Annotated in this window: 49 protein-coding genes (1 of these 49 running past the window's edge); 21 read left to right on the top strand and 28 right to left on the bottom strand. The window is 71.9% G+C overall.

Annotation, left to right across the window (positions count from 1 at the left end):
* A protein-coding gene (locus ACZ4N5_RS10940) for a winged helix DNA-binding domain-containing protein (RefSeq protein WP_467756786.1) crosses the window boundary here: on the bottom strand, nt 1–634 show its 5' portion. Its footprint begins 620 nt before the window's first position; only the first 634 of its 1,254 coding nucleotides appear in the window; it begins with the start codon at nt 632–634; the stop codon falls past the left edge of the window.
* A gap of 145 nt (nt 635–779) precedes the next feature.
* On the opposite strand from ACZ4N5_RS10940, the gene ACZ4N5_RS10935 reads away from it, so the two are divergent.
* Both ACZ4N5_RS10935 and ACZ4N5_RS10930 read left to right on the top strand, forming a co-directional pair.
* Entirely contained in the window at nt 780–1,289 is a 510-nt protein-coding gene (locus ACZ4N5_RS10935; RefSeq protein ID WP_467756785.1) for a hypothetical protein, read from the top strand.
* A 5-nt stretch (nt 1,290–1,294) separates the two neighbouring features.
* Nucleotides 1,295–2,653, top strand: a complete 1,359-nt coding sequence (locus ACZ4N5_RS10930; protein WP_467756784.1) for a DUF2252 domain-containing protein — start codon at nt 1,295–1,297, stop codon at nt 2,651–2,653.
* 14 nt (nt 2,654–2,667) lie between these two features.
* Here the strand turns inward: ACZ4N5_RS10930 and ACZ4N5_RS10925 are convergent, their stop codons facing one another.
* Nucleotides 2,668–3,453, bottom strand: coding sequence for an alpha/beta hydrolase (locus tag ACZ4N5_RS10925; RefSeq protein ID WP_467756783.1), 786 nt, complete (start codon nt 3,451–3,453; stop codon nt 2,668–2,670).
* Nucleotides 3,454–3,581: 128 nt separating this feature from the next.
* Nucleotides 3,582–4,250 carry a DUF1269 domain-containing protein gene (locus ACZ4N5_RS10920; RefSeq protein WP_467756782.1) on the bottom strand — a complete coding sequence of 223 codons (669 nt, stop codon included), beginning with the start codon at nt 4,248–4,250 and terminating at the stop codon, nt 3,582–3,584.
* Between the two features lie 274 nt (nt 4,251–4,524).
* Between ACZ4N5_RS10920 and ACZ4N5_RS10915 the strand changes: the two genes are divergently transcribed.
* Nucleotides 4,525–4,824 (top strand): hypothetical protein, encoded by a 300-nt coding sequence (locus ACZ4N5_RS10915; RefSeq protein ID WP_467756781.1) that lies wholly within the window; start codon nt 4,525–4,527, stop codon nt 4,822–4,824.
* Nucleotides 4,825–4,861: 37 nt separating this feature from the next.
* Here ACZ4N5_RS10915 and pspAB read toward each other — a convergent pair whose 3' ends face one another.
* The 3 genes from pspAB to glnA form a co-directional block, all read right to left on the bottom strand.
* Complete coding sequence (gene pspAB, locus ACZ4N5_RS10910) at nt 4,862–5,446, bottom strand: PspA-associated protein PspAB (protein WP_467756780.1); 585 nt, start codon at nt 5,444–5,446, stop codon at nt 4,862–4,864.
* 4 nt (nt 5,447–5,450) lie between these two features.
* On the bottom strand, nt 5,451–6,395 hold the full coding sequence (gene htpX, locus ACZ4N5_RS10905; RefSeq protein WP_467756779.1) for a zinc metalloprotease HtpX: 945 nt from the start codon (nt 6,393–6,395) through the stop codon (nt 5,451–5,453).
* 253 nt (nt 6,396–6,648) lie between these two features.
* On the bottom strand, nt 6,649–8,058 hold the full coding sequence (gene glnA, locus ACZ4N5_RS10900) for a type I glutamate--ammonia ligase (protein ID WP_467756778.1): 1,410 nt from the start codon (nt 8,056–8,058) through the stop codon (nt 6,649–6,651).
* A gap of 199 nt (nt 8,059–8,257) precedes the next feature.
* Here glnA and ACZ4N5_RS10895 point away from each other — a divergent pair, with 199 nt between their 5' ends.
* Nucleotides 8,258–8,725: an RDD family protein gene (locus tag ACZ4N5_RS10895; protein WP_467756777.1), complete on the top strand. Its 468-nt coding sequence runs from the start codon at nt 8,258–8,260 to the stop codon at nt 8,723–8,725.
* 132 nt (nt 8,726–8,857) lie between these two features.
* Here ACZ4N5_RS10895 and ACZ4N5_RS10890 read toward each other — a convergent pair whose 3' ends face one another.
* From ACZ4N5_RS10890 to lipB, 4 genes are all read right to left on the bottom strand, one after another.
* Nucleotides 8,858–9,556, bottom strand: a complete 699-nt coding sequence (locus tag ACZ4N5_RS10890) for a DUF4191 domain-containing protein (RefSeq protein ID WP_467756776.1) — start codon at nt 9,554–9,556, stop codon at nt 8,858–8,860.
* Between the two features lie 94 nt (nt 9,557–9,650).
* Nucleotides 9,651–9,845 carry an SCO2195 family GlnR-regulated protein gene (locus tag ACZ4N5_RS10885; RefSeq protein WP_103553051.1) on the bottom strand — a complete coding sequence of 65 codons (195 nt, stop codon included), beginning with the start codon at nt 9,843–9,845 and terminating at the stop codon, nt 9,651–9,653.
* 291 nt (nt 9,846–10,136) lie between these two features.
* Entirely contained in the window at nt 10,137–11,102 is a 966-nt protein-coding gene (gene lipA / locus ACZ4N5_RS10880; RefSeq protein ID WP_467756775.1) for a lipoyl synthase, read from the bottom strand.
* A gap of 131 nt (nt 11,103–11,233) precedes the next feature.
* A complete protein-coding gene (gene lipB, locus ACZ4N5_RS10875; protein WP_467756774.1) occupies nt 11,234–12,040 on the bottom strand; it encodes a lipoyl(octanoyl) transferase LipB in 807 nt (268 codons plus the stop codon).
* Nucleotides 12,041–12,372: 332 nt separating this feature from the next.
* Between lipB and ACZ4N5_RS10870 the strand changes: the two genes are divergently transcribed.
* Nucleotides 12,373–13,848 carry a regulator gene (locus ACZ4N5_RS10870; protein ID WP_467756773.1) on the top strand — a complete coding sequence of 492 codons (1,476 nt, stop codon included), beginning with the start codon at nt 12,373–12,375 and terminating at the stop codon, nt 13,846–13,848.
* Nucleotides 13,849–14,123: 275 nt separating this feature from the next.
* Here ACZ4N5_RS10870 and ACZ4N5_RS10865 read toward each other — a convergent pair whose 3' ends face one another.
* Nucleotides 14,124–15,485: an NAD(P)/FAD-dependent oxidoreductase gene (locus tag ACZ4N5_RS10865; protein ID WP_467757111.1), complete on the bottom strand. Its 1,362-nt coding sequence runs from the start codon at nt 15,483–15,485 to the stop codon at nt 14,124–14,126.
* A gap of 536 nt (nt 15,486–16,021) precedes the next feature.
* A complete protein-coding gene (locus ACZ4N5_RS10860) occupies nt 16,022–16,939 on the bottom strand; it encodes a TIGR01777 family oxidoreductase (protein ID WP_467756772.1) in 918 nt (305 codons plus the stop codon).
* A 72-nt stretch (nt 16,940–17,011) separates the two neighbouring features.
* On the opposite strand from ACZ4N5_RS10860, the gene ACZ4N5_RS10855 reads away from it, so the two are divergent.
* Nucleotides 17,012–17,503: a GNAT family N-acetyltransferase gene (locus tag ACZ4N5_RS10855; protein WP_467756771.1), complete on the top strand. Its 492-nt coding sequence runs from the start codon at nt 17,012–17,014 to the stop codon at nt 17,501–17,503.
* Here the strand turns inward: ACZ4N5_RS10855 and ACZ4N5_RS10850 are convergent, their stop codons facing one another.
* A complete protein-coding gene (locus ACZ4N5_RS10850) occupies nt 17,504–18,205 on the bottom strand; it encodes a TetR/AcrR family transcriptional regulator (RefSeq protein ID WP_467756770.1) in 702 nt (233 codons plus the stop codon).
* A 312-nt stretch (nt 18,206–18,517) separates the two neighbouring features.
* A complete protein-coding gene (locus ACZ4N5_RS10845; RefSeq protein WP_467756769.1) occupies nt 18,518–19,702 on the bottom strand; it encodes a MarP family serine protease in 1,185 nt (394 codons plus the stop codon).
* Nucleotides 19,703–19,980: 278 nt separating this feature from the next.
* Between ACZ4N5_RS10845 and ACZ4N5_RS10840 the strand changes: the two genes are divergently transcribed.
* Together ACZ4N5_RS10840 and ACZ4N5_RS10835 are read left to right on the top strand one after the other, a co-directional pair.
* The gene (locus ACZ4N5_RS10840) at nt 19,981–20,835 is read left to right on the top strand and encodes a peptidoglycan recognition protein family protein (RefSeq protein ID WP_467756768.1); all 855 of its coding nucleotides are present in this window, start codon (nt 19,981–19,983) and stop codon (nt 20,833–20,835) included.
* Nucleotides 20,836–20,947: 112 nt separating this feature from the next.
* Nucleotides 20,948–21,265: a hypothetical protein gene (locus ACZ4N5_RS10835; RefSeq protein ID WP_467756767.1), complete on the top strand. Its 318-nt coding sequence runs from the start codon at nt 20,948–20,950 to the stop codon at nt 21,263–21,265.
* A 110-nt stretch (nt 21,266–21,375) separates the two neighbouring features.
* On the opposite strand, the gene ACZ4N5_RS10830 is transcribed toward ACZ4N5_RS10835, so the two are convergent.
* The 7 genes from ACZ4N5_RS10830 to ACZ4N5_RS10800 all read right to left on the bottom strand — a co-directional run bounded on the left by ACZ4N5_RS10830 (nt 21,376) and on the right by ACZ4N5_RS10800 (nt 32,259).
* The gene (locus ACZ4N5_RS10830) at nt 21,376–21,897 is read right to left on the bottom strand and encodes a DUF4240 domain-containing protein (RefSeq protein ID WP_261708527.1); all 522 of its coding nucleotides are present in this window, start codon (nt 21,895–21,897) and stop codon (nt 21,376–21,378) included.
* A 142-nt stretch (nt 21,898–22,039) separates the two neighbouring features.
* On the bottom strand, nt 22,040–23,011 hold the full coding sequence (locus ACZ4N5_RS10825) for a helix-turn-helix transcriptional regulator (protein WP_467756766.1): 972 nt from the start codon (nt 23,009–23,011) through the stop codon (nt 22,040–22,042).
* A 178-nt stretch (nt 23,012–23,189) separates the two neighbouring features.
* Nucleotides 23,190–25,895 (bottom strand): pyruvate dehydrogenase (acetyl-transferring), homodimeric type, encoded by a 2,706-nt coding sequence (gene aceE / locus ACZ4N5_RS10820; protein ID WP_467756765.1) that lies wholly within the window; start codon nt 25,893–25,895, stop codon nt 23,190–23,192.
* Nucleotides 25,896–26,190: 295 nt separating this feature from the next.
* The gene (locus ACZ4N5_RS10815) at nt 26,191–26,814 is read right to left on the bottom strand and encodes a GntR family transcriptional regulator (RefSeq protein ID WP_467756764.1); all 624 of its coding nucleotides are present in this window, start codon (nt 26,812–26,814) and stop codon (nt 26,191–26,193) included.
* A gap of 259 nt (nt 26,815–27,073) precedes the next feature.
* Nucleotides 27,074–28,882, bottom strand: a complete 1,809-nt coding sequence (gene sucB, locus ACZ4N5_RS10810) for a 2-oxoglutarate dehydrogenase, E2 component, dihydrolipoamide succinyltransferase (protein WP_467756763.1) — start codon at nt 28,880–28,882, stop codon at nt 27,074–27,076.
* Nucleotides 28,883–29,028: 146 nt separating this feature from the next.
* Nucleotides 29,029–30,417: a dihydrolipoyl dehydrogenase gene (gene lpdA / locus ACZ4N5_RS10805; RefSeq protein ID WP_467756762.1), complete on the bottom strand. Its 1,389-nt coding sequence runs from the start codon at nt 30,415–30,417 to the stop codon at nt 29,029–29,031.
* 315 nt (nt 30,418–30,732) lie between these two features.
* Entirely contained in the window at nt 30,733–32,259 is a 1,527-nt protein-coding gene (locus tag ACZ4N5_RS10800) for a leucyl aminopeptidase (protein WP_467756761.1), read from the bottom strand.
* A gap of 345 nt (nt 32,260–32,604) precedes the next feature.
* Between ACZ4N5_RS10800 and ACZ4N5_RS10795 the strand changes: the two genes are divergently transcribed.
* From ACZ4N5_RS10795 to ACZ4N5_RS10780, 4 genes are all read left to right on the top strand, one after another.
* Nucleotides 32,605–34,635, top strand: a complete 2,031-nt coding sequence (locus tag ACZ4N5_RS10795; protein WP_467756760.1) for a hypothetical protein — start codon at nt 32,605–32,607, stop codon at nt 34,633–34,635.
* 124 nt (nt 34,636–34,759) lie between these two features.
* On the top strand, nt 34,760–36,283 hold the full coding sequence (gene pelF / locus ACZ4N5_RS10790) for a GT4 family glycosyltransferase PelF (protein ID WP_467756759.1): 1,524 nt from the start codon (nt 34,760–34,762) through the stop codon (nt 36,281–36,283).
* Nucleotides 36,280–37,908, top strand: a complete 1,629-nt coding sequence (locus ACZ4N5_RS10785) for a hypothetical protein (protein WP_467756758.1) — start codon at nt 36,280–36,282, stop codon at nt 37,906–37,908. The genes pelF and ACZ4N5_RS10785 overlap by 4 nt, the downstream gene beginning before the upstream one ends.
* Nucleotides 37,905–38,639 carry a spherulation-specific family 4 protein gene (locus tag ACZ4N5_RS10780; RefSeq protein ID WP_467756757.1) on the top strand — a complete coding sequence of 245 codons (735 nt, stop codon included), beginning with the start codon at nt 37,905–37,907 and terminating at the stop codon, nt 38,637–38,639. The genes ACZ4N5_RS10785 and ACZ4N5_RS10780 overlap by 4 nt, the downstream gene beginning before the upstream one ends.
* 9 nt (nt 38,640–38,648) lie before the next feature.
* On the opposite strand, the gene ACZ4N5_RS10775 is transcribed toward ACZ4N5_RS10780, so the two are convergent.
* Nucleotides 38,649–39,443, bottom strand: coding sequence for an adenosylcobinamide-GDP ribazoletransferase (locus ACZ4N5_RS10775; RefSeq protein ID WP_467756756.1), 795 nt, complete (start codon nt 39,441–39,443; stop codon nt 38,649–38,651).
* A gap of 60 nt (nt 39,444–39,503) precedes the next feature.
* On the opposite strand from ACZ4N5_RS10775, the gene ACZ4N5_RS10770 reads away from it, so the two are divergent.
* Nucleotides 39,504–40,271, top strand: coding sequence for a hypothetical protein (locus ACZ4N5_RS10770; protein WP_467756755.1), 768 nt, complete (start codon nt 39,504–39,506; stop codon nt 40,269–40,271).
* Here the strand turns inward: ACZ4N5_RS10770 and ACZ4N5_RS10765 are convergent.
* From ACZ4N5_RS10765 to cobT, 3 genes are all read right to left on the bottom strand, one after another.
* Entirely contained in the window at nt 40,208–40,909 is a 702-nt protein-coding gene (locus tag ACZ4N5_RS10765; RefSeq protein WP_467756754.1) for a hypothetical protein, read from the bottom strand. The two genes, ACZ4N5_RS10770 and ACZ4N5_RS10765, sit on opposite strands and share 64 nt — an antisense overlap.
* Before the next feature lie 52 nt (nt 40,910–40,961).
* Nucleotides 40,962–42,758 (bottom strand): phosphatidylglycerol lysyltransferase domain-containing protein, encoded by a 1,797-nt coding sequence (locus ACZ4N5_RS10760; protein WP_467756753.1) that lies wholly within the window; start codon nt 42,756–42,758, stop codon nt 40,962–40,964.
* A gap of 335 nt (nt 42,759–43,093) precedes the next feature.
* Nucleotides 43,094–44,263: a nicotinate-nucleotide--dimethylbenzimidazole phosphoribosyltransferase gene (cobT, locus tag ACZ4N5_RS10755; protein ID WP_467756752.1), complete on the bottom strand. Its 1,170-nt coding sequence runs from the start codon at nt 44,261–44,263 to the stop codon at nt 43,094–43,096.
* A gap of 122 nt (nt 44,264–44,385) precedes the next feature.
* Between cobT and ACZ4N5_RS10750 the strand changes: the two genes are divergently transcribed.
* Complete coding sequence (locus tag ACZ4N5_RS10750; RefSeq protein ID WP_467756751.1) at nt 44,386–45,453, top strand: class I SAM-dependent methyltransferase; 1,068 nt, start codon at nt 44,386–44,388, stop codon at nt 45,451–45,453.
* A gap of 120 nt (nt 45,454–45,573) precedes the next feature.
* On the opposite strand, the gene ACZ4N5_RS10745 is transcribed toward ACZ4N5_RS10750, so the two are convergent.
* On the bottom strand, nt 45,574–46,773 hold the full coding sequence (locus ACZ4N5_RS10745) for a bifunctional adenosylcobinamide kinase/adenosylcobinamide-phosphate guanylyltransferase (protein WP_467756750.1): 1,200 nt from the start codon (nt 46,771–46,773) through the stop codon (nt 45,574–45,576).
* 113 nt (nt 46,774–46,886) lie between these two features.
* Between ACZ4N5_RS10745 and ACZ4N5_RS10740 the strand changes: the two genes are divergently transcribed.
* Complete coding sequence (locus ACZ4N5_RS10740; protein ID WP_261706966.1) at nt 46,887–47,099, top strand: hypothetical protein; 213 nt, start codon at nt 46,887–46,889, stop codon at nt 47,097–47,099.
* 646 nt (nt 47,100–47,745) lie between these two features.
* Here ACZ4N5_RS10740 and ACZ4N5_RS10735 read toward each other — a convergent pair.
* Complete coding sequence (locus ACZ4N5_RS10735; RefSeq protein ID WP_467756749.1) at nt 47,746–48,447, bottom strand: class I SAM-dependent methyltransferase; 702 nt, start codon at nt 48,445–48,447, stop codon at nt 47,746–47,748.
* Between the two features lie 83 nt (nt 48,448–48,530).
* A complete protein-coding gene (locus ACZ4N5_RS10730) occupies nt 48,531–49,157 on the bottom strand; it encodes a DUF3043 domain-containing protein (RefSeq protein WP_467756748.1) in 627 nt (208 codons plus the stop codon).
* Nucleotides 49,158–49,403: 246 nt separating this feature from the next.
* Between ACZ4N5_RS10730 and ACZ4N5_RS10725 the strand changes: the two genes are divergently transcribed.
* The 6 genes from ACZ4N5_RS10725 to ACZ4N5_RS10700 all read left to right on the top strand — a co-directional run.
* Nucleotides 49,404–50,201: a PspA/IM30 family protein gene (locus tag ACZ4N5_RS10725; RefSeq protein WP_467757110.1), complete on the top strand. Its 798-nt coding sequence runs from the start codon at nt 49,404–49,406 to the stop codon at nt 50,199–50,201.
* A gap of 30 nt (nt 50,202–50,231) precedes the next feature.
* Nucleotides 50,232–50,510, top strand: a complete 279-nt coding sequence (gene pspAA, locus ACZ4N5_RS10720) for a PspA-associated protein PspAA (RefSeq protein WP_467756747.1) — start codon at nt 50,232–50,234, stop codon at nt 50,508–50,510.
* Nucleotides 50,511–51,002: 492 nt separating this feature from the next.
* A complete protein-coding gene (locus ACZ4N5_RS10715; protein WP_467756746.1) occupies nt 51,003–52,223 on the top strand; it encodes a sensor histidine kinase in 1,221 nt (406 codons plus the stop codon).
* A complete protein-coding gene (locus ACZ4N5_RS10710; protein WP_467756745.1) occupies nt 52,220–52,903 on the top strand; it encodes a response regulator in 684 nt (227 codons plus the stop codon). The genes ACZ4N5_RS10715 and ACZ4N5_RS10710 overlap by 4 nt, the downstream gene beginning before the upstream one ends.
* 156 nt (nt 52,904–53,059) lie before the next feature.
* Entirely contained in the window at nt 53,060–56,218 is a 3,159-nt protein-coding gene (locus ACZ4N5_RS10705) for an efflux RND transporter permease subunit (RefSeq protein WP_467756744.1), read from the top strand.
* A gap of 230 nt (nt 56,219–56,448) precedes the next feature.
* The coding region (locus ACZ4N5_RS10700) for a ricin-type beta-trefoil lectin domain protein (RefSeq protein ID WP_467756743.1) at nt 56,449–57,164 on the top strand (716 nt) is incomplete at its 3' end.

Raw genomic sequence — 57,164 nt, 5'->3', positions numbered from 1 at the left:
CCCGGCCCTCGACGCCCAGCACCCGCATCAGCCGGGACGACACGGTCTGCGGACTCTCGTAGCTCTTCCCTGCCCCGTAGACGAACTGCTCCTTCAACCGCGGTTCGTCCCGGGTGAGTTCGTTCACCGTTGCCTGTCCGCGCCGGGCCAGCGCGGCGAGCGAGGACGCCTCGACCTCATCGAGCCACTCCTCGGTCAGCCGTCCGTCGCTTCCGTTGACCATCTCCTTGACCAGTCCGGCCCGCGCCTTCGCGGCGATGTCGAGCCCCGTCGAGGCATGCACGACGGCGGCCAGGCCGGTGGGGAACACGAACACGGTGTGCCGCATGCCGTGCATCCGTACGAGTGACCGGTCCTCGTACAGCGCCCGGTCGACCTGCGCCACCGTCTCCCCGGCGTCCGCGAGACGCGCGCCCACCGCCAGGTACACCGTCGCCGGATCGGTCCCGTGCAGCGCGACCAGGGAGTCCGCCACCTCCTCGGGGGTCGCCGCCCGCGCGGCTCCCGCGAGCCGCTGCCGCAGCCCGAGCCGTGCCCGCCGCTCCGCCACCCCGATGTGCCGCGGCTTCCCCGTCACGTCGCCTCCGTCCGTCCGGCCGTCCCGTACCCCGTACTCCTGCTCCGCGCTCCTCATCCTCTCGAACGTCCGCCCGTCACGGGACGAGGCTCACCCGTTCGATGTAGCCGGGCATGCGGCGGCCCCGCCCGCGGCCTTGACTGGGGCCACCGCGAGGAAGCGGAATCCGGAAAGGCGAACCAGGACCACGTGGGGAGAGACGATGCATCAGAGGAACGGCATACGAGGACCGGTCCGACTGATCCTGGCCGTGTTCGTGGTGGCGGCCCTGGCCACGCAGCTGGCCGCCTGTTCGGACGGCAGCAGCCCCTCCGACACCGCCTCCAAGGCCGCGTCCGCCGTCTCTCAGGCCGCGTCCGCCGCCAGCCAGGCGGGTGACGCCCTCGCCTCCGCGACCGCCGAGGCCGGCCGGAAGTTCGACGAGTTCAAGGGCGGCGTGGACGCCAAGGACGAGGTGAAGCTCGACGGGAACGCGAGCCCCGACTCCGACGGGCGTGCCACGGTCAAGGTGACCGTCACGAATCCCACCTCCTCGGCGAAGTCGTACGTCGTCCAGGTCGACTTCCGCGACCAGAGCGGCAACCTCCTCGACGCGACCGTCGTGACGGTGAACGACGTCGCGGGGGGCGCCTCCAAGGACGGCACCGCCCGCAGCAACCGTTCCCTCACCGGCGATGTGAAGGCCGGCGTCGCCCGCGCCGTAAGGCACTGACGGCCGTGCTCCGCAACAGCGTCACGGCCACCTCGGGGGACCGGGCCGCACGGGGCCGGGCCGCCCGCAAGCGGGTCCCCCGTTCCGCGCACGGCACCTGGATCCCCGCCGCCGACCGACCCGACCCGGTCGGCCTCCTGCAACAGCAGGGCAGGGACCGGCTTCCGGAGCTCCTGCCGATCCGGTACGCGCGGATGGCGGCGTCACCGCTCGCCTTCCTGCGCGGGGCCGCCGCCGTCATGGCAGCCGACCTGGCCGCCCAGCCGCACACCGGACTCACCGTCCAACTGTCGGGCGACGCCCACCTGTTGAACTTCGGTCTGTACGCCTCCCCGGAACGCTCCCTGCTCTTCGACCTCAACGACTTCGACGAGACCTTCCCCGGCCCCTTCGAGTGGGACGTCAAACGGCTCGCGGCCAGCGTCGCGGTCGCCGCCCGGGAGAACGGGCACAAGGAGGAACACGTCTTCGGCGCGGCACGGGCCGCCGCCGGGCAGTACCGCGAGGTCGTGCGACGGCTGGCCCGGCAGGGCGAACTGACCGTCTGGTACCAGCACATCGACGCCGATCTGCTGTTGCCGCTGGTCCGCTCGGGGCGACAGCGCCGGCGCGCCGAGGCCACCCTCACCCGGGCCCGCCGCCGCACCAGCCTGCAGTCGCTCGGCAAACTCACCGAGACCGTCGACGGACGCCGCCGCATCGTCCACGACCCGCCCCTGCTGGAACCGGCCGGATCCCTCGACATGGCCTCGCTCCGCAAGATCTTCAGCGACTACCGCTCCACGCTCCCCGAGGAACGCCGCCTGCTCCTGGACCGCTACCGGTTCGTCGACGCCGCCCGCAAGGTCGTCGGCGTGGGCAGCGTCGGCACCCGCTGCTTCATCGTGCTGCTCGCCGGGCGGGACGCCGACGACCCGCTGTTCCTGCAGATCAAGCAGGCGGGACGGTCCGTACTCGAAGAGCATCTTCCCAGCGGCCCGTACGTCCATCCCGGGCGCCGGGTCGTCGCGGGGCAGCGGCTGATGCAGGCCGCCGGCGACATCTTCCTCGGCTGGACGACCGGCCCCGAGGGGCGGGCGTTCTACTGGCGCCAACTGCACGACATGAAGGGGTCCGCGGACATCGCCGGCATGAGTCCGGGCGACCTGCGCGCCTACGCCCGGCTGTGCGGCACCGCCCTGGCCCGCGCGCACGCCCGCTCCGGCGACCGCGTCGCCATCGCCGCCTATCTCGGCGGAGCCGACACCTTCGACCGTGCCGTCGCGGAGTTCGCCCTGCGCTACACGGACCGTAACGCCACCGACCACGCGGCACTGGGCGCGGCGGTGATGGCGGGCGTGGTCCCGGCGGCGCCGGGCGTGTGAGGTCGGTCGGCCGTTCAGGCGCCGACGGCCGTCCGGACCGGGTCGCCGAGTCCGGTGAGGACGAGGTCCACGAGCCGCTGCCGGTCCTCGGGGTGGTCGCGGAACCAGAGGCCCAGCAGGTGATCGGCGTCGGGCAGCTCGAAGCGGGTGAAGCGTGCGCGCGCGGTGAGCGCGTCCGCGACGGCCTGTGTCACGGCGGGCGGGATGACCGCGTCCGCGGCGGGTACGGCGAGCACCGCCCGCCCCTCGTAAGCCCGCAGGACGTCGAGCGCGGGAGCCTGCCGCCAGCTGTCCGGGGTGCGGATGATCCGGCTGAAGCGGCTCTGTACCGCCCCGCTGCCGTCCGGCCGGGAGGTGCTCTCCGCGTCCTCGAACGGAATCGACCAGGCCTCGGCGGCGTACACCGCGGGCGCGCACAGCACGAGCGCCACGGCCCGTTCCCCGTAGTGCCGTGCGAGATCGGCCACCGTCTGGCCGCTCATGCTGAAACCGGCCAGGATGAGCGGGGCGCCCGCCGGAACCGTCGCGTCGATCACCGACACGGCCTGCTCGAAACGCCGTCGCAGACTCAACTCGCCCAGCTTGCCGGTGCTTTCACCGTGTCCGGAGAAGTCGAAGGCAAGCCCCGCGCAGCCACGGGCGGCGAAGTCGTCGAGCAGCGTGAGCAGTCGCTCCTTGCTGCCGTTGCCCGCGCCGTGCAGGAGGACGACGGTGGCCGCGCCGTCGCCGACGTCGTCCCCGCCGCTGCTGACGCAGCTCAGTCGTTCACCGTCGTGGTCGTGCGCGAAGGGAGAGAGCATCCCCCTATTTACGCACGCGGGTCGCGCCGTTCCTGAGGTGGGTGCGGCGCGTGGGATGTCATCCGGGTGACCTGCGTGATCGGGGAACTCCCCTTCTGGAAAGGGTGGTTGACGGGTGGGCCGTCGGCTCAGGAGGAGGCGGCCGGAGCGCCGCCGGCGTCCGGCTTGGTGGTGCTGATCGTCGGCGACGTGGCCGGAGCACCTGTTCCGGATGCGGCCGCCGGGCCTGTTCCGGATGTGGCCGCGGCGCCGGTTTCCGGTGTGGCCGTCGCGCCCGTTTCCGGCGCCGCGCTGCCGCCGGCCGCCTTCGCCTGTGCGGCGGCGACCGCTTCGCGCAGCGCGTCCTCCTGTTCCTGGCTCAGCGAGGTCTGCACCAACTGGCCGCCGAACTCGGCGATCTGAGGGATCACCTTGTCCCCGGCCGCCTGCTTGACCAGAACGAACAGCGCGGCGGCGCCCGGCCGCAGGTTCTGGCTGAGATCCTTCATGAAGCTGTCGTTGATCCCGGTGTCCGTGACCGCGCCACCGGCGGCACCGGCCGCCGCGCCCACCGCCGCGCCGAGCAGCGGCGCCAGGAAGAGCAGTCCGATGACGCCACCCCACAGAGCGCCACCGGCCGCGCCGACGGCCGTGTGGCTGACCGCCTGGTGCAGCTTGATCCTGCCGTCCTCGCTCCGCTCGACGACGACCGCGTCCTCCAGCTCGACGAGATGCTGCTTCGACAGCTCGAACAGTTTGTCGCGCACCCGGCTTGCGGTCGCGACATCGTTGTAGGCGATGACGAACAGATTGCTCATGAGGGGCACCCCTTATGTCGATTCCGTTCGACTTTATAGGGATATGGGATGGGGTGCAGTCGGGAGAAAACCAGATGCGTACGGGCGGTCACGCTCCCTACGCTGAAGGCGTGTTCCGGGGCAGCGGCGCACCGGTTTCCGTCGGACAGGCATCAGTTCGCGGTCTCGGGGCTACTCTCTACGCACCGCCGGACGGCCGCCTCCCCCAGCGCCCCGTCGGCACTTCCAGAAAGCCGTCAAGGCCTTTTCACTCACGCATACAAGGAGTCCCGTCATGGGCACCTTGATCTTCTCCGCGACCGCGATCCTGGTCGTCATGGGCTTCTCCAACCACACCCTGTGGCTCGCGGCGATCGTCCTGCTCTTCCTGTACGTCCGCTACGGCCGCACCGGGGGGAGTGCGTCAGCCGCGGGGTCCTCGGGCTCCGCCACCCCGGGCTCCGGCGGGGCCGCGGGCCGCACGGACGCCAGCTACCGGGCGTACCGCGACCGTCGTGACCGCCAGGCCAGGTGGGAGCGCCGCTACCGGCGCGAACGCCCCCTTCAGACGCGCCGCCAGGAACGCCAGAAGTAGAACCTGTCCGGACCCGACCCCCGCGCCGGGGCGTCCGTCACAGTCCCGGGGCGCCCCAGATCGGGAACCAGCGGGCGAGGTCCTGCTCGATGCGCAGGTCGTCGACGAGCGCCGCCTTGATCTGGAGCTCCAGCGCGTTGTCGCGCCGCTCGCCCTCGTCGGCGAGCGGCGCGAAGGGGTAGAAGGTTCCACGTTTGTAGAGATAGACGAGGTCGAGCCTGCGCTGTCCGCTGTCCCTGAAACCCACCACGGAACAGAGCAGCTGGGGCCCGAAGCCGGTGCTCTCCAGGGAGCTGTTGACCGCGTGCAGATCGCTCACCAGCGCCGGCAGGTCGTCGGGCGCGCGGCGGGAGACGAGCCACGAGTATCCGTACTCGTCCTTGCTGAGTTCCACCGGGGAGCCCGTCCGCCCGGTGTCCGCGTCGAGCAGGGCCTGCGCCTCCTGGTGCGCCTCGGCGAAGGCCGCGCCCTCGACGGACGCGAAGCACACCGCGCCCGTGCCGGTCGGGATGAACCCGGCCGCCGCCTGGAGGGTCACGGCCGCCGACGGAAGCCCGAAGAGCTGGTCGAGATCGGGTACGGCGGGCTTGCTGCGGCCGAGCAGGATGTCCAGGAACCCCATGCGGTCAGACGGCCTCTCCGGGAGTCGGGGTGCTCGCGTCCGGCACCGCGGGCTCGCCCAGCTCGGTGGAGATGCGGGCCAGTTGTTCGAGCCGCTGCTCCAGGCTCGGGTGGGTGGAGAAGAGGTTGGCGATGCCCGGCTGGGCGCCGAGCGCGGGTGTGAAGTAGAAGGCGTTGAAGGCCTGCGCGGTCCGCAGGTCCTTCGTCGGAATCCGGCTGATGTCCCCGGTCACCTTGGTCAGCGCGGACGCCAGCGCCGAGGGCCGGCCGGTGAGCAGGGCCGCGGAACGGTCGGCGGCCAGCTCGCGGTACCGGGAGAGCGCCCTGATCAGCATGAAGCTGATGGCGTACACGGCCGCGGACACCGCCATCACCGCCATGAAGATGGCGACGGTGTTCTGGTCCTTGCGGCCCCGCCCGCCGAAGAGCTGCGAGTAGAACGCGAACCGCACGATCAGCCCGGCGAGCACCCCGAGGAAGGACGCCACGGTGATCACGGCGACGTCCTTGTGGGCCACGTGCGACAGCTCGTGCGCGAGGACGCCTTCGAGCTCATCGGGCTCCAGGCGGCGCAGCAGCCCCGTGGTCACGCACAGCACCGCGTGATCGGCGTTGCGTCCCGTGGCGAACGCGTTCGGCATGTCGATGTCCGACACGGCGACGAGCGGTTTGGGCATGTCGGCCACGGCGCACAGCCGGTCGACGACTCCGTGCAGCTGGGGATACTCCTCGCGCTCCACGATCCGCCCGTGCATGGCGTAGAGCGCGATCCGGTCCGAGAACCAGTACTGCGCGATGAGCAGCCCGGCCGCGATCACCACGACCAGCACCCACGACTTCAGCAACACGATCAACGCGGCGACGAAGGCCACGTACAGCAATCCGAGCAGGAACAGCGTGACCGTCATCCGCACGGTCAGCTGCCGATCGTTCCGGAATCGGCTCTGCATCTCGCACCACCCCGCTGTCAGGCACTCGTCCCGCTATCCATTGTGCTCCTGCCGTTCCCCATGAACAGGTGCCGATCGGCCCCGCGGTGGGCAAAGAACTTCCCTGTCAAGAGCCACTTATTTATGCGCAGTGGACACGGGAAAGCGCACCGGCCGTGCCCCTCCCGGAGGAAGGACACGGCCGGTGGTGTACGGCTGGAGCGACGGGCTCACGCGTTCGGCGAGCCGACGGGCTCACTCGTCAGCGACGAGCTTACACGTCGAAGTAGAGCTCGAACTCGTGCGGGTGCGGACGCAGCTGGAGCGGCGCGATCTCGTTCGTGCGCTTGTAGTCGATCCACGTCTCGATCAGGTCGGACGTGAAGACGTCGCCCGCGAGCAGGAACTCGTGGTCGGCCTCCAGGCGGTCGAGGACGGCCGGGAGCGAGGTCGGGACCTGGGCGACGCCCGCGTGCTCCTCGGGAGCCAGCTCGTAGAGGTCCTTGTCGATCGGCTCGGCCGGCTCGATCTTGTTCTTCACGCCGTCGAGGCCGGCCATCAGCAGGGCGGAGAACGCCAGGTACGGGTTGCCGGAGGAGTCGGGCGCGCGGAACTCGACGCGCTTGGCCTTCGGGTTGGAGCCCGTGATCGGGATACGCATGGCCGCCGAGCGGTTGCGCTGCGAGTACACCAGGTTGACCGGGGCCTCGAAGCCGGGGACCAGGCGGTGGTAGGAGTTCACCGTCGGGTTGGTGAAGGCGAGCAGCGAGGGGGCGTGCTTGAGGATGCCGCCGATGTAGAAGCGGGCGGTGTCCGACAGACCCGCGTAGCCGGCCTCGTCGTAGAACAGCGGGTCGCCGTTGCTCCACAGGGACTGGTGGACGTGCATGCCCGAGCCGTTGTCACCGAAGATCGGCTTCGGCATGAAGGTCGCGGTCTTGCCGTTGCGCCAGGCGACGTTCTTCACGATGTACTTGAAGAGCTGGAGGTCGTCGGCCGCGGCGAGCAGCGTGTTGAACTTGTAGTTGATCTCGGCCTGGCCGGCCGTGCCCACCTCGTGGTGCTGGCGCTCGACCTGGAGGCCGGAGTTGGCCAGCTCCAGGGAGATCTCGGCACGAAGGTCGGCGAAGTGGTCGACCGGCGGGGTGGGGAAGTAGCCGCCCTTGTAGCGGACCTTGTAACCACGGTTGTCCTCGATGGCACCGGTGTTCCAGGCGCCGGCCTCGGAGTCGATGTGGTAGAAGGCCTCGTTCTCGGAGGTCTTGAAGCGCACGCTGTCGAAGACGTAGAACTCGGCCTCGGGACCGAAGTACGCGGTGTCGGCGATACCGGTCGAGGTGAGGTAGGCCTCGGCCTTCTTGGCCACGTTGCGCGGGTCACGGGAGTACTGCTCGCCCGTGATCGGGTCGTGGATGAAGAAGTTGATGTTGACCGTCTTGTCGCGGCGGAAGGGGTCGACGCGCGCGGTGGACAGGTCGGCGCGGAGCGCCATGTCGGACTCGTGGATGGCCTGGAAGCCGCGGATGGAGGAGCCGTCGAACGCGAGCTCCTCGGTCGGGTCGAAGGCCTCGGCCGGAATCGTGAAGTGCTGCATCACACCCGGCAGGTCGCAGAAGCGGACATCGACGAACTTGACGCCCTCGTCCGCGATGAACTTCTTGGCCTCGTCGGCGTTCTGGAACATCCAGCTCCTCCTACTCCCGCCCACAGTGGACCGGGGTGGTAGTTCGTTCGTGCGGCCAGTGCGGTGGCACACGCTGGAGCCGACCATAGGGACGGGGGATTTCTCAAGCGTGACCCATTTGTTTCGCCCAAGTTAACCGACCCGGGTCGTCCCGGCCCCTCCTGTCCGCATGGCAAAACGGGCACAGTACCTTGGACGGGTGGACAACAGGCAAGCAATCGGATCGTGGCTCTCCGGTCCCCGCGCGGCGGCGGAGGAAGCCGGTGTCGACTTCGGATACCGGGGCGAACAGCTCGGTCTCCCGGAGCACGGACCGGGCTCGATCGCCCGCCCCGGCCGCCGTCTGGGCGCCCTCGCCGTCGACTGGGGCCTGTGTCTCTTGATCGCATACGGGCTGCTCACCGATGGCTACGGCCAGGCGACGGGCAACTGGGCCCTGCTCGTCTTCTTCCTTCTCGGCCTGCTCACGGTCGGTACCGTCGGCTTCACTCCGGGCAAGCGCCTGTTCGGCCTGCGCGTCGTCCCCGAGGGCGGCGGCCGGCTGAACCCGCTGCGCGTCCTGCTGCGCACCGCGCTCCTGTGCGTCGCCGTCCCGGCGCTGATCTGGGACCGCGACGGCCGCGGCCTGCACGACCGGCTGGCCCGCACGATCGAAGTCCGTATCTGACATTCGTACGCCCCGGGGGCCCGGGGCGGCACGATCCTTCTACGCCGATGGGGCGCCCGGAGAATCTCCGGGCGCCCCATCGGCGTAGAACGTGGAACTGCGCGGTACCGCGCAGAGGCCGTAGCTGGAGGGTCAGCCCTTCGGGCCGCCGCGCGGCATCCGCATGCCCTTGGGCATCGGACCCTTCGGCAGCGGCATGTTGCTCATCAGGTCGCCCATCGCGCGCAACCGGTCGTTGGTCGCGGTGACCTGAGGGCCGGCGAGCACGCGCGGCAGCTTCAGCATCGTCGTGCGGAGCTTCTTCAGCTCCACCTGGCCCTCGCCGGTGCCCACGAGAATGTCGTGCACCGGGACGTCCGCGACGATCCGCGCCATCTTCTTCTTCTCGGCGGCCAGCAGGCTCTTCACCCGGTTCGGGTTGCCCTCGGCGACCAGCACGATGCCGGCCTTGCCGACCGCGCGGTGCACCACGTCCTGGCTGCGGTTCATCGCCACCGCCGGGGTCGTGGTCCAGCCTCGGCCGATGTTGTCGAGCACCGCCGCGGCCGCGCCCGGCTGTCCCTCCATCTGCCCGAAGGCGGCCCGCTCGGCCCTGCGTCCGAAGACGATCGCCGTCGCGAGGAAGGCGAGCAGAAGCCCGAGGATGCCGAGATAGACCGGGTAACCGATCAAGAAGCCGATCGCGAGGAAGACACCGAGGGTGAGAATTCCGACAGCCGCGAGTACAAGACCGATCTTGGAATCGGCCTTGCGGGTCATTTTGTACGTCAGAGCGATCTGCTTGAGTCGCCCGGGGTTCGCAGCGTCCGCTGCGGGTTCCTTCCTCGCCATGCCACGAGTCTACGTGGCCCGGGAAGCGCCGGTGACGGCAGTACCGGCGGGCGGGACCGCTGCACCGGGGGAGCGGCGGTCGGGAGTGCGTCGCTCAGGAGTGCGAGACGGATTCCAGCACGCGCTGCGCCTCGACGCGGTCCTTGGCACGGCGACGGTCCTCCAGGACGGAGGTCCAGGCGTTGCGGCGAGCGGTGCGCTGCCCGCTGCTCATGAGCAGCGACTCGACGGCACGGAGTGCATCGGTGAACGACGGAATCGCGGTGGCGCGTACGGGCGCGGCCTGCATGATGGAGGTCCCCCCTCGGGATCGGCGGCTCGGACGGGGCGGTGCGTGACGTAGGACCAGGGTCACTGTTTGGTGTTACCAGGGCGTGACCGACCGGTCAAACACCAGTGAAGCCTTGATACGGCGGGTCCACTTCCTGACGTGGTCCGTATGGTGGCTCCAACTGCGCGGATGCCGCGGGGGATGTGAACGGCCCCTTGTGAATACCGGGCCGCTTGTGCCCGGATTCACACAAAAGCGGTGGCACTCGGTGCCACCGCTTTCGTTTCGCAACGTGATCCGTTCGGCGTATCAGACCGCCTGAGAGGCGATGTACGCCCCTCGCTTCTCGACGGCCATCTGGTACAGGCGGCCGGCCCGGTACGAGGAGCGGACGAGCGGGCCCGACATGACGCCGGAGAAGCCGATCTCCTCGGCCTCCTCCTTGAGTTCCACGAACTCGTGCGGCTTGACCCAGCGCTCCACGGGGTGGTGACGCACGGAGGGGCGCAGGTACTGCGTGATCGTGATGAGCTCGCAGCCCGCGTCGTGCAGCTGCTGGAGCGCCTCGCTGACCTCTTCGCGGGTCTCGCCCATGCCGAGGATCAGGTTCGATTTCGTGACCAGACCGTAGTCGCGGGCCTCGGTGATGACCTTGAGCGAGCGCTCGTAGCGGAAGCCCGGACGGATGCGCTTGAAGATCCGGGGGACGGTCTCGACGTTGTGCGCGAAGACCTCGGGGCGCGAGGAGAAGACCTCGGCGAGGTGCTCGGGCTCGGCGTTGAAGTCCGGGGCGAGCAGTTCGACCTTGGTGCGGCCGGCCTCGCGGCCCGCGGTCTGGGCGTGGATCTGGCGGACCGTCTCGGCGTACAGCCAGGCACCGCCGTCCTCCAGGTCGTCGCGGGCGACGCCGGTGATGGTGGCGTAGTTCAGGTCCATCGTGACCACGGACTCACCGACACGGCGCGGCTCGTCGCGGTCCAACGCCTCGGGCTTGCCGGTGTCGATCTGGCAGAAGTCGCAGCGCCGCGTGCACTGGTCACCGCCGATGAGGAAGGTGGCCTCGCGGTCTTCCCAGCACTCGTAGATGTTGGGGCAGCCCGCCTCCTGGCAGACCGTGTGCAGACCCTCGCTCTTCACGAGGCTCTGCATCTTCGTGTACTCGGGGCCCATCTTCGCCCGGGTCTTGATCCACTCGGGCTTGCGCTCGATGGGGGTCTGGCTGTTCCGGACCTCCAGGCGCAGCATTTTGCGTCCGTCGGGTGCGACTGCGGACACATCGGCTCCCTGTAACTTCGATTCTTCGGCGTACACCAGGGTACGCCCGTGCGGTTCTCGGCCCCCGAGGTGGGCAACCTTCGGGAGCGGGGGTGCATTCCCGGGGGCTTCCCGCCGTGGGGGCGCGGGTTCTAGGCCGGGGCGGCTTCGACGACACGCGGCTTCAGGTCCGCGTTCGCCAGTACGTCCCCGAGGTGCTTCTCGGCCACCGGGAGGACCTCGGCGATGCTCACGTCGCGGCCCAGCTCGCCCGCGAGGGAGGCGACCCCCGCGTCGCGGATGCCGCACGGGATGATCCGGTCGAACCAGGCGTTGTCCGGGTTCACGTTCAGGGCGAAGCCGTGCATGGTGACGCCCTTGGCGACACGGATGCCGATCGCGGCGATCTTGCGGTCCTCGCGGCGCTGGCCCGCGTTGGACGGGGCGTACTCCGGACCGTTGAGCCGCGGGTCGAACTCCTCGTCCTGCAGTCGCGGGTCGAAGTCGAGGGAGAGGCCCCCGAGCGCGGAGGACCCCTCGGCGGGGTCCTTGGCGTCACCCAGGATCCAGACGCCGCTGCGGCCCTCGACCCTGCTGGTCTCCAGGCCGAACTCCGCACACGTACGGATGAGCGCCTCTTCAAGACGGCGTACGTGTGCTACGACGTCCACCGGGCGCGGGAGCTTCTGAATGGGGTAGCCGACCAGCTGGCCCGGACCGTGCCAGGTGATCTTGCCGCCGCGGTCCACGTCGATGACGGGCGTGCCGTCCAGGGGCCGCTCGTTGTCCGCCGTGCGCCGGCCCGCGGTGTAGACCGGCGGGTGCTCCAGGAGCAGACAGGTGTCGGGAATCTCGTCCAGGAACCGGGCGGCGTGCACGCGACGCTGCTCGTCCCACGCCTCCTGGTACTCGACGGCCTCGGCACCGAATCCCATGCGGACGAACCGCAACTCACTCACGGCAAGCGCCTCCCTAGAAGGTTCCTCGGGCACGTGGTGGTCCCCGTGCGGGGCACGCGGAGGAACCTTTCGCCAGGTCCGTGGCGCGCCCAAGCCACTGTACGTCCGACCGATCCGCGTCAGCCCGACAGCCAATCCTCACACGATCGGATGAATGAATGTCGATATGTGCGATGCGGTGCTTACGCTCCGCTACATTCGCGCCGTTCACGAGGCCATAAGGGCTGCTCACAGGCAATCCGGGCACGAGGAGTCCTCGGGGGAGGCGCGAGCACGTTCCACGCCGCCCCGAGGCCCCTTGGGGACCCGAAAGGCAGGAGACCGCACCGCAGATGACGGAACGACCCGCGCAGCGCACTCCCAATCGACAGCTCGCCGCGCTCATCGCAGAAGCGGGGTTCTCCAACGCAGGTCTCGCCCGTCGCGTGGACCAGCTCGGGCTCGAACACGGACTGGACCTGAGATACGACAAGACATCCGTGACCCGGTGGCTGCGGGGCCAGCAGCCCCGCGGGACCACCCCGGCGCTCATCGCCGAGGTCTTCACGCGCCGCCTCGGCCGGCGCCTGAGCGCGCAGGACCTGGGGCTCGACGCCTGCGCACCCGTGTACGCGGGGCTGGAGTTCGCCGCGACGCCCGAGGAGGCCGTGGACATCGTCAGCGGTCTGTGGCGCAAGGACTCCGGCAGCCACGCCGAGCTCCGCAAGATCGCCTTCACCCCGGCCGGACTCGTCGTGCCCAGCCGGGACTGGCTGATCGGCCGGGCCGACGACCGGGTCGCCCGAGGAGAGCAGCCCTCACGCGTGCCCGCCCAGGGCCGCCCGGCGGTGCCCAGGGTCATGGCACCGCCCGAGCAGGGCGGACCCTCGTCCCGGCAGCGCGGCCGGACCGAGCGTGGCCCCGGCCAGCGGGTCAGCGGCGGGGACATCGCCGCGCTCCGCTCGGTCGGCGAACTCTTCCGCGCCCTCGACCACGCCTACGGCGGCGGCCACGCCCGCCAGGCGCTGGTCCGCTATCTGGAGCACGAGGCCGAGCCGATGCTGCGCGGCTCGTACGGGGAGCAGACCGGCCGGCACCTGTTCGCCGCCGCCGCCGATCTCACCCGGCTCGCCGGCTGGACGTCGTACGACATCGGCGCGCACGGACTCGCGCAGCGATACTTCGTCCAGGCGCTGCGCCTGGCGCAGGCCGCGGGCGACCGGGTGTACGGCTCCTACGTGCTCATCACGATGAGCCGGCAGGCCGTGTACCTCGGGCACGGGCGCGAGGCCGTGCAGCTCGCGCGGGTCGCCCAGCAGGGCCTCGGCTCGGGTGGTCCGCACGTCGTGCAGGCGCTGCTGCACGCCGTCGAGGCGCGCGGCCACGGGGTGCTCGGCGAGGTACGGGCCTGCACGGCCTCCCTCGTCCGGGCCGAGCGCGCGCTGGAGACGTCCCGGACCGGCGACGAAGTCCCGCAGTGGGCCCGGTACTTCGACGAGGCACAGCTCGCCGACGAGTTCGGGCACTGTCACCGGGACCTTCAGCAGTTCCGGGCCGCGGCGCAGCACGCCGAACGCTCCCTGCAGCTGCGGGCGCCCGGATACGCGCGCAGCAGGCTGTTCTGCCGGGTGGTGCTCGCCTCGGCACGGCTCGGGCTCGGAGAGCTCGACCAGGCCTGTCTGCTGGGCGCGGAGGCCGCGGGGCAGGCGGCGGAGATGCGGTCGGCGCGGGCCGTGGAGTACGTACGGGACTTCGAGAAACGGCTCGAACCGTACAGGGACGCCGCACCCGTCCGCGGCTACCGCGACAAGGTGGCCGCGCTGAACTGAGCGGCAGGCGGGGCGTCCCCGGTCTCCGGCCTGGGGTGCCGGAGACCGGGAAGCTCTATGCGCTCACCGGCGGAGGCGGCCCGCCGGTGAGCGGGCCTCGGTCCGCTCGGCGGCCGGGTCACCCCGCCGGGAGTCCAGGCCCACCCTGCCGGAGCTCCGTCCCTCGCCCGGGACAGCCGCCCCGCCCGTCGGTGGGCCCTCGGTCCGTCCGGCGGGAGGCCGGGCCCACCCCCGCCGGGGGACCGCCCGAACCCCGGGAGCCCGGGAGCCCGGGGTCACGCGGCGGCGGACTCCATGGGCTCCGCTAAGGGGGCCGGGCGGACGTCCAGGTCGGTCAGGAGGGCGTGGGCGGCCCGCCGGGCGGAGTGCAGGGCGCCCTGCACCGTGCTGGTGTCCCGGTGGTCGCCGCACACGTACAGGCCCGCGAGCAGCCGCACCGGGCGGCGCGGATCGTGCGGTGGTGGCATCGCCGGGACCGCCTCGGGTTCGTGATGGACCGCCAGCAGCTCCCAGCGGGCCGTCGACGTTCCGTAGAGACGGGCCAGTTGGGCACGGACCGCCGCGTCGAGGTGGGCCGCGGCGGGCGGAGTGCCCAGCACGGTCGAGGAGATCAGGGCGCGGCCGGCGGGTGCCCGGGTGGGGTCGACCTGGCTGACCACCGCCGTGTGCGCCACCGGACCGCTCCGGTCGGCGTCCAGGAGCAACGCCGGGGCGGTGAGCGGGGGTTCGTCCGTGGTGTGGTGCAGGACGGTCACCGGATGGAAGGCCGGGACGTGCAGTCCGGGCAGGAACTGGGCGGCGGCGCGGGCGCCGGTCGCCAACAGGATGGCCCGGCAACGGAGTTCGCCGTGGTCCTTCGTCGTCACACGGGTCGTGGAGACGGCGGTGACCTCGACACCCGTGTGCACGGTGCCCGGCGGAAGGGCGGCCGCCAGCAGTTCGGGCAGCGCGTCCGCGCCGCCCTCCGGCAGGCACAGCCGGCCCGTCGCGAAGGAGTGCAGCGCGAGGTCGGCGCAACGGCTCGACGTCTGGAGGTCCGGGTCGCACAGCAGGGCCGCGAGGAGGGGGCGCAGAAAGGCGTCGACCGTACGGGCCGGGAGGCCCCGGGCGGTCAACGCCCGCGCCGCGGTGAGATCCGGACGGGCGAGCAGGCGCTCCGGCGGAGTGGCGGCGAGACGCGCGAGGGCTGTGTTGAGACGGGACTGGTCGAGGGGACCGCCGAGCGGTCCGGGGCGGGTGGTTCCGCGCGCGGGCCGGGGCAGCGGAAGCCGGGGGGCGCTCGCGAGGGCGCGCGCGGTGGTGAGTGCGCCCCTCGCGCTCCGGGGAGTGCCTGGCGCGCCCGCCTGGTGGCGGTGGCCGTCGCTGTGCAGCAGCACGCCCGGGGAGAACGGGCACAGGACCAGGGCGCCCAGGCCCGGGGTGTGGCGCAGTTCCGGGTACGAGGTGGACAGGAGCCGGCCGAGCCGGTCCAGCCGGAAGCCGTCGATTTTCTCCGTGGACATACGGCCGCCCACATCGGGGGCGGCCTCCAGGACGGTGGTCCTCAGCCCCGCCCCGGTCAGATGCCGTGCGGCCGCGAGACCGGCGACACCGGCTCCCACGACGACGACGTCCACGTCTTCCGCGATCTCCGCCATGTGCGCGGCTTGGCGTGCGGGCTCTAGCACGTGCCCCTCCTCGAGGTTGCGCGGCCGGTGGGGACGTCATGCCCCCAACACGCTTCTGGAATACCCGAGTTCGGATCGAGGGTGCGAGGTGCGGGCGCAAGGGGGAAGTCGCGCGACGGCCGTGCACGGGAGCATGGGGGGTGCATGTACCCGCCCGGCGGGGGCAGTTGGACCCGCCGGAGGCGGCACACGTGCCCCCGGCGGCACACCGCGGGGGGTGGCACCCCGGCGGGGGCGGCGAGCCGGGGGGTGGTGGCTCGTCGGGGCGGCCCCCGTCCGGGGTGGAGCACCCGGTGGCGGTGAGACCCGACAGGACCGGGAACGCCCAGCGGGGCGTAGCGGCACTCCGGATGCGCCACCCGTCCGGGTGGAGCACCCGGTGGAGGCGGAGCATCCGGAGGTGGCGGGATCCGCCGGGGGTGGAGCATCCGGAAACGGTGGGACCCGCCGGGGTGGATCTCCCGAGGAGGCGGAGGTGCTCCGGGATTGCCCGGAGCTGCGCCCGCTCAGTCCAGGGTCGCTCGCAGTGCTCCCTCGATCGAGGGGAACGCGAAGGTGAAGCCGGATTCCAGGAGGCGGGTGGGCAGGACGCGTTGGCTGCCCAGGATGTCCTCGGCCATGTCGCCGAGGGCGAGGCGCAGGAGCGGGGCGGGAGCGGTGACGAGGGTCGGGCGGCGCAGGACGCGGCCCATGGCTTCGGTGATCTCGCCGTTGGTGAGGGGGTCGGGGGCGGTCAGGTTCACCGGCCCCGACAGCGACTCCGTGTCGATCAGATGCCGGATCGCGGCCACCTCGTCGTGCAGCGCGATGTAGCTCCAGTACTGGCGCCCGTTCCCCATCCGCCCCCCGACGCCCGCCCGGAACAGCGGGATCAGCCTGGCCCAGGCCCCGCCCTCGCGGGCCACCACGAGCCCGGTCCTGGGCAGCACCGTACGAACCCCCGCCTCCTGCGCGGGAGCCGTCGCCTCCTCCCACTCGACGCAGACGGAGGGCAGGAACCCGTCCCCGGGCGGCGCCGACTCGTCCACCGCACGGCCGTCCGTGTCCCCGTAGAACCCGATCGCGCTTCCGTTGACGAAGACCCGCGGCGGTTCGTCGAGCGAGGCCACCGCCTCCGCGAGCGTCGCCGTCCCGAGCACCCGGCTGTCCCGGATCATCCGCTTGTACGCCCGCGTCCAGGGCCGCCCCGCGACCGGGGCCCCCGCCAGATTGACCACGGCGGCACACCCGATGAGCCCCACCGCGTCGATCCGCTGCCGCTGTGGATCCCAACGGACCTCGTCCGGTGAGCGCGGCTCACGGCGCACGAGCCGGACCACCTCGTGTCCCTCGGCGCTCAGGGAGCGCGCCAGCGCGGAGCCGATCAGGCCGGACGCGCCGGCGATCACGATGCGGGAACCCGGGGGCAACGGTGATTCGCTCATGGGTCCATCCTGCCCGTGCCGCGGCGGACTTCACGGAACGGACGCCAGCGCGGCGGCCGTACAGTGACCGGTATGTCAGCTGCTCCGCGGATACGCACCGCCACCCTCGACGACGAGGACGCGCTCGGCCGGCTCGACCGCGACACCTGGTCCACGCTGCACGCCGTCATGCCGCGCCCCCGGCCGCCGTACGAACCTTTCTACAGCGAGCGGTTCGGTCCCCGGGACCATTTCGTCGCCGAGCTCGACGGTCGGCTCGTGGGGTACATCCGGCTGGGCTTCCCGACCCCGCTCGCCTGCAACGCGCACGTCCGGCAGATTCTCGGACTCGCCGTCGCCGGCGAGGCTCGCGGCGCCGGAGTGGGCCGCGCGCTGCTGCGGGCGGTGCGGGAGGAGGCCCGGCGCCAGGGCGCCCGGCGCATCACGCTGCGCGTGCTCGGCCACAACACCCCGGCGCGCAGGCTGTACGAGTCCGAGGGGTTCGTCGTCGAGGGGATTCTGCCCGAAGAGTTCCTGCTGGACGGCGTGTACGTGGACGACGTCCTGATGGGGCGCCCGCTCTGATCAGTTCTCGCCGTCGGCGGGCAACGGGTGCGGGCCGCCCATGAGATGACGAAGACAGCGGACCGCCAGCTCGGCGGGTGAACCCGGTCCGTCGGCCGCCGCGTCCGTGGCCGCCCAGGTCTCCAGGGCGATCCGGATCGCGTCCGTGGCCGCGGCGGCGGTCAGCCGGGTCTCCAGCGGGTCCGCACCGGTGCCCGCCAGCCGGGCGACCACCGGGATGAGGCATTCCTCCGACTCCTGGTTCACCCGGTACCAGACGGCGCGCAGCGCCGGATCGTCGACGGCCGCCCGCAACAGGGTACGGGTCTGCTCCAGCCGCTCGGCCGCGTGCGCGTCCGGGGCGGACAGGGCCTCCCCGATCGCCCGCTCCAGGGCCTTCGGCAGCGCCGTGCCCGGCTCCGTCGCCGCGAGCAGGGCACGCCAGTGGTCGCCTCCGGCGGCGAGCAGCGGGCCCACGGCGTCCTGCTTGTTGCGGAAGTAGCGGTAGAAGGTGCGCAGCGCCACCCCGGCCCGGCGGGCGATGTCCTCCGCCGTGGTGCCGTCCGGACCGTACTCCGTGAAGAGCTCCGCGGCCGCGCGCGCGATGTCGAGCTGGGTCGCCGCCTTGCGGCGCTCGGTCAGCGAAAGTGCGGGGGCTTCGGGCGCGGGGGACGGCTGGCTGCTCACGGGGAAAGCGTACGCCGGGAGAGGGGTGGGGGGCATGTTTCGCCGATGCGGCAAAGCGTGCCACTTGGTGGGTCGTGGAGGCGGCGCCGTGGGCGCCCGCACCGCCGGGGCCCGCGCCCGGACGGCCGTGCTGCCCAACGGGGGCCAGGGATGTTCCCGAGCGGGAGGGCAGGGCATGCCCCCGAACCATGGGCAGACGTTCTCCCTGGCCGGGGTCGGGCCACGGGCCGTGCTCCCCGGCCAGGGTCAGGACTCGGCCGACGTCAGGGCCCGGCCGGTGTCCGGACTCGGCCGGTGTCAGGTCCCGGCCGGTGTCAGGGGCCGGCCGACGTCAGGGGCCGGCCGACGTCAGGAGGTGACGAGGTCGCCCGAGTCCACGCGGGCCGTGGCGCGCGCCGCCCTGTGGGCGTCGCCCGCGACCTCGTGCGCCGTCAGTACGTACCCCGTCTCGCTGTCCGAGGTCGAACGGGCGAAGACCACGCCGTACACCTTGCCGTCGGTGGTGAGGAGCGGACCGCCGGAGTTGCCCGGACGGACGGTCGAGCGGATCGAGTAGATCTCGCGGGTGACCGTGCCGGAGTTGTAGATGTTCTGGCCCGTCGCGTTGATGCGGTTCGCGACCGTGGCCGCCTGGAGGTCGAGGCCGCCGTCCTGCGGGTAGCCCGCGACCACCGCGGAGTCGCCGCGCGAGGCGACTCCGTCGAAGTGGAGGACCGGGGCCCGCAGACCCGGTACGTACAGGACGGCGACGTCCTTCTGCGGATCGAAGAGCACGACCCGCGCCTGATAGGGGCGGCCGACCCCGCCCACCCGCACGGTCGGCCGGTCGATGCCCGCCACCACGTGCGCGTTGGTCATCACGTGCCGGGAGGCGTAGACGAAGCCGCTGCCCTCCCGGCCCTGGTTGCCCGAGACGCCCTCGACCTTCACGGTGCTCAGCTTCGCGGCGTTCGTCGCGGACGGCGTCACGCTGTCCCCGGACGGCTTGGCGACACCGGCCGTCGGTTCGTTCTCGAACGGGTTGAAGACCTGAGGGAAGCCCGCCTCCGTGAGCGCCGAGGTGGCGCGCGAGAACCAGGTCGGCGTGGTCTCCGGCATCGTCTGCTGCACCGCGCCCAGCAGCGCAGAGTTGCGGATGGACTGCGTCACCACCGTCGACGAGGACGCGCCGAGGACGCTCGCCGCCACCCAGGCCACCAGCAGCACGGCCAGCGTGTTCGCCGCGGCTCCGCCGATCCCGTCGGCCACCCGCAACGGCCCCTCGTCCAGCTCGCGGCGCAGCTTCAGCGCCAGCCGCCCGGCCAGCTCGTGACCCACCACGGCGGGCACCAGCACCGTGAGCACCGCCGTCACCGTCGCCGCCGGTGTCCCCGCGGTGACCAGCTCCATCATCCAGGGAAGCACCCAAACGCCGATGACGGCACCGCCCACGAAACCGGCCAGCGAGACACAGCCGGCCACCAGGCCGCGGCGGTACCCGGACGCCGCGTAGACCAGGATCACCAGCATCAGCAGGAGGTCGAGCACGTCCACGGAGCCGCCTTTCTCTAGGGCCCCTTAGTACGCGTCGGGCGGGCCCAGTGATCAGCCACGCGCGTTCGGTGCCGCGGAAACGGCCACACACCCGTGGACCTGTAGAAACGTCCCGGGTACGTCCGATGGTTCCACCAGGTGGCACACCACACATCGCGGCCCGCGCGGATCCGGGTCAGGGTGGCTCCATGCGTGTCTTCCGGAAGCCGCGGGGGCCTCGAATACGGAGCGGGGAGCGAGCTTCCCGCTCCGCGCGTCATGGGCGCCACGGGCGCCCGGTGCCCCGAGCCCGCGAGGTTCGCACCGGCGCGGAACGAGAGTCCAGCGCCCCTCTGTCGTCCGGTGTGCGCCGGCACGCGCCGGTAGGGCTGCCGAGACCGGTCCTCGTCGTCCTCGGGTGCATACCCGGCCTGCTCGCCCTGATGGCGCTGATGCTGTGCGCGGCCGGCGCGGACCGCACGGCGGGCCGCGCGTCCGCCCCGACCCCGCCTCCGGTCGCGGCCCGGCTCACGGTGCCCCACCCCGTCGCCCGGCCGGTCATCGTGCCGCGCTCGAAGTGGCTCGACGCCACGAGCACGCGCAAGCAGCCGCCGCCCCGCTACGACGACCGTGTCGTCGCGGTCTTCATCCACCACACCGACTCGCCGAACGGCTACGACTGTGCCGACGTGCCCCGCATCATCCGCGACGTCTACGCGGGCCAGACCGGCGCCAAACAGTGGGACGACATCGGCTACAACTTCCTCGTCGACCGCTGCGGCACGATCTACGAGGGCCGCGCGGGCGGCGTCGACCGGCCCGTCACCGGGGCGCACACGCAGGGCTTCAACCATCGCTCCGCGGGGATCGCCGCGATCGGGACCTTCACGACGGGAGCACAGGTGCCGAGGGCGATGATCGACGCGATCGCCCGTCTCGCGGCCTGGAAACTCGGGCTCGCCGGCGTCGACCCCCGGGGCACGGTCCGCCTCGTCTCCAGCAACAGCCTCAGCCGTTTCGCGGCGGGCACCGCCGCCAGGCTCTCCACCGTCTCCGGCCACAACGCCGCCTTCATGACCCGCTGCCCCGGCGCGGCCCTCACCGCCCGCCTCCCCGAGATCCGCGCCCTGGCGGCCCGCTACCAGGGCCGCTGACCACCCGGCCGAACCCCGCGCCGACAGTCACAGGTACGCCCCCGGCCGCTCACAGGCTCCCCAGAGCCGTGCGTCCTACGGTCGCCGTACGCACTGACCGGAGGTGGGGATCATGAGGCTCAGTCGGACGGAGCCCGCGGGCCACGCGGGGAGCGGGGCGCACGCGCGGCGCATCGCGGGCGCGCAGGACGCCGGGAGGGCGGGGGAACCTGCCGGCGGCAGGGCGAAGGGCGCGCGTGGCCCGTGGGCGGTGGTCTGCGCGATGGCGACGGTCGTGCTGGGCCCGGCGGCGGTCACGGCGTCCGCGCTCGACCAGGCCAACGCGGCCCCGATGCATCACACGGTGCGCGCCGAACAGCCGCAGGCGTACATCCCCTCGGACCTCGGCCGACAACGGACCGCGGCCTGGAAGCGGTCCGGCGACACCTGAGACGCCGGCCGGCCCCTCCCGCAGCGAGGCCGACCGCTCCGCGGCCGGTTCCGCAGCCGCTTCCGCCCGTCCTGCCGCTCCTGCCGCTCCTGCCGGTCCCGTCGGTCCCGTCAGTCCTCCCTGAACCGCTCCCACAGCTTGGGGTAGCGCTCCGCGATGACGGACTCGTTCTCGAATTCGAGCGGGGTGCCCTCGGGCTCCGCGGCCGCGGCCGGGATGCCCAGGGCGGGCGCGACGGCACCGGTCAGCTGCTCGTAGGCCTCGTCGGCCGCGTAGCCCAGCTCCTCGCCGTCGCCGTCGATCTCCTCGTCGAAGTCCTCCAGGAGCTCGGCGAGCGTGTCGGGGTCGTGCATCGCGCCCTCGAAGACCTCCCGGCCCTGGCCGATCAGCCAGCACCGGAAGAAGTCGAAGGCGTCGTCACTGGCACCGTCGAGCAGTACCCAGGCCGCGCCCCACAGGTCCCAGCGGTACGCGCGGTTGTAGCGGGACTCGAAGTGCCGGGCGAAGTCCAGGACGGAGTCCGGGTCCAGCTGGACGAGCCGCTCGACGAGCAGATCGGCCTGTTCCTCGGGGTCGCCCTCGGCAGTCTCGCGGGTCGTGTCCACCAGCTGCCAGAACTCCGTCTCGTCCATCACGGGTCCAGCATCGGTCCTGGGCGGGAGGGACGCACGTGGAGTGGCGCAGATTGTTATGCATGCACATGCCGAAGGTAAAACCGCCGGGTTCGTACGGATTTCAAGCGGGCGGCGGGAAGCGGCTCCACAGGGCCCGCGATCACCGGTAGAGCGCCGCCGATTCGGCCGCGTCCGCGGCGCAACGCGCCCGCAGGACCGCCGGAGCGAGCACCTCCACCTCAGGCCCGAGCCCCCGCAGCTGTATGCGGGCGACTTCCTCCGACTCGACCGGGAGCGTGAGGGTCACCCAGCCCCGTCCGTCGGGGGCACCGGACGTGCCGAGCCCCTCCTTCGCGGACACGGGATCAGTGACGTACGGCAGCTGTCGTACGCCCTCCGGGGACAGCCGTACGACGACCTCGGACCGCAGGACGGACCGGGCGAACTCCTCGGCCCGCTCCTCCCAGAACGCGGGCAGGTCGAACCCGTCGTCCCGGCGGAACCGCTCCGCACCGATGTCGACGGCGGTGAATCGGTCGATCCGGTACACCCGGAAGGCCGCCGCGTCCGCGACCCGCGCACACAGGTACCAGACGCCCGCCTTCAGGACGAGCCCGTACGGTTCGAGCGCCCGCTCCACCTCCGCCTCGCCCCGCCGGTAGCGCGCGAGGACCGGGCGGTCGTCCCACACCGCGTCCGCGACCGAGGGCAGCAGCTCCGGCGTCCGCGGCTCGCTGAACCAGGCGGGCGCGTCCAGATGGAACCGTTGCGCCGCCGTGCGCGAGGCGTCCCGAACGGAGGGCAGCAGCGCCGCCGACACCTTGAGCCGCGCCGCCGAGGCGGTGTCCTCAAGGCCCATCTCGCGCAGCGCCCCCGGCACCCCGCTCAGGAACAGCGCCTCCGCCTCGCTGCGCGCGAGCCCCGTCAGCCGTGTCCGGTACCCGCCGACCAGGCGGTAGCCCCCCGACCGCCCCCGGTCCGCGTACACCGGGACCCCCGCCTCCGACAGCGCCTGCGCGTCCCGCGTGATCGTGCGCTCGGACACCTCCAGCTCCCGCGCCAGCTCGGCGGCGGTCATCGAGGCGCGGGCCTGGAGCAGCAGCACCATCTTGATCAGACGAGCAGCACGCATGTGTTCATGATGCCGGGCACCACTGACAACGCGGAGACGGGGCGGCCGACCTCGCCGGGCCGCCGCGTAAGGCCGCCGCGCGAGGGTGCCTCGCAGACCGCCACGCAACGGCGCCCGGAAAGACCGAGAAGGGGTACGGCGGCCGCCGTACCCCTTCTCCGGGTTCAACCCCCGTGCACTACAGGCCGTAGCGCTCCCGGGCCTCCTTCACCGCCGACGCCTTGACCTCACCGCGGCGGGCGAGCTGCGCCAGCGCCGCGACGACGATCGACTGCGCGTCCACGCCGAAGTGGCGGCGGGCCGCCGCGCGGGTGTCGGAGAGACCGAAGCCGTCGGCACCGAGCGAGGACCAGTCCTGCTCGACCCACTGCGCGATCTGGTCCGGGACCTGGCGCATGTAGTCGGAGACCGCGAGCACCGGGCCCTCGGCGCCCTGCAGCGCCTGGCGGACGAACGGCATCCGCTCCTCGCCGCGCAGCAGGGCCGCGTCGGCCTCCAGCGCGTCGCGGCGCAGCTCCGTCCAGGAGGTCGCGGACCACACGTCGGCGGCCACGCCCCACTCCTCGGCGAGCAGCCGCTGGGCCTCCAGGGTCCAGTGGATCGCCGTGCCGGAGCCGAGCAGCTGGATGCGCGGAGCGTTCGCCGCCGCCACGTTCAGGCCCGCCGACTCCGCCGTGTTGAAGCGGTACAGGCCCTTGAGGATGCCCTCGTCGATACCGAGACCGGCCGGCTTGGCCGGCTGAGGCATCGGCTCGTTGTAGACGGTCAGGTAGTAGAAGACGTCTGGGTCCTCGCCCGGGGCCGCCTCGCCGTACATCCGGCGCAGACCGTCCTTGACGATCGCCGCGATCTCGTACGCGAACGCCGGGTCGTAGGACAGTGCCGCCGGGTTGGTCGCCGCGATGACGGGGGAGTGGCCGTCGGCGTGCTGCAGGCCCTCACCGGTCAGGGTCGTACGACCGGCCGTGGCACCGACCAGGAAGCCGCGGCCGAGCTGGTCGCCGAGCTGCCACATCTGGTCGGCCGTGCGCTGCCAGCCGAACATCGAGTAGAAGATGTAGAAGGGGATCATCGCTTCGCCGTGCGTGGAGTACGCGGTGGACGCGGCGATGAAGTCCGCCATGGAGCCGGCCTCGGTGATCCCCTCGTTGAGGATCTGGCCGTCCTCGGCCTCCTTGTAGTACATGAGCTGGTCGCGGTCGACCGGCTCGTACGTCTGGCCCTTGGGCGAGTAGATGCCCAGCGACGGGAAGAGCGACTCCATACCGAAGGTACGGGCCTCGTCCGGGACGATCGGCACCCAGCGCCGGCCGGTCTGCTTGTCGCGGACCAGGTCCTTGACCAGCCGGACGAACGCCATCGTCGTCGCCAGGTTCTGGGTGCCGGAGCCCTTGTCGAAGGACGCGAACGTCTTGTCGGCGGGGGCCGGCAGCGGGGCCAGGGCGTGTGTGCGGCGGGCCGGGGCCGGGCCGCCGAGGGCCGCGCGGCGCTCCTGGAGGTAACGGACCTCGGGAGAGTCGGCGCCCGGGTGGCCGTACGGCACCACGCCGTCGACGAACTGGCTGTCGGAGATGGGCAGTTCGAGCAGATCACGCATTTGCTTGAACTCGTCCGTCGACAGCTTCTTCATCTGGTGGTTGGCGTTCTTCGACGCGAAGCCCTCGCCGAGGGTGTGGCCCTTGACCGTCTGGGCCAGGATCACCGTCGGCGCGCCCTTGTGGGAGAGGGCGGCGCGGTAGGCCGCGTACACCTTGCGCGCCTCGTGGCCACCGCGCGAGAGGTGGAAGCACTCGAGGATCTTGTCGTCGCTCAGCAGCTTCGCCATCTCGACGAGCGCCGGGTCGGCGCCGAAGAAGTCCTGGCGGATGTAGGCGGCGTCGCGGGTCTGGTACGTCTGCACCTGCGCGTCGGGCACCTGGCGCAGGCGGCGGACGAGCGCGCCCGTGGTGTCGAGCTGGAACAGCTCGTCCCAGGCGTTGCCCCACAGCGACTTCACGACGTTCCAGCCGGCGCCGCGGAACTGGGCCTCCAGCTCCTGCACGATCTTGAAGTTCGCGCGCACCGGGCCGTCGAGGCGCTGCAGGTTGCAGTTGATGACGAAGGTCAGGTTGTCCAGACCCTCGCGCGAGGCGAGTGCGAGTGCCGCCGTCGACTCCGGCTCGTCCATCTCGCCGTCACCGAGGAACGCCCACACGTGCGACGCCGAGACGTCCTTGATGCCGCGGTTGGTGAGGTAACGGTTGAAGCGGGCCTGGTAGATCGCCGACAGCGGGCCGAGGCCCATGGAGACGGTCGGGAACTCCCACAGCCAGGGCAGCCGGCGCGGGTGCGGGTACGACGGGAGGCCGCTGCCGCCCGCCTCCTGGCGGAAATTGTCCAGGTGGTGCTCGGTCAGGCGCCCGTCGAGGAAGGCACGGGCGTAGATGCCGGGGGAGGCGTGGCCCTGGATGTAGAGCTGGTCGCCGGACCCGTCACCCTCCTTGCCCTTGAAGAAGTGGTTGAAGCCGGTCTCGTAGAGCCAGGCCGCGGAGGCGAAGGTGGCGATGTGGCCGCCGACGCCGTGCTTCGCGCCCCGGGTCACCATCGCGGCCGCGTTCCAGCGGTTCCACGCGGTGATCCTGGCTTCCATCGCCTCGTCGCCGTCCACGGTGGGCTCGGCGGCGGTGGGGATGGTGTTGACGTAGTCGGTCTCGAGCAGCTTGGGCAGCGCGAGACCGTTGCCCTCGGCGCGCTCCAGCGTGCGGCGCATCAGGTACGCGGCACGGTGCGGCCCGGCCGCCTGGGTGACGGCGTCCAGGGAGGCCTGCCACTCGGCGGTCTCCTCGGGGTCGCGGTCCGGGAGCTGGTCGAGCTCGCTCGGCTGGATTGCGGTGGGGTCGGTCATTGCGCCGCCTTCCGGATGCGGAGGGGGGTTCCCTCATCGGCAAGGGGTGTTCGGGGGTGCCCTTGGTCTATGGCAGGACAGGGCGGCGGGCTCTTGTAGGAGCCCGTCGGTGACTGTAACTCCCTGATCGATGATCGATCAAAGGAATCCAAGGGAAATTCTCTTCAGATCGGAAAGTCGGCACGGGGTGCCTTGAAGCCAGGCACCGGGTGCCTTGAAAATCGACGGTTTTCGCAGGTGGGAGCACGCTTGAGCGCGGGTGTGCTCCCTTGCGCCGGTGCCGTCCGGCCGTCCCTCACGGGCGCGGGGCGCAGCCGAGGACATGGGCCTTCACGAGGTCGGCGATCAGTGGATCGCGCCGCCGGAAGGCGTCCACGAGGGCCTCGTGCTCCTCCGCGTACGACTGCTGCACGGTTCCGAGCCAGCGGATGGACAGGGCCGTGAAGACCTCGATGCCCAGGCCCTCCCAGGTGTGCAGGAGGACGGAGTTCCCGGCCGCCCGGACCAGCTCGCGGTGGAACCCCACGGTGTGCCGCACCTGGCCGGTCCCGTCGGCCAGCCGGTCGGCCTCGTACAGCGCCGCCACATGGGGTTCAAGCGCAGAGCAGTCCTCGGCCAGCCGGTCGGCCGCCAGCTCCGCCGCGATGGCCTCCAGGCCGGCTCGTACGGGGTAGCTCTCCTCCAGGTCGGCGGCCGTCAGATTCCGCACCCGGACGCCCTTGTTCGGCGCCGACTCGATCAGCCGCAGCGACTCCAGCTCGCGCAGCGCCTCCCTGACCGGGGTCTGGCTGACCTCCAGCTCGGTGGCGATCCGTCGCTCCACGATCCGCTCGCCCGGCTTCCAGCGCCCGCTGACGATCCCCTCCACGATGTGCTCGCGGATCTGTTCGCGCAGCGAGTGGACGACGGGCGCGGTCATGAAGGCTCCTTCGGGAGGGCGTTTGACCTTTAGACAATAAGGCCGTGCCCCGGTCGGTGAGGGGTGCATGGCGGCGCTTTCCCGCAGGTGAGACGAGACTTACACGCTGTCAGAGTGTTCCCGGGCGTACGGGCCCGTACCCGGTGATGTCCGGATTCGTGCCTCCGTGTGACCGCGACAACCCGGGCGTCCCGGATACACGGCACCCCCGTCCGGAGCTCCGGACGGGGGTGCCGTGTCAGCGTGCGAGCGGTGCGGGTTACAGGCCGAGCTCGACCTCGAACTCGCCCGCCTCCAGGATCGCCTTGACCGCGGTCAGGTAACGGGCCGCGTCGGCGCCGTCCACCAGACGGTGGTCGTAGGACAGCGTCAGGTACGTCATGTCGCGGACGCCGATGACGGTGCCCTCTTCCGTCTCGATGACGGCCGGACGCTTGACCGTGGCACCGATGCCGAGGATCGCGACCTGGTTCGGCGGCACGATGATCGTGTCGAAGAGCGCGCCGCGCGAGCCGGTGTTGGAGATGGTGAAGGTCGCGCCGGACAGCTCGTCCGGAGTGATCTTGTTCGCCCGGACCTTGCCCGCCAGGTCGGCGGTGGCCTTGGCGATACCGGCGATGTTCAGGTCGCCCGCGCGCTTGATGACCGGGGTCATCAAGCCCTTCTCCGAGTCCACCGCGATACCGACGTTCTCGGTGTCGAAGTAGGTGATCGTGCCCTCGTCCACGTTGATCCGGGCGTTGACGGCCGGGTGGGCCTTCAGCGCCTGGGCCGCCGCCTTCACGAAGAACGGCATCGGGGAGAGCTTGACGCCCTCGCGGGCCGCGAAGGAGTCCTTCGCCTGCGCGCGGAGCCTCATCAGCTTGGTGATGTCGACCTCGACGACCGAGGACAGCTGCGCCTGCTCGTGCAGGGCCTTCACCATGTTGTCGCCGATGACCTTGCGGATGCGGGTCATCTTGACGGTCTGGCCGCGCAGCGGGGAGGCCTCCAGGACCGGCGCCTTCTTGGCGGAGGCGGCCGGAGCGGAGGCGGCCGGTGCCGGAGCGGTGGCCGCGGCCTTCGCGGCCTCGGCGGCCTCCGCGGCGGCGACGACGTCCTGCTTGCGGATACGACCGCCGACGCCGGTGCCCTTGACGGCGGCGAGGTCGACGCCGTTCTCGGCGGCGAGCTTGCGCACCAGCGGGGTCACGTACGCACCGTCGTCACCGGCGGTCGCGGCGGGCGCCGGAGCCGGGGTGACGGGGGCGGGCGCGGCCACCGGCGCGGGGGCCGGAGCGGCGGGCGCGGTCGGCTGGACCGGAGCCGGGGCGGCGGCGGCCGGAGCGGCCGGCGCAGCGGGGGCCGGAGCCGGGGCGGCGGGGGCGGCCGGAGCCGGCGCGGGGGCCGCCGGAGCGGCCGGCGCGGCAGCGGCCGGAGCCGCACCCGGAGCGCCGATGACGGCCAGCTTGGCGCCGACCTCAGCGGTCTCGTCCTCGCCGACGACGATCTCCAGCAGCACGCCGGCGACCGGCGCGGGGATCTCGGTGTCGACCTTGTCCGTGGAGACCTCGAGCAGGGGCTCGTCCTCCGCGACCTCCTCGCCGACCTCCTTCAGCCAGCGGGTGACGGTGCCCTCGGTGACCGACTCGCCCAGCGCGGGCAGCACGACGTCGGTACCGGAGGCGCCACCGGCCGGAGCGGCGGGGGCGGCGGCGGGAGCGGCCGGGGCAGCGGGAGCCGCGGCGACCGGGGCGGGAGCGGCCGGAGCGGCGGCCGGGGCCGGAGCCTCGGCGGCGGCGGGAGCCGGGGCGGCGGCGGCGGGAGCCGGGGCGGCGGCGGGCGCGCCCGTGCCGTCGTCGATGACGGCCAGCTCGGCGCCGACCTCGACGGTCTCGTCCTCGGCGACCTTGATGGACGCCAGGATGCCGGCGGCGGGAGAGGGGATCTCGGTGTCGACCTTGTCCGTCGACACCTCCAGCAGCGGCTCGTCGGCCTCGACGCGCTCGCCCTCGGCCTTCAGCCAGCGAGTGACAGTGCCCTCGGTGACGCTCTCACCGAGTGCCGGAAGGGTTACGGAAACCGGCATGGTTTCTGTTGCTCCTTATTGGGGTCTCCCCCGCTCGACCGGAATCGAGCGCCAGGGGAAGGTGCGGAAGTCTGTGGTCGTCGTCGCGCCCTGCTCGACGCGGTGACTGGGGACAGCCGGCGGCCGACGGATCGGCCGGAGCCGAATCAGTCGTGCGCGTGCAGCGGCTTGCCCGCGAGGGCGAGGTGGGCTTCGCCGAGCGCCTCGTTCTGCGTCGGGTGGGCGTGGATGAGCTGAGCGACCTCGGCGGGCAGCGCTTCCCAGTTGTAGATCAGCTGGGCTTCGCCGACCTGCTCGCCCATGCGGTCGCCGACCATGTGGACGCCGACCACGGCACCGTCCTTCACCTGGACGAGCTTGATCTCGCCCGAGGTGTTGAGGATCTTGCTCTTGCCGTTGCCCGCGAGGCTGTACTTCAGGGCGACGACCTTGTCCGCACCGTAGATCTCCTTGGCCTTGGCCTCGGTGATACCCACGGAGGCGACCTCGGGGTGGCAGTACGTCACGCGCGGGACGCCGTCGTAGTCGATCGGAACGGTCTTCAGACCGGCCAGCCGCTCCGCGACCAGCATGCCCTCGGCGAAGCCGACGTGCGCGAGCTGGAGCGTCGGGACGAGGTCGCCGACGGCGGAGATGGTCGGGACGTTCGTGCGCATGTACTCGTCGACCAGGACGTAGCCGCGGTCCATCGCGACGCCCTGCTCCTCGTAGCCGAGACCGGCCGAGACCGGGCCGCGGCCGACGGCGACGAGCAGGAGCTCGGCTTCGAACTCCTTGCCGTCGGCGAGGGTGACCTTGACACCGTTCTGGGTGTACTCGGCCTTCGAGAAGAAGGTGCCCAGGTTGAACTTGATGCCGCGCTTGCGGAACGCGCGCTCAAGAAGCTTGGAGGAGTTCTCGTCCTCGACCGGGACGAGGTGCTTGAGGCCCTCGATGACCGTGACCTCGGTGCCGAAGGACTTCCACGCCGAGGCGAACTCGACGCCGATGACACCGCCGCCGAGCACGATCGCGGACTGCGGCACGCGGTCCAGGACGAGCGCGTGGTCGGACGAGATGATGCGGTTGCCGTCGATCTCCAGGCCCGGCAGCGACTTCGGCACGGAGCCGGTCGCGAGGAGCACGTGGCGGCCCTGGACGCGCTGCCCGTTCACGTCGACGGAGGTCGGGGAGGACAGACGGCCCTCACCCTCGATGTACGTCACCTTGCGGGACGCGATGAGACCCTGCAGACCCTTGTACAGACCGGAGATGACCCCGTCCTTGTACTTGTGGACGGCGGGTACGTCGATGCCCTCGAAGGTGGCCTTGACGCCGAACTGCTCGCTCTCGCGGGCCTGGTCGGCGATCTCGCCCGCGTGCAGCAGGGCCTTCGTGGGGATGCACCCGCGGTGCAGGCAGGTTCCGCCGACCTTGTCCTTCTCGATCAGGGCGACGTCCAGGCCCAGCTGCGCTCCGCGCAGCGCCGCGGCGTAACCGCCGCTACCGCCGCCGAGGATCACTAGGTCGAAAACGGTGCTGGCGTCGTTCGCCACGTCACGTCCTCCATGCATGTGCGCCGTAACGCCGGGCACCTTTGTCCCTTACGGGTGGTTGACCGGTCGGTCGGCTGGTGTCCGGCCGCTCTTTCAACGGCCCTGTGGTGGGGGCCCTGTCCTGCCGAGAACCCATCTTCGCACTTGTCGAGGGCGAGCGAGACGCCGGGCCGGTGTGTGGGACGTCTGATCCATCACGTCGACGGGGTGCGGAGCCGGGTGAACCTGCGGATTTCGTCGAGGGCGAAACCTCCGTACGGCCATACGAGCGGCCCCGGGCGAGTCAACGCCCGGGGCCGTGCGCCGTACGAAGGCTCAGCCCAGGTCGCCGGCCGCCGTCAGTTCGGCGAGACGGACCAGGGTGCGGACCGCGGAACCGGTGCCGCCCTTGGGGGTGTAGCCGAACGGGCCGGCCTCGTTGAACGCGGGGCCCGCGATGTCCAGGTGCGCCCAGGTGATGCCGTCGCCCACGAACTCGCGCAGGAACAGACCGGCGACCAGGCCGCCGCCCATGCGCTCGCCCATGTTGGCCATGTCCGCGGTGGGGGAGTCCATGCCCTTGCGCAGGTGCTCGGGCAGCGGCATCGGCCAGGACTCCTCGCCGACCTCCTCGGCGGCCTCGACGATCGAGGCGCGGAACGCGTCGTCGTTGGCCATCACGCCGAAGGTGCGGTTGCCCAGCGCCAGCACCATCGCGCCGGTCAGGGTCGCCACGTCGACGATCGCGTCCGGCTTCTCCTCGGACGCCTTCCACAGCGCGTCCGCGAGGACCAGCCGGCCCTCGGCGTCGGTGTTGAGGACCTCGACGGTCTTGCCGCTGTACATGCGCAGCACGTCACCCGGACGGGTGGCGGAGCCGGAGGGCATGTTCTCGGCGAGCGCGAGCCAGCCGGTGACGTTGACCTCCAGGCCGAGGCGCGCGGCGGTGACGACGGCGGCGAAGACCGCGGCGGCGCCGGCCATGTCGCACTTCATCGTCTCGTTGTGCCCGGCGGGCTTCAGCGAGATGCCGCCCGAGTCGTAGGTGATGCCCTTGCCGACGAAGGCGAGGTGCTTGGTCGCCTTGGCGGAGGTGTACGACAGCTTCACCAGGCGGGGACCGGCGACCGCTCCGGCGCCGACGCCGAGGATGCCGCCGTAGCCGCCCTTCGCCAGGGCCTTCTCGTCGAGCACCGTCACCTTGATGCCATGCTCCTTGCCGGCCGCGGTGGCGACGGCGGCGAAGGACTCCGGGTTGAGGTCGTTCGGCGGGGTGTTGACGAGGTCGCGGGCGCGGTTGAGCTCCTCGGTCACGGCGGTGGCGCGCGCGACGGCCGCCTTGTACGCCGCGTCCCGGGGCTTGCCGCCGAGCAGCGCCGCCTCGCCGAGCGGACCCTTGCCGTTCTTGGCCGCGTCGCCCCGGCCGGTCTCCTTGTAGGCGTCGAAGCCGTACGCGCCCAGGCGGGCGCCCTCGGCGACCGCGCCGGCGTCGGCGGCGTCCTGGATCGGCAGCGCGAAGGCGGCCTTCTTGGCGCCGGCGAGCGCGCGGGCGGCGACACCGGCCGCGCGGCGCAGCGCCTCGGCGTCGAAGCCGGCGTCCTCCTCGGGGACCGCTCCCAGGCCGACGGCCACCACGACGGGGGCCTTGAATCCGGACGGTGCGGGCAGCTTGGTCACCTCGCCCTCGGACCCGGAGGCACCGAGGGTCTCCAGGATTCCGGCGAGCCCGCCGTCGTACGCCTTGTCCACGGCCTCGGCGCCCGGTGCGACGACCGGGCCCTTGGGGCCCTTCGCGACACCGACGACGATCGCGTCGGCCCGCAGACCTGACGCTGCGGCGGTGCTGAGAGTGAGAGCAGTCACGGTGGTGAGATCTCCGCTTCCATTGAAGTTCGTGTGGCCGAGAGGGGTGGGTCGACCGGGCCCGACGGCTGACCCTAGATCCGTCCTCGGGGGCGGTCCTTGCCGGGGGCCCCTGACAGGGCGGGCGAGTACCCGGGACGAGCCTACGCTCGGGGTCGGGTTTCGCTCATTTCTACGGACGTTCACCCACAAGTGGCGCCGTGCTGGATTCCCGCCCCTCACTCCTGGTGACCTGAGACACACTCATCGTGTTCCAGTGGGCATGCCGCTCACTGATTTGCACGATTTCCACAGATTCCCCATGGTTTCCACCCGTGGGGGATCTCCGAGGGGGAGGCGCAACACATGGCACAGAGTCTGCATCGGTGGAGAGGGACGGCCGCCGTCCTGGGGGCCGCCGGACTCCTGGCGCTGGGAGTGGGGGCACCCGGCGCATCCGCGGCAGCGACGCCGCGGATCGATCTCAAGGTCCTCGTCGTCGACAACGGCGCGGGCCAGGTCGGGGCGATCACCGCGGAGCTGAAGAACTCCGGTGTCCCGTACACCACCGTCAATCTGGGTGACGCGAGCCGCCCGACCATCAGCGCGACGTTCCTGAGCGACACCGTGAACGGCGTCCCGCGCGCCAAGTACCAGGGCGTCGTCCTGCCGAACGAGGCGCCGTTCGGCCCGGGTTCGGCCGAACAGACCGCACTGGAGACGTACGAAACGACGTTCGGCATCCCCCAGGTGGACGCCTACACCTGGGCACACCCGGAGGTCGGTCTTGACTACACCGACCAGAACGGCGGCTGGGCCGGTGTGCTGGACGGCGCACGCACCCAGATCACCGCGGCGGGCACGGCCGGCCCGTTCCGCTACCTCGACGGACCGCTGACCTTCGAGGACAACGACCCGGCGGTCCAGGAGACCTACGGCTACGCGGCCCACCCGAGGGACGGGTTCACCAGCTACCTGGACGCGCCCACCGGCGGTTCGATGCTCGGGCAGTACGCCCACGACGGGCGCCGCGAACTCGTGGTGACCTTCGCGTACAACCAGTACCAGAAGCAGTTCAAGGTCCTGGCGCGCGGCATCGTCGAATGGCTCACCCAGGGCGTGCACCTCGGACAGAGCAGGAACTACTTCTCCGTCCACGTCGACGACGTCTTCGCGCCCGACGCGCGCTGGGACTCCCAGCTCAACTGCACGCCCGGTGACATCGACTGTGCGGGCAGCAACGGCGAGGACACCACCACGCCGATCCGTATGACCGCGGACGACGCCGCCTACGCCGCCCAGTGGGAGGCCGACCACGGGTTCACGCTCGACATGGTCTTCAACGCGGGCGCGGGGGAGGAGTGGAAGGCCGAGAACGGCGGCACGGACGCCCTCACGGACCGGCTGCTCGCCGACAAGGCCAAGTTCCGCTGGATGAACCACACCTACACGCACCTGTTCCTCGGCTGCGTCCAGGACACCACGACCGTCCCCTGGACCTGCTCGAAGAACGCCGACGGCTCGACGAAGTACGTGAGCCGGGCCGACATCTCCGCGGAGATCTCGAACAACAACAACTGGGCGGCCTCCCACGGCCTTTCCACCGACCGCACCGAGCTGGTGACCGGCGAGCACTCGGGTCTCAGGACGCTGCCCCAGCAGCCCGACGACAACCCGAACCTCGCGCGCGCCCTCTCCGCGAACGGCGTCAGGTGGACCGGGTCCGACAACTCCCGTGAGCCCGAGCAGCGTTCGGTCGGCAACGGCGTGATGACCGTCCCCCGCTACCCGATGAACGTCTACTACAACGCCGGCAAGGCCGAGGAGATGGCCGACGAGTACAACTGGATCTACACCTCGAAGGCCGACGGCGGCAGCGGCCTCTGCGAGAACAACGCGACGTCCACCTGCATGCCGGCCCCGCTGGACACCGCCACCGGCTACGCCGACTACATCGTCCCGCTGGAGGCGCGTACCGCGCTCGGGCACGCCATCGGCAACGACCCGCGCCCGCACTACGTCCACCAGTCCAACCTGGCCGAGGACCGCATCCTGTACCCGGTCCTGGACAAGGTGCTCTCCGACTACCGGGACATCTACGCCGACAACACCCCGCTGCAGAACCCCCGCCAGAGCGCGATCGGCACCGAGCTGCAGCGCCGTACCGCCTGGCAGACGGCCCTGGCGAACGGCAAGGTCACGGCCTACCGCGTCGGCAACACCGTCACCGTCACCGCCCCGTCCGGGACCGAGATCCCGGTGACCGTGCCCGAGGGGACCAGGAAGCAACTCCTGGTCGGCACCACCGTGTTCGGCACGCCGTACGCGGGACAGCGCAATGACTGGACCAAGCCGGAGCTCCTTCAGTCCGCGGTCAAGCTGAACCTGCCCGCGTAAGCACGGCAGTTACGCGGCTCGCGACGCGCACCCCGGTCCGACACCGGCCGGGGTGCGCTCGCGAGCCGTGCGACGGGGGGCCGGGGGGCTCTCCGGAAGAAACAGTCCCAGGGGGGAACCACGCATGATGCGCACCGGCCGTCATGTCACCATGCTCACCGAAGGCACCTATCCACATGTCCACGGCGGGGTCAGCACCTGGTGCGACCAACTGGTCAAGGGCATGCCGGAGGTCGACTTCCACATCGTCTCGCTCACCGGCAGCGGCCGCGAACCCGTGACCTGGGAGCTGCCGACCAACGTCTACCGGCACACCCGCGTACCGACCTGGGGGCCACGGCCCGGCCGCGCGCGGCCACCACTGGGCCGCGCCCTGCGCCGTTTCTCCGAGACCTACGAACGCTTCCTGCTCTCCTTCCTCGACCCGGACTCGGCCGAGGACTTCGGCGACGCCCTGTACGAACTGGCCGGGCTCGCCCGCGACGGACGCCTCTCGGCCGCCCTGCGCGGCGAGTCGGCGCTGCGCTCGCTGATGTGGATCTGGACGATGCCGCATCTGCCGACGGCCGCCGCGCGGCCCACCGTGCACGACGCGCTCACGGCGACCGACCTGCTGGAGCACGCGCTGCGCCCGCTCGGCGTCCGGATCCCCGAGGACTCCGTCGCCCACGCGGTCAGCAGCGGCCTCGCCACGCTGCCCGCCCTCGTCGCACACCACGTGGACGGGGTCCCGTTCCTGCTCACCGAGCACGGCATCTATCTGCGCGAGCGCTATCTCGGCTACCGCGGAGCCGAACAGTGCTGGCCCGTCAAGGCGTTCATGCTCGGCTTCTACCGCGAACTGAACTCCCTGGGCTACCGCGCCGCCGACCTCATCACCCCCTGCAACCAGTACAACCGCCGCTGGGAGGAGCGCGGCGGCGCCGCCGGCGACCGGATCCGCACGGTCTACAACGGCGTCGACCCGCACGCCTTCCCGCACGCCGGGCCCGAACCCGCCGTGCCCACCCTCACCTGGTGCGGCCGGGTCGACCCCATCAAGGACCTGGAGACACTCCTGCGCGCGTACGCCATGGTGCGCGCCGAACTGCCCGAAACCCGGCTGCGGTTGTTCGGTCCCGTGCCGCCCGGCGGAGAGGCGTACCGGACCCGCCTGGAGAAACTCGCCGCCGAACTGGGCGTCACCGACGGGCTGACCTTCGAGGGCCGTATCACCGAGGTGTGGCGCGCCTACGCGGCCGGCCATGTCGTCATGCTGTCCTCCATCTCCGAGGGCTTCCCGTTCTCGATCATCGAGGCGATGTCCTGCGGCCGTACGACGGTCTCCACCGATGTGGGCGGGGTCCGTGAGGCGGTCGGCGACACCGGGATCGTCGTCCCGCCGCGCGAGCCGGAGAAGATGGCCGCCGCCGCCCTCACCCTGCTGCGCGACGACGAACGACGCCTGGACCTCGGCGAGTTGTCCCGCCAGCGGGTCATCGACCGCTTCACGCTGCGCCGCTCGGTCGACGCCTTCAGGACGGTCTACCAGGAACTGGCGGGCCGGCCCGAGGTGTACGAGCCCGCCGTGGAGACGGTCGCCGACTGGACCCTCGAACTGCGCGACCCCTGGTACCAGGCCGTCGCCACGGACGGGGCCGGCTGGTGAGCGGCTCCCTGCGCACGCAGCCCGCGGCCCGCGAGGCCACCCGTCCGCTGGTGCCGGGCCAGCGTCGCTCGACGAGCTGGGCACAGCCCGACCCGATCGACGAACTCGCCGAGAACCTGGGGGAGTTCGTGTCCGCCGCGGTCCACCCCGACGAGGTGGCGGCGCTCCTGGAGTCCGACGGCCTGTCCGACGACCAGATCCGCGAACGGTACGGCGTCACGAACTCCTTCGCCCTGGCGGAGGAGTTGTTCGAGCGGGTCGACCGGGCCCATCCCGAACCGGCGGGCCCGCCCCACGACCCCTGGCGGATCGGTCTCCTCGGCTGCCTCCTGCGGGGCATCGTCTTCGCCCTCCCCGGCCTCGGCTACGTCCTCGCCGCCCCGCTTCTCGCGGGGCCCAAGGGCGCGTTCGGACTCCCGGCCGGGACCGTTCCGATGCTCACCGGTGCGCTGTGCGGCTGGACCTGGAACCAGGGGCTCGCGCACCGCGCGTACACCTGGATGGGAATCGGCGACCGCGCGGCCGCCCGCCGGGCGCTGCTCGTCGGGACCCCGGTCGGTGTCCTGCTCGGCTCCCTGGTGGCCTTCGCGGCGGCGGGTTCGGCCGGCCGGGGCGCCGTCGCCTTCGCCGCCGGGCAGTCGGGCTATCTGGGCGCGGCCACCGTTCTGTTGGTGATGGGCAGGGAACGCACACTGCTCGCCGCCCTGGCGCCCATGACGGCGGGCGCGATCGTCACCGTGTTCCACCCGGTCCCGGACCTGGCGCGCGTGGCCCTGCTGCTCGGCTCGCTGGCGGCCGTCGCCCTGCTCGGGCTGTTCGAAGTGGCGCCTGCCGTGCGGGAGCTGGGGGAGGGAAGCTGGGGTGCTGGGCTTCTCGCGCTGCTGCCGTACCGGAAGGTGCGGGGCGGCACGGAGCCGTCCGGGCGGGCCGGTGAGCCGCGGGCGGCCTCAACAGGCCGGCCGGCCGCCGAGAAGCCCGGGACCGCCCCGGCCCGCCTCGGCCGGGTCGCCGCGCGTCTGCGCGCCCGCCGGTCCGCCCCGCGCCAGCACGCCGGAACCCTTGCGTACGCCCTGTTCGGGCTCGGCAGCGGGGTCCTCGTGCTGTACGCGGCGCTCGGAGACGTCCTGACCGGAGCCCGTACGGCGGTCGCCGCACCGGCCGCGGTCGCGCTGACGCTCAGCATGGGCCCCGCCGAGTGGCTGCTGTTCCGGTTCCGCAGCGGGAGCCTCGCCGGGCTGCGTTCCACCACGTCGGCGAGGAGTTTCCGGCGGGCCACCGCCGGCGCGCTCGTCCGGTGCCTGGCCGGCTACCTCACCGCGCTGCTCGTGCTCGGCCTCGCCATCTCCGCGCTGTGGCCGCACGCGCCCGCGGCGGCGGACGGGATCCGGCTCGGCGGACTGCTCCTGCTGGGCGCGGTCATGTGGACCGGGCTGCTGCTCCAGTCCTTCGGCGCCGTCACCGGCACGGCCACCGTCGTCTGTGCCGCCGCGCTCGCCCAGACAGCGGCGCTGGCGACGCACACCGGCGACTCGCACTGGGTGGGCCTGATCGTGTACGGCGCGGCGGCGGGCGCCCAGAGCGTGCTCGTCTGCGCCCGGCTGGGAAAGGTGACGGCCCACCGGTGAACCCGCCGGACACCGGCGCGCACGGCTCGCCCGCTGCCACCGCCGCGGCCCATGCGCCCAACGCCGCCCGTACGCCCGTCCCTTCGAAGACCCTTCTCGTCCCCTACTACGAACACCCCGCCGTCCGCCCGGCGGAATGGGACGCGCTCGTCGCCGCCGCGCCACGGCTGTACGGCGTGGTGCTGAACCCCGCCAGCGGACCCGGCGACCGCCCCGACCAGGCGTTCGCGGCGGTCGCCGGACGGCTGCGCGCGGCGGACGTCCGGGTGCTCGGGTACGTCGACACGGACTACGGCCGCAGACCCCTCGCGGACGTCCTGCGCGACCTGACCCGGCACCGCGACTGGTACGCCACCGACGGCACCTTCCTCGACCAAGTGGCCGCCACGGAAGGCGGGTTCGGCTATTACCGGCGGCTGGCGACGGCCGTCCGGGGACTCGGCCCCGGCACCCTCGTTCTCAACCACGGCACGGCACCGCACCCTTCGTACGCCGGTATCGCCGACGTCCTCGTCACCTTCGAGGGCACCTGGGCCGGCTACCGGAGGAGGCCCCCGCCGCCCTGGACGGGTGCCGGGGCGAGTCTCTGTCACCTGGTCCACGGGGTACCGGCCGGCGTCGACGTGGCCGCGTCGGCACGGGAACTGGGGGCCGCCCTGTACTGCGCGGTCCCCGGCGTGGGAGACCATCCCTGGGGCACATTGCCGCACGCCCTGGCCCCCACCCCGTGAACGCGGTGGTCAGCCCAGCGAGAGAACCACGAGCGCGGTCGTCGCCGCCGTCTCCGCGAGGCCTCCGAACACATCGCCGGTGATCCCGCCGAAGCGCCGGGTGCAGTGCCGCAGCAGCAGCTCGGCGGCCAGGCAGGAGGCGCCCACCGCCACCGCGGCGCGCACGATGTCGTACGTCCCGACGAGCGCGCCGGCGCCCGCCGCCGCGCCGGCCACGGCCGCTGCCACCAGCAGCGCGCCGCGCAGCGGCACGGTGCCCGCGACCGCCGCCCCCAGACCCTCGGGGCGGGCCGCGGGCACCCCGGTGCGGGCGGCGAGCGTGAGGGCCAGGCGGGCCACGGTCGCCGAGACGACGGCCGCGAGGACGCCCCGGCCCCATGAGGCCTCGTACGCCTGGGCGAGTGCGGCCACCTGGGCGAGCAGGACGAACAGGAGAGTGATCACGCCGAACGGGCCGATGTCCGACTGTTTCATGATCCGCAGCGCGTCCTCGGCGGGCTTGCCGCTGCCCAGCCCGTCCGCGGTGTCGGCGAGGCCGTCGAGGTGCAGGCCGCGGGTGAGCGCGGCCGGTACGGCGGCGGTGGCCACGGCCGCGAGCAGCGGGGCCGCCCCCATGGCCAGCAGCGCCACGCCCACCAGAGCCGCGCCCGCCCCGACCAGCAGACCGGCCAGCGGAGCGCACAGCATGCCGCCGCGCGCCGCGCCGCGGTCCCAGCGGGTCACCTTCACGGGGAGCACGGTGAGGGTGCCGAAGGCGAAGCGGAGGCTGTCGGCGAGGGAGGCCCCGGAGGCGGTCTTGGACATCGGCGCAGGCTACCCGGACGCCCGGAGGGCGGATACAGCGGCGGTGGATAAAGTTCACATATGGGTCATTGGTTCTATCGGAACATCGTCGAGCCCGGGAAGCTCCCGGTGTTGCTGGCGCTGGCCTCGTTCGTCGTGACCTTCGTGGTCACCCGCGTCATCGTGCGGCTCATCCGCGCCGGCAAAGGGCCCTTCGGCAACGTCAAGGCCGGTGATCTGCACATCCACCACGTCGTGCCCGGCGTCGTGCTCACGGTGATCGGCGGCTTCGGCGCGGTGGCCAGCAGCCGGTACGGCTTCGGGGCGTGCGCCAGCGCCGTGCTGTTCGGCATGGGAACAGGCCTGATGCTCGACGAGTTCGCGCTGATCCTGCACCTCGACGACGTCTACTGGACCGAGGCCGGGCGCAAGAGCGTCGAGGTCGTCGTGGTCACGGCGGCCCTCGTCGGCCTGATGCTCAGCGGCTTCTCGCCGTTCGGTGTCAACGACGTCGGCAACCAGGAGGCGCAGGACCGCGCCAGCGTGATCGTGACCATCGCCCTGAACTTCCTCTTCGCACTGCTCTGCCTCAGCAAGGGCAAGGTGCGCATGGCCATTTTCGGGGTGATCGTTCCCTTCATCGCCTTCATCGGCACGATCCGGCTGGCCAAGCCCGGTTCACCGTGGGCCAGGCACTTCTACCGGCGCCGGCCGCGCGCCCGCGCCCGGGCCAGGCTGCGCGCCTACCGGCACGACCGCCGCTGGGCGGGCCCCAGCCGCAGGGTTCAGGAATGGATCGGCGGCAAACCCGACCCCGCGCCCGCCCGCTCCCTGCCCGAACGGCGGTGACGCGCCGCGGAGAGGCAGCACATCACCAGCACCGCGGCGATGGCCGCCAGATGCTCCCTGCCCGCCAGGTTCTCCTTGACGAGCACCTCGGCCACCATGGCCCCGATCACCACCCCGGCCGTCACGTACGCCCGGTAGCGCCAGCCCAGGAACACCGCGAGGCCCACCACGGCCGCCGACGGGCCGGTGTCGACGATCAGCGCGTTCGCCCCGGGCAGCCCCAGCGGACGGTGCGGGCCGAGCGCGATGCCGACGCGCGCGTACAGCGTCCCGGCCAGCGTGGCGACGTACGCGATGACGAGCGTGCGCCACCAGCCCAGGCAGATCTCGGCGATCCCGAAGACGACCAGGATCTGCACGAGCGCTCCCCACACGGGAAGATCCAGCGCCGGTACGAACAAGGAGAGCGGGGTGCGGAGCAGAGCGAGCCACAGGGGGTCCTCGGCCCGGACGGCGCCCGTGTTCTGCACCAGTCGGTAGCCCCAGGACTGGTTCTGGACGAACTGGAGGACGGCCGTCAGGCACACCGCGCCGAGGGACATCGGGACCGCCCGCCACCCGCTCGCCGTCAGGGCCCGGCGCACGGTGGCGTACAGCAGCCCCCACTCGGCGCGGGCCCAGCGGGCGAGTGTGTTCATCCGGTCGTCCCCACGGCTCTCCTCACGTCGGTCCCGGTCGGTCCCGTCCGTCTCATCTGTGCGACTCAAGGTGCTTGCGGTGCAGCCACTTCGGCAGGCCCGGCGCCTCCAGGAACCCCTCGGCGCGCGCGGACGCGACACCGATGCGCAGCAGGTCCGCGCTCTTCTCGAAGAGCAGGAACCGCGGCTCCCAGATGGGCCGGTACTTGGCGTTCGCCCGGTACAGCGACTCGATCTGCCACCAGCGCGAGAAGAAGCTGAGCAGCGAGCGCCACAGCCGCAGTACCGGACCCGCGCCGAGGCGCGCGCCACGTTCGAAGACCGAACGGAACATGGCGAAGTTGAGCGAGACCTGGGTGATCTTGATCTCCTGGGCGCGCCGCAGGAGTTCGATCACCATGAACTCCATCAGCCCGTTCTCCGCGTCGCGGTCGCGCCGCATCAGGTCGAGCGAGAGCCCGCCGGGCCCCCACGGAACGAAGGACAGCACCGCCCTCAACTCACCCTCGGCGTCCGTGCATTCGAGCATCACGCACCGCCCGTCCTCGGGGTCGCCGAGTCGGCCGAGCGCCATGCTGAAGCCGCGCTCGGTCGCGCCGTCGCGCCAGTCGTCCGCGCGCTCCAGCAGATACGCCATCTCGGCGGCCGGGATGTCCTCGTGCCGTCGGATGCGCACCCGGTACCCCGCCCGCTTGACCCGGTTGTAGGCCTGCCGGACGGTGCGCATGGCCCGTCCTTCGAGGGTGAACTCGGCCGTCTCGACGAGGGCTTCGTCGCCCAGCTCCAGGGCGTCGAGTCCATGCCGGGAATAGATGGTGCCCGCCTCCTCGCTCGCGCCCATCACCGCCGGGATCCAGCCGTGCTCCCGGGCCTCGGCGAGCCAGGGCTCGATGGCGCCGGGCCATGCCTCGGGATCGCCGATGGGGTCGCCGCTCGCCAGGGAGACCCCGCCCACCACGCGGTACGCCACCGCCGCCTTGCCGGTGGGCGACCAGACCACGCTCTTCTCCCGGCGCAGCGAGAAATAGCCGAGCGAGTCCCGCTCGCCGTTGCGGTCGAGCAGCGCGCGCAGCCGCTTCTCGTCGTCCTCGGTGAGCGGGTCGACGGCGCGCCGGGAGCGGAAGGCCGCGTAGAGGACGGCGAGCACCAGCAGGGTGCTGAGCACGTTGATGGTGACGTTGACCCAGTTCGGCGTCGCGATCCCCGGGTAGTGGGAGTCGTCGGCGGCGACCGAGACGAGCCGCAGGGTGCCGTAGCGCCAGCGGTCCAGGAACGTCGAACGGTGCGCGTCGTGCGCGTCGTTGGTGACGGTGACCAGCAGCGCGGCGAGCAGTGAGGTGACCAGCAGCCCGCCGACCGCGACGGCCGCGGCGAGCTTCGGGTTCGACCGGTCGCCCTTGGCGTAGAACTCCCGGCGGCCCAGGACCAGGGAGCCGACGAAGGCCGCGGTCAGCGCGAGCGAGACCCAGTTCTGGGCGTACTGGCGGATCTCCGGGAACGCCATCGCGACGCCGAAGAGCAGCAGGAACAGCCCGCTGAGCACGGAGTTGAGGATCCACGCGGCCCGCTTGCGCCGCCGCATCGTGATGGCCAGGAACATCGTGAACACACCGGAGGCGAAGCCGGCGGTCAGCAGATAGGGCGTGAAGTAGTTCTCGGTGTTGTGCCGTCGTACGTCCTGTCCGAGCGACACCCACGCGGCGCTCAGAAAGTTGATGAACGTGACCGCGCGCAGGTACCACACGGCGAAGGCGGCGGACCGCCGAGAGGCAGCCGTGGACCGCCGGTCCCCGTCACTCCGGCGGGCCGACGCCCGTTCCTGGTCAGCGGCAATTCGGGCATCTCCCATAAAGGGCGATGATATGGGGCGTTGCGGCCCCTACGGGGGAGGGGCGGTACGCGTGATGCCCCGCCGCGCGGCGGGTCTTGGCCCTGTCGGCCCGCCCCGGCCGGTGCGCCGGATCGCGTGACGGGCTCGGGCGGTGCCGAGCTCGGGTGTGGACTCGGAACCGGTCCGCTGCTTGTCCCGCTCCGGGGCCGTGGAGTCACTGCCGGGCCTGGGCGGGCCGGGCCCGGTGTCGGCCTCGGGCCGGGTGTCGGTCTCGGGAGTCGGGCCCGGTGTCGGCCTCGGACTCGGGGCCGGACGCGGCGCCGGCCCCGGGGGCGGTCGGCCCCGTTCGGCTCCTACTCGGCCGGGGTCTGGGGGTTGACCTCGGGTGCGGCCGCCGAGTCGGACTCGGCGTCGACCTCGGCCTCGGGGTCGGAGTCGGCCTTGGAGTCCGACTCTGTCTCTTTCTCCGCCTCCGGAGCAGGTGCCTCCGGCAGGTCTGCCGCGAGGCTCGCCGCGGCCTGGACCAGGGGCAGGGCGAGCAGGGCGCCCGTTCCCTCGCCCACCGTCACGCCGTGGTCGAGCAGCGGTTCGAGAGCCATCCGGTCCAGCGCCTTCGCCTGCGCCGGTTCCCCGCTGCGCTGCCCGGCCAGCCACCAGTCCGGCGCGCGGAACGCGACCCGCTGTCCGACCAGCGCGCACGCGGCCGACACGACGCCGTCCAGGATCACCGGCATCTTCCGCACAGCGCTCTGCAGCAGGAATCCGGTCATCGCCGCCAGGTCGGCCCCGCCCACGGCCGCGAGCAGCTGAAGCTGGTCCCCGAGCACGGGCCGGGCCCGCCGCAGGGAGTCGCGCACCGCGGCGCACTTGCGCATCCACGCGAGGTCGTCGATGGCCTGCCCGCCCCGCCCGGTGACGACGGACGCGTCGGTCCCGCACAGCGCCGCGACCAGTACGGCCGCCGCCGTGGTCCCGCCCACGCTGATGTCGCCGAGCACCACCAGATCCGTACCGGAGTCCGCCTCCTCGTCCGCGATGGCGACCCCGGCCCGGAACGCGGCCTCCGCCTCCTCCAGGGTCATCGCGTCCTCGACGTCGATCCGGCCCGAACCGCGCCGGATCCGGTGCCGCACGACCTCGTCGGGCAGCCCCTCGGGATCGGCCTCCAGTGCCATGTCGATCACGCGCACCGGCACACCGAGCCGGCGGGCCAGCACCGACGCGGGGCTCGCGCCCTCCAGGACCGCCCGCACCAGCCGGTCGGCACTGCCCGCGGGGCGCGCCGACACACCGAGGGCGGCGATCCCGTGGTCGCCCGCGAACAGCACGACACGCGGGTGCTCGATCGGCCGCACCGGCACCGCGGACTGCGCCGCAGCCAGCCACTCACCCAGGTCGTCGAGGCGGCCCAGCGCCCCGGGCGGCACGATCCGGCGCTCCCGGTACGCCTCGGCGTCACGGCGTACGCCTCCGTCGGGACGCTCGATCAGATCGGTGAAGTCGTCGAGATTAAGCGAGCTCATTCGCCGAACAGTACCGGCAGCGATCGAACGCGTCCGCGCCACGTCGATGCACTCCGGATCGCCTTCGCATACGTACCGTTTGTGTCGGATTGTCGTACGGCTCGTCCCCGACAGGAGCGCCCATGCCCCCCACCCCGCAGCCGATCGCCGAACGACGTGCCGCCTACGCGGCCGAACTCGCCCAGGGCACCGCCCGGTTCCACGAACCGCGCCGCGCCGACTGCCCCTGGTGCGGCTCGAAGCGCCTGCGCACCCGGCTGCGTACGCCGGACCTGCGGCAGCGCAAGCCGGGGACGTTCGTCGTCGACGAATGCGGTGACTGCGCCCACGCCTTCCAGAACCCCCGGCTCACCCCCGAGGGGCTGGCCTTCTACCACCGGGACTTTCGCGAGGACGCCCACGAGAGCCTCGCCGAGCGGCTGCTGGGCGCCCGCGGAGGAGCCGGACGCCACCGCGCGGCGGCCCGCGCCATGCTGCCCTTCCCGGAGCCGGAGAGCTGGCTCGACATCGGCACCGGGCACGGGCACTTCCCGGCGGCGGCCAAGGAGGTCCACCCGTACACCTCCTTCGACGGGCTCGACCCGACACGGCGCGTCGAGAAGGCGCGGGCGGCGGGACGCGTGGAGGAGGCGCACGTCGGGCGGCTCACCGACCCGCGGATCGCGGAGCGGCTGCGCGCCCGCTACGACGTCGTGAGCATGTTCCACCATCTGGAGCACATGCCCGACCCGCGCGAGGAACTGCGCGCCGCGCTCGAGGTGTTGCGCCCCGGCGGACATCTCCTCGTCGAAGTCCCCGACCCCGACTGCGCGTTCGGCGTGCTGCTCGGCAAGTGGTGGGTGGCGTACGGCCAGCCGCGCCATCTGCACCTCATGCCGCTGCCCAATCTGCTCGGCGAGCTCGAATCCCTCGGCTGTGTGGTCGTCGCGACGGACCGCCGGGAGCCGCACATCCCCCACGACCTCTCGGGTGCCCTCGCCCTGGCCCTCGGAGGCGCCCTCCCCGGCCTCGACGCCCCCTGGCGTCCGGCACCGCCGACCCCCTTCCAGCGCACCGCGCGCCTGGCCCTGACCCGGGCGTCCGCCCCGCTCCTCGCCTCGACCGCCGCGCTGGACCGTCTGATGGCCCCCTTGCTCCGCCGCACCCGCTTCTCGAACGCGTACCGCATCGTCGCCCGCAGGGAGGACTGAGCCCGCCGCCCGCCGCCCGCCGCCCGCAGCGAAGCGGGAACGGGCGGCGGGAGGGACCCGGGGGACGGGCGTCCGGAGCAGTCGAACGGACGCGCGTCCGACGGCGGGCAGCGGCCCAGGTCAGCCCCTCAGTTTCAGGGCCTGCCCCGCCACCACCAGCAGTACGTGCTCGCACTCCCCGGCGAACGCCGCGTTCAGCCGCCCGAGTTCGTCGCGGTAGCGGCGCCCGGAGGCCGTGGCGGGGACGATGCCCGAGCCGACCTCGTTGGAGACGGCGACGACCGTGCGGCGGGTGTGCCGGACCGCGGCGACAAGCTCCTCCACGCGGGCGCGCAGCGCGCGTTCGCCGCCGCCGGACCACTCGGCGTCGTCCCAGGCGTTCACCGAGTCCATGGCGTCCGTCAGCCACAGCGAGAGACAGTCGACGAGCAGGGGCGGGCCGTCCTCGGCGAGGAGGGGGACCAGGTCGCAGGTCTCGACGGTGTGCCAGGAGCCGGGTCGCCGCTCACGGTGGGCGCTGACTCGCTGGGCCCATTCGGAGTCCCCGTTGCGCGCACCTCCCGTAGCGACGTACAGGACGTCGGGGAAGGCCTCCAACCGTCGTTCCGCCTCCACCGACTTGCCCGAACGCGCTCCGCCGAGCACCAGCGTCCTGCGCGGTACATCGGGTACGTCCTCGTAGACGCCCACGTCGAGCGTCGTCCCGTCGGGCACGGCCCGCGCGCCCGCCGCGGCGAGCCGCCGCCGCAGTTCGGGCCCCGGGGGCACGTCGTGGTCGAGGTGCACCGCGATCACGTCCGTCGTCGGGTCGACCGCGCCGACCGCGCGCAGCTTCGCCAGGGCGTCAGGACGTCCCACCACGTCGAGGAGCACCATGTGATAGGCGTCCCCCTTGTCGTCCAGACCGGCCGGCGCCGCGCCGGGCGGCAGGTACAGCAGCCGTCGCCCGTCCGGGCCGGTCACCGCGTACCCCGTGCCGGGCGCGTCCATCGGCACCGCCCGCACCCGGTGTCCCGTCAGCAGCGCCAACTCCCGTCCGTCGGGCACCCGGCCGGGCTGCGGCAGCCCGGCCGGCACCTCCACGGCGGGCCCGTCGTGCGGATGCGAGAGCAGTACCTGCCGCACGCCGCCCAGCGAGTGTCCGGCGCGGGCGGCCGCGAACGCGGCGCCGGGAGTGAGGTCGAGCAGCAGTGTGCCGTCCACGAGCAGCGCGGTGGCCGCCCGCGCCCTCTCGCCGAGCGCGGTCGCGCAGGCAGCGCAGGGACAGTCGGGGCGGGGCAGGCCCGCGGGGGCTCCGGTGCCGAGCAGAGTCAGTTCCACGTCGCCGATTTTTCCGTGTCCCCGCACGTCTTGCGCGTCCGGCTAGGCTTCGGACGGGAGACGGATCTTGTCCGGCTTCCGCTGTGCAGTGTGCTCACACCTTGGAGGCGTACATGGCGGCATGGACGTGGCGGTTCGAGAAGTCCGACGGGACAGAGGTCCAACCCGCGGTGCAGCCCGAGGAGTTCACCACCCAGGGCGACGCCGAGTCCTGGATCGGTGAGGTGTGGAAGGACCTTCTGGCGGGCGGCGCGGACCAGGTGTTCCTCTTCGAGGACAGCACGCAGATCTACGGTCCGATGAGCCTGCACGCCGAACCGGAGTAGGCCGGTAGGGGTTGCCGGGCCCACACCCGGCAACCCGTCTCCGCCCACCGAGGCACTCGTGCGAGCGACATCGCCGGCTCCCCCGACGCCGCAACCCCGCCGACCCTGCCGACCCCGCGTTGCCCGGCTCGGCCGGGAAGGTGCGGTCGTCCGGCTCCGCCGGGAAGGTGCGGTCCGGCCCCGCCGGGATGGGACGGTCGTCCGGTCCCGCCGGGATGGGATGGTCGTCCGGCTCCCCGAAGAAGCGCGGTCGTCCGGCTCCGTGAGGAAGCGCGGTCGTCCGGCGCTGCCCAGCAGGGCCTTCCGGTTTGCCGGGAAACAGCGGCCGTCCGGCTTCGCCGGTAAGGGGGCGGGCCTCCGGCTTCGCCGGAAGGAACCCTGGGCGGCCTCCGGGTTGTCCCGCCCCCGGCCTCCGGGTTGTCCCGCCCGCTCGGGGGCGGAATCCCGTCCCGCCCCGAAGGGGTTGTCCCAGCCTCGCCATGAGGGGGTTCAGCTTCGCTCCTGAGGGGTCAGCCTCTCCCTGAGGGTCAGCCTCGCCCTGAGGGGGTTCAGCTTCGCCCTCGAGGAGTCAGCCCCGCGCTGAGGGCCAGCCTTGCCCTGAGGGGCAGCCTCGCCCTGAAAGGGTTCAGCCCCGCCCCGAGGGGATTCAGCCCCGCACGCCGCAGAGATGCAGCAGCGCCGCCACCTGGCGGTACGGATCCGTCCGCCCGGCCCGCTCCTCCGCGGCCAGCAGCGTCTCCGCGTCCGGCGGAACCGGCGCACCGTCGGCCGCCGTGTCCGTGAAGACGCGCACCCCGTACCAGGCGTGCAGCGGAGCCCCGATCCCGGCGAGCGTGGCGGTCAGCGTGGCGAGCCGGTCGGCGCGGACGTCGAGACCGAGCCTGTTCGTGTACGCGGTCGTGTCGAAGGAGGCCAGTGTCGTCGCCCAGTCCCCGCCGATTCCGGGCCGCATGGCCAGCGCGTCCGCGTTGCGGACCAGCAGCGAGAGCAGGCCGCCCGGGGCCAGCATCCGCGCCAGCCCCGCCAGCAGCGCGTCCGGCTCCTCGACGTACATGAGCACGCCATGGCACAGCACCACGTCGAAACTGCCCGGCAGGAAGTGCACGCCGGTCTCGCGCCCGTCGCCCTCGATGAAGCGCACCCGGCTCCGGATGCCCTCGGGCTCGGCGGCCAGCGCCTGCCGGGCCACGGACAGCATCGTCGCGTCCTGTTCGAGCCCGGTCACCTGGTGGCCTGCACGCGCGAGCCGCAGGGCCTGTGTGCCCTGGCCCGTCCCGACGTCGAGCACCCGCAGGCGCTGCCCCACCGGATAGCGCCCGGTTATCTGCTCATCGAGCTGCCGGGCCACCAGTTCCTGCCGTACTACATCCCGCAGCCCGCCCAGCTTGCTCAGCCAGGCATCCGCCGCGCCCCCGGAGAACGACGTAGTGCTCAGGGCCGCTCTCCGCGCTTGACCTGCGGCTTCGGAAGCCGGAGTCGACGCATCTGGAGAGTACGCATCAGCGCGTAGCGGACCGCGCCCTTCGTGGGCTGGTCGGGGAAGCGCGTGGTGAGCTGCTTCCGCAGACGGATCGCGACGAGGATCGAGTCGACCACGATCATCACGATGATGACCAGCCAGAGCAGCAGTGCGACGTTCTTGAGCGAGGCGACCGGCACCACGCTCAGGACGAGGATGATCACGGCCATCGGCAGGAAGAACTCGGCGATGCAGAATCGCGAGTCCACGAAGTCGCGCGCGAACCGGCGCACCTTGCCCTTGTCGCGTGCCGGCAGATAGCGCTCGTCGCCACTGGCCAGCGCCTGGCGCTGCCTCTCCATCTGGACACGGCGATCGTCACGCTGCCGCTTGGCCGCCTCCTTGCGCGTCGACGGCGTCTGGGCGACGCTGCGGCGCTGGGTCTGGGCCTCACTGCGCTTGGGCGTGGGGCGGCCCTTGGGGGCCTGAGGGTCACGGGTCATTTTGGAGTCGGTCACCGGCGCCTTGTCGGCGGGGGCCTTCTCTTCCTTCGCACGGCTACGGAACACAAAACCCAAGGGTACGGGGTCCGTGGGCATGGACGTCGATCGAGTGGGGAACGATCCGGCAACACCGTGCGTCTGTAGTGGGACAGAGGGGACGTCGCTCCCGGGTGGACCCCGGGTGCCACCTACTCCTCACGCCGGAGCGGTGGCGGTCGCAGTCGTCCTTGGGGATGAGCGCATCCGTCCCCGAACAGTGCGGTAATGGATGCAGGGCCCGTACTGTGGGTCCTGTTGCAGTACCTGGAGCTGGAGTCCGTCAGAAGGGGGCGCGCGAAGCCCATGAGCGGTGTCATGAAGCGTATGGGGATGATCTTCCGCGCGAAGGCGAACAAGGCCCTTGACCGGGCCGAGGACCCGCGCGAAACCCTCGATTACTCATACCAGAAGCAGCTGGAGCTGCTCCAGAAGGTCCGGCGCGGTGTCGCCGACGTGGCGACCAGCCGCAAGCGTCTCGAACTGCAGCTGAACCAGCTCCAGAACCAGTCCACCAAGCTGGAGGACCAGGGCCGCAAGGCCCTCGCGCTCGGTCGCGAGGACCTGGCCCGTGAGGCGCTGTCGCGCCGCGCGGCGCTCCAGCAGCAGGTGACCGACCTGGAGACGCAGCACCAGACGCTGCAGGGCGAGGAGGAGAAGCTCACCCTCGCGGCCCAGCGCCTTCAGGCCAAGGTCGACGCCTTCCGTACGAAGAAGGAGACGATCAAGGCGACGTACACGGCGGCCCAGGCACAGACCCGGATCGGAGAGGCCTTCTCCGGCATCTCCGAGGAGATGGGCGATGTGGGGCTTGCCATCCAGCGTGCCGAGGACAAGACCGCGCAGCTCCAGGCGCGGGCCGGCGCGATCGACGAGCTGCTCGCCTCCGGAGCTCTGGACGACCAGTCCGGGCTCGCCAAGGACGACATCCAGAGCGAGCTGGACCGGCTCTCCGGTGGTACGGATGTGGAGCTGGAGCTGCAGCGCATGAAGGCCGAGCTGGCCGGTGGCTCCTCGTCGCAGCAGCAGGCGATCGAGGGCGGCACGGGCCAGTCCAAGCCGTCGTCGCAGCCCCAGGACACTCCGCGCTTCGACAAGCAGTGACCTAGCGGGCCCATGCCTGAGGAGGGCGACATGATCGTACGGATCATGGGGGAGGGGCAGGTGAGGCTGGACGACGGCCACCTCACCACCCTGAACAAGCTGGACAACGAGCTGCTCACCGAAATGGAGAGGGGCGACGAGTCCGGCTTCCGTCGCACCCTGGGAGCCCTCCTGGACGCGGTGCGCAGCTCCGGGACCCCGCTCCCCGACGACTCGCTGGAGCCGTCGGAGCTCATCCTCCCGTCTCAGGACGCCACCCTCGACGAGGTCCGCGAGATGCTGAGCGACGACGGCCTGATCCCCGGCTGACCCCTCCGGCACCCCGGCCCCGCTTCCCGACCCGAGGGAGAGCGGCCGGCGGCACGCCCGCCATCGGAGCCGAGACGGGGCAAGCCACCGCCCGGCGGCCAAGCACACCCAGGCCCTCCGGGTCCGATGACCCCGATCCGCCCGTCCCGGGTCCGGTCCCGATCCGCCCGTCCCGGGTCGGGTGAGCCCGCATCGTTCGTCTCGGGTCGGGTGAGCCCGCATCGTTCGTCTCGGGTCGGGTGAGCCCGCATCGTTCGTCTCGGGTCGGGTGAGCCCGCATCGTCCGTCCCGGGTCCGGTGAGCCGGCACATTCCGTCCCGGTGAGCCCGCAGCGTCCGCCCCGGGTCTCGCGAGCGCGCGCTCGACTCCGCAGTCGGCGGGCGACACCACCGGCGCCGAGCCGGGGGCCACGCGGTCGGCTTCCCGGGCGGGTGGGGAGCGGCGTCGTACAGGCCGGTCTCAAGCCCGGCAGGGCCCCGTACCGTGGACCGGGTGAGCACCCTGGAGCGTATGAGGGACTGGCTGCGGGCCCACCCCCTCGCCCTGGACGCCGCCCTCGCGGCCGGCGTCCTCGTCAGCATGGTGGCCGGCTCCTTCGTCGACCCGCACGGGGCCGACGGGACGACCTGGGGCGCCCGCACCCCGGACGCCCTCAGCCTCGCCCTCATGGTCCTCGGCTCCGCGGCCCTGGTGTTCCGCCGCCGCTCCCCGATGAAGGTCCTGGCGGCGACCGTCGCCGTCTCCCTGGTGGAGCTGGTGACCGCCGACCCCCGGGCCCCGGTCGCCATGTCCGCCGTCGTCGCCCTCTACACCGTGGCCTCGGCCACCGACCGCCCCACGACGTGGCGCGTCGGCCTGGCCACCATGACCGTCCTCACGGCGGTCGCGATGCTCGCCGGGCCGCTGCCCTGGTACGCCCAGGAGAACCTCGGCGTCTTCGCCTGGACCGGCATGGCCGCCGCGGCGGGCGACGCCGTCCGCAGCCGCCGCGCCTTCGTGCACGCGATCAGGGAACGCGCCGAACGAGCCGAGCGCACCCGCGAGGAGGAGGCGCGCCGCCGGGTCGCCGAGGAGCGGCTGCGGATCGCCCGCGATCTGCACGACGTCGTCGCCCACCACATCGCGCTCGTCAACGTGCAGGCCGGAGTCGCCGCCCATGTGATGGACAAGCGCCCCGACCAGGCCAAGGAGGCGCTCGCCCACGTACGGGAGGCCAGCCGGTCCGCGCTGAACGAACTGCGCGCCACCGTGGGCCTGCTGCGCCAGTCCGGCGACCCCGAGGCCCCGACCGAGCCCGCCCCGGGGCTGGCCCGGCTCGACGAGCTCGCCGACACCTTCCGCAACGCGGGGCTCCCCGTCGAGGTGGCCCGCTCCGACCACGGCACCGCTCTCCCCGCGGCCGCCGACCTCGCCGCCTACCGGGTGATCCAGGAAGCCCTCACCAATGTGCAGAAGCACGCGGGCCAGGGAGCGAAGGCCGAGGTCAGCGTGGTCCGTGTCGGGCCGGTGGTGGAAGTGACCGTCCTCGACAACGGACCGGGGCAGGACGCCGCCCCACAGGAGGGCGGCGGCCACGGGCTGCTCGGCATGCGGGAGCGGGTCACCGCCATCGGCGGCAGCTGCACGGCCGGTCCCCGCTACGGAGGCGGCTTCCGCGTACATGCGATCCTTCCGGTCAAGAACCACGCGCCTGCCCTGGGGGACCCCGAATGACGATCCGTGTCGTGCTCGCCGACGACCAGGCGTTGCTGCGCAGCGCCTTTCGCGTACTGGTCGACTCGGAGCCGGACATGGAGGTCGTGGGGGAGGCGTCCGACGGCGCAGAGGCCGTGACGGTGACCCGGGACGAGCGGGCCGACGTGGTGCTGATGGACATCCGGATGCCCGGGACCGACGGCCTCACCGCCACCCGGCTGATCACCGCCGACCCGGGCCTCGCTCACGTACGGGTCGTGATGCTGACGACCTTCGAGGTCGACGAGTACGTCGTGCAGTCGTTGCGGGCCGGCGCGTCCGGGTTCCTCGGCAAGGGTGCCGAACCCGAGGAACTGCTGAACGCCATCCGGATCGCCGCGGGCGGCGAGGCGCTGCTGTCCCCGGCGGCGACCAAGGGGCTGATCGCCAGGTTCCTCGCGCAGGGCGACGGCGCGGACGACGGGAACGGCGCCGCCCGCTCCGAGCGGCTCGGCGCGCTCACCGGGCGCGAGCGCGAGGTGCTCGTCCAGGTCGCCGCGGGCCACTCCAACGACGAGATCGCCGAGCGTCTCGAAGTGAGTCCGCTCACGGTGAAGACGCACGTCAACCGGGCCATGGCCAAGCTCGGCGCCCGTGACCGGGCACAACTGGTCGTCATCGCGTACGAGTCCGGTCTGGTACGCCCGAGGGTGGACTGAGCCTTACCTGCGCGTACTGCGCCTGGAGTAGGTTCCCCGTCAGGAAATGGACCCAGGGGCTACGGATCGTCGCCCGTTCATGGCCCAGGGTGTGGCGTGGGGAGTTTCCCCGTCCCCCGCCTTCCGCTCGAACCACAGAAGAGAGACCCACCACCCATGTCCTGGCTGTCCAGATTCAGCCTCGCGCAGCGGGCCCTCATAGGGCTGATGTCGATCATCGCGCTTGTTTTCGGGGCGATAGCGATCCCCCAGCTCAAGCAGCAGCTGCTGCCCACCATCGAACTGCCCGTGGTGTCCGTGCTCGCGCCGTACCAGGGTGCGTCTCCGGATGTGGTCGAGAAGCAGGTCGTCGAGCCCGTCGAGAACAGCCTCCAGGCCGTCGACGGCATCACCGGTGTCACCTCCACCGCGAGCGAGGGCAACGCCGTGATCATGGCGTCCTTCGACTACGGCAACGACACCGAGCAGCTCGTCGCCGACGTCCAGCAGGCCGTCAACCGTGCCCGCGCCCAGCTCCCTGACGGCGTCGACCCGCAGATCATCGCCGGTTCGACGGACGACATGCCGACCGTCGTCCTCGCCGTCACCTCCACCCAGGACCAGCAGGCCCTGGCCGACCGGCTCGACCGCACGGTCGTCCCCACCCTCGAAGGCATCGACGGCGTCGGCCGGGTCACGGTCGCCGGTGTGCGGGACCTCCAGGTCACCGTCACGCCCGACGACAAGAAGCTGGCGAAGGCGGGCCTCACCCCGGCCGCCCTCGGCCAGGCCCTCCAGGCGGGCGGGGCGACCGTCCCGGCCGGCTCGTTCGACGAGGGCGGCAGCAACCGCACCGTGCGGGTCGGCGGCGGCTTCACCTCGCTGAAGCAGATCCAGGACCTGATGGTCACGGGGCTGCCCGGCAAGAAGCCCGTGCGCCTCGGCAGTGTCGCCACCGTCGCGCAAGAGCAGGCCAAGGCCGACTCCATCACGCGCACCGACGGCCGCCCGAGCCTCGCCGTGACCGTCACCATGTCCCACGACGGCAGCGCGGTCGCCATCTCCGACGCGGTCAAGAAGAAGCTGCCCGGCCTGCGGGCCGACCTGGGCGCGGGCTCGGCGATCACCGTCGTCAGCGACCAGGGCCCGGCGGTCTCCAAGTCCATCCACGGGCTGACCACCGAGGGCGCCCTCGGCCTGCTCTTCGCGGTCCTGGTCATCCTCCTCTTCCTCGCGTCGATCCGCTCGACGCTGGTCACCGCGGTGTCCATCCCGCTCTCCGTGGTGCTGGCCCTGGTCGTGCTGTGGACCCGTGACCTGTCGCTCAACATGCTGACGCTGGGCGCGCTCACCATCGCGATCGGCCGGGTCGTCGACGACTCGATCGTCGTCCTGGAGAACATCAAGCGGCACCTCGGATACGGCGAGGAGCGCCAGGAGGCGATCCTCACCGCGGTCCGCGAGGTGGCCGGCGCGGTCACCTCCTCGACGCTCACCACGGTCGCCGTCTTCCTGCCGATCGGTCTGACCGGCGGCATGGTCGGCGAACTGTTCGGCTCCTTCAGCCTGACGGTCACGGCGGCGCTCCTCGCGTCCCTCCTGGTCTCGCTGACGGTCGTCCCGGTGCTCTCGTACTGGTTCCTGCGCGCCCCCAAGGGCACCCCGGCGGACGCCGAGGAGGCCCGTCGCAAGGCCGAGGAGAAGGAGGAGCGCAGCCGTCTCCAGCGCTTCTACGTCCCCGTCCTGCGCTTCGCGACCCGTCGCCGGCTGACCAGCGTGCTCATCGCGGCCGCGATCCTCGTCGGCACGTTCGGCATGGCGCCCCTGCTGAAGACGAACTTCTTCGACCAGGGCGAGCAGGAAGTCCTCACCGTCAAGCAGGCGTTGAAGCCGGGCACCAGCCTGGCCGCGACCGACGCGCAGGCGCGGAAGGTCGAGAAGCTCCTCGCCGGCGTCAAGGGCGTCAAGGACTACCAGGTCACCATCGGTTCGTCCGGCTTCATGGCGGCCTTCGGCGGCGGTACGGACACCAACCAGGCGTCGTACCAGGTCATGCTGGAGGACTCCGCGTCCGCCAAGGACGTCCAGGCCCGCATCGAGAAGGGGCTCGGCGAGCTCTCCGGCGTCGGTACCACCACGGTCTCGGCCGGCAACGGGTTCGGCAGCCAGGACCTCAAGGTCGTCGTGAAGGCGGCGGACGGGGACGTGCTGCGCAAGGCGGCCGGCCAGGTCCGCGACGAGGTCGCCAAGCTCGACGACGTCACCGACGTCACGAGCGACCTCTCCCAGAGCGTGCCGCGCATCTCGGTCACGGCCAACTCCAAGGCGGCGGCGGCCGGTTTCAACGAGGCCACGCTCGGCGCGGCCGTCACCCAGGCGGTCCGCGGCACGACCACCGGCAAGGCGATCCTGGACAACACCGAGCGGGACGTCGTCATCAAGACGGCCGAGCCGGTCGGCACGCTCCAGGAGCTGCGCGGGCTGCGGCTCGGCGCGGTGAAGCTCGGTGACATCGCCGACGTGAAGCTGGTCGACGGGCCGGTCTCGATGACCCGGATCGACGGCCAGCGGGCCGCCACGATCACGGCCAAGCCGACCGGCGACAACACCGGCGCGGTCAGCGCGGATCTCACGGCGAAGCTCAAGACGCTGAAGCTGCCCGCCGGTGCCACGGCGGCGATCGGCGGTGTCTCGTCGGACCAGAGCGACGCGTTCAAGAACCTCGGCCTGGCGATGCTGGCGGCGATCGCGATCGTCTTCATGCTGCTGGTGGCGACGTTCCGTTCGCTGGTCCAGCCGCTGATCCTGCTGGTGTCGATCCCGTTCGCGGCGACCGGCGCGATCGGCCTGCTCGTCGTCACGGGCACCCCGATGGGCGTCCCCGCGATGATCGGCATGCTGATGCTCATCGGCATCGTGGTGACGAACGCGATCGTGCTGATCGACCTCGTCAACCAGTACCGCGCGCAGGGTTACGGCGTGGTCGAGGCCGTGATCGAGGGTGGCCGGCACCGGCTCCGCCCGATCCTGATGACGGCGCTGGCGACGATCTTCGCGCTGCTGCCGATGGCGCTGGGCGTGACCGGCGAGGGCGGCTTCATCGCCCAGCCTCTCGCGGTGGTCGTGATCGGCGGTCTCATCACGTCGACGCTGCTGACCCTGCTGCTCGTTCCGACGCTCTACGCGATGCTCGAACTGCGCAAGGAGCGCCGGGCGAAGAAGCGGGCGGCGAAGCGGGATTCGGCGAAGAAGGAAGCCGAGTCCGGCGAGTCCGGCGAGTCCGGCGAGAGCGCCGTCGGCGACGAGGACAAGTCCCCGGAGCCGGCCGGAGTCTGATCCGGTTCCAGGAACGGGCCCCCGCCCCGGCGTTCACGCGCCGGGGCGGGGGCCCGCCGCTTTTCGGCCACACCGGAGCCGCCGGGATTCCGGCCACACCCGAGCCATCCGGAATTGGTCCATACCAAAGCCTTGACGGGGCTTTGCTTGCGCCTTAAAACAACTGATGAACCCCTCTCTTTCGACCCCCCACCGGAACGTCCAGGGCACATATCGGCGAAAGGTATGACATGGGCATGCAAATCGGTTGGAGACGTGCGGCGTACGCCGCGGTCGGCACCCTTGTCCTCGGGCTGCTGAGCGTGCTCCCGGCCTCGCCCGCCGCGGCCGCCACGGGGCAGATCAGCGGCCTCGCGGGCAAATGCGTCGACGTGGCCGGCGCGGGCACCGCCAACGGCACGGCCGTCCAGCTCTACGACTGCAACGGCACCGCCGCGCAGCAGTGGAACGTCGGTGCGGACGGCACGATCCGGGCGCTCGGCAAGTGTCTGGACGTCACCGGCAACTCGACCGCCTCCGGCGCCCAGCTCCAGCTGTGGGACTGCACCGGCGGCGCCAACCAGAAGTGGGTCGTCACCGCGGCCAGGGACATCGTGAACCCCCAGGCCGACAAGTGCGTCGACGTCACCGGGAACAACTCGGCCAACGCCACCCGGCTGCAGATCTGGACCTGCACCGGCGGCGCGAACCAGAAGTGGACGGCTCCGGCCGCGGGCGGCGGCACCCCGAGCGGATTCGTCGTCTCCGAGGCCCAGTTCAACCAGATGTTCCCGAACCGGAACTCCTTCTACACGTACAGCGGCCTGACCGCCGCGCTCGGCGCCTACCCCGCCTTCACCACGACCGGCAGCGACACGGTCAGGAAGCAGGAGGCCGCGGCGTTCCTGGCGAACGTCAACCACGAGACCGGCGGACTCGTCTACGTGGTGGAGCAGAACACCGCCAA

It is taken from the genome of Streptomyces sp. NPDC026500 (assembly GCF_055567635.1).
The sequence above is the reverse complement of the archived record's forward strand: the minus strand, read 5'-3'. Positions and strand labels throughout refer to the sequence as shown.

Bases quoted from the DNA above. Each gene is read 5' to 3' on its own strand.
- ACZ4N5_RS10935 (WP_467756785.1), top strand. From the start codon at position 780: ATGCATCAGAGGAACGGCATACGAGGACCGGTCCGACTGATCCTGGCC.
- ACZ4N5_RS10925 (WP_467756783.1), bottom strand. From the start codon at position 3,453: ATGCTCTCTCCCTTCGCGCACGACCACGACGGTGAACGACTGAGCTGC.
- ACZ4N5_RS10920 (WP_467756782.1), bottom strand. From the start codon at position 4,250: ATGAGCAATCTGTTCGTCATCGCCTACAACGATGTCGCGACCGCAAGC.
- ACZ4N5_RS10915 (WP_467756781.1), top strand. From the start codon at position 4,525: ATGGGCACCTTGATCTTCTCCGCGACCGCGATCCTGGTCGTCATGGGC.
- pspAB (WP_467756780.1), bottom strand. From the start codon at position 5,446: ATGGGGTTCCTGGACATCCTGCTCGGCCGCAGCAAGCCCGCCGTACCC.
- htpX (WP_467756779.1), bottom strand. From the start codon at position 6,395: ATGCAGAGCCGATTCCGGAACGATCGGCAGCTGACCGTGCGGATGACG.
- glnA (WP_467756778.1), bottom strand. From the start codon at position 8,058: ATGTTCCAGAACGCCGACGAGGCCAAGAAGTTCATCGCGGACGAGGGC.
- ACZ4N5_RS10890 (WP_467756776.1), bottom strand. From the start codon at position 9,556: ATGGCGAGGAAGGAACCCGCAGCGGACGCTGCGAACCCCGGGCGACTC.
- ACZ4N5_RS10885 (WP_103553051.1), bottom strand. From the start codon at position 9,845: ATGCAGGCCGCGCCCGTACGCGCCACCGCGATTCCGTCGTTCACCGAT.
- ACZ4N5_RS10870 (WP_467756773.1), top strand. From the start codon at position 12,373: ATGACGGAACGACCCGCGCAGCGCACTCCCAATCGACAGCTCGCCGCG.
- ACZ4N5_RS10865 (WP_467757111.1), bottom strand. From the start codon at position 15,485: ATGGCGGAGATCGCGGAAGACGTGGACGTCGTCGTCGTGGGAGCCGGT.
- ACZ4N5_RS10860 (WP_467756772.1), bottom strand. From the start codon at position 16,939: ATGAGCGAATCACCGTTGCCCCCGGGTTCCCGCATCGTGATCGCCGGC.
- ACZ4N5_RS10855 (WP_467756771.1), top strand. From the start codon at position 17,012: ATGTCAGCTGCTCCGCGGATACGCACCGCCACCCTCGACGACGAGGAC.
- ACZ4N5_RS10850 (WP_467756770.1), bottom strand. From the start codon at position 18,205: ATGCCCCCCACCCCTCTCCCGGCGTACGCTTTCCCCGTGAGCAGCCAG.
- ACZ4N5_RS10835 (WP_467756767.1), top strand. From the start codon at position 20,948: ATGAGGCTCAGTCGGACGGAGCCCGCGGGCCACGCGGGGAGCGGGGCG.
- ACZ4N5_RS10830 (WP_261708527.1), bottom strand. From the start codon at position 21,897: ATGGACGAGACGGAGTTCTGGCAGCTGGTGGACACGACCCGCGAGACT.
- ACZ4N5_RS10825 (WP_467756766.1), bottom strand. From the start codon at position 23,011: ATGCGTGCTGCTCGTCTGATCAAGATGGTGCTGCTGCTCCAGGCCCGC.
- aceE (WP_467756765.1), bottom strand. From the start codon at position 25,895: ATGACCGACCCCACCGCAATCCAGCCGAGCGAGCTCGACCAGCTCCCG.
- ACZ4N5_RS10815 (WP_467756764.1), bottom strand. From the start codon at position 26,814: ATGACCGCGCCCGTCGTCCACTCGCTGCGCGAACAGATCCGCGAGCAC.
- sucB (WP_467756763.1), bottom strand. From the start codon at position 28,882: ATGCCGGTTTCCGTAACCCTTCCGGCACTCGGTGAGAGCGTCACCGAG.
- ACZ4N5_RS10795 (WP_467756760.1), top strand. From the start codon at position 32,605: ATGGCACAGAGTCTGCATCGGTGGAGAGGGACGGCCGCCGTCCTGGGG.
- pelF (WP_467756759.1), top strand. From the start codon at position 34,760: ATGATGCGCACCGGCCGTCATGTCACCATGCTCACCGAAGGCACCTAT.
- ACZ4N5_RS10775 (WP_467756756.1), bottom strand. From the start codon at position 39,443: ATGTCCAAGACCGCCTCCGGGGCCTCCCTCGCCGACAGCCTCCGCTTC.
- ACZ4N5_RS10770 (WP_467756755.1), top strand. From the start codon at position 39,504: ATGGGTCATTGGTTCTATCGGAACATCGTCGAGCCCGGGAAGCTCCCG.
- ACZ4N5_RS10765 (WP_467756754.1), bottom strand. From the start codon at position 40,909: ATGAACACACTCGCCCGCTGGGCCCGCGCCGAGTGGGGGCTGCTGTAC.
- ACZ4N5_RS10760 (WP_467756753.1), bottom strand. From the start codon at position 42,758: ATGGGAGATGCCCGAATTGCCGCTGACCAGGAACGGGCGTCGGCCCGC.
- cobT (WP_467756752.1), bottom strand. From the start codon at position 44,263: ATGAGCTCGCTTAATCTCGACGACTTCACCGATCTGATCGAGCGTCCC.
- ACZ4N5_RS10750 (WP_467756751.1), top strand. From the start codon at position 44,386: ATGCCCCCCACCCCGCAGCCGATCGCCGAACGACGTGCCGCCTACGCG.
- ACZ4N5_RS10740 (WP_261706966.1), top strand. From the start codon at position 46,887: ATGGCGGCATGGACGTGGCGGTTCGAGAAGTCCGACGGGACAGAGGTC.
- ACZ4N5_RS10730 (WP_467756748.1), bottom strand. From the start codon at position 49,157: ATGCCCACGGACCCCGTACCCTTGGGTTTTGTGTTCCGTAGCCGTGCG.
- ACZ4N5_RS10725 (WP_467757110.1), top strand. From the start codon at position 49,404: ATGAGCGGTGTCATGAAGCGTATGGGGATGATCTTCCGCGCGAAGGCG.
- pspAA (WP_467756747.1), top strand. From the start codon at position 50,232: ATGATCGTACGGATCATGGGGGAGGGGCAGGTGAGGCTGGACGACGGC.
- ACZ4N5_RS10710 (WP_467756745.1), top strand. From the start codon at position 52,220: ATGACGATCCGTGTCGTGCTCGCCGACGACCAGGCGTTGCTGCGCAGC.
- ACZ4N5_RS10705 (WP_467756744.1), top strand. From the start codon at position 53,060: ATGTCCTGGCTGTCCAGATTCAGCCTCGCGCAGCGGGCCCTCATAGGG.